Genomic DNA, 54,357 nt, shown 5'->3' with positions numbered 1-54,357 from the left:
CCGCGATCTACACGCTGCCCGCATGGCGCGCACGCTGGCGACGATGGTCGCCAGCCGCTTGCCTTTGCTCGAGGGCCTGACCTTGACCGCGGGCACGATCCACAATCGCCGGCTGAAGCTCGCGTCCGACGAGATCGTCGAATCGATCCGCGGCGGCGGCAGTCTGTCGGCGGCGATGCGCCGCGCCGGGGTGTTCCCGCCATTGCTGACCTATCTCGCCGCGTCGGGCGAGACGGCGGGGCAGCTCGACGACATGCTCGAGCGCGCGGCGGATTATCTCGAACGCGAGTTCGACCGCTTCACGGCCACCGCGTTGTCGCTGCTGGAACCCGCGATCATCGTGCTGATGGGCGGAATCGTCGCGACCATCGTTCTTTCCATCCTGCTGCCGATCCTGCAGCTCAACACGCTCGCCGGCCAGTGAAGCCATGATGAGGACTGCCATGAACACCCCCCGCAAACCCGCCAACCGCAAGCGCCGTCAGGAAGAGGGCTTCACGCCCGTTCGGCGTTCCGCCGAACACGGTTTCACGCTCGTTGAGCTGATGGTCGTGATCGTGATCCTCGGCCTGCTCGCGACGATCGTCGCGATCAACGTCATCCCGAGCGGCGAGAAGGCCAAGGTCATCAAGGCCAGGACGGATATCTCGACGATCGAGGGTGCGCTCGACACCTACAAGCTGCACAACGACGTCTATCCGAGCACTTCGCAGGGGCTTCAGGCGCTCCTCACCGCGCCCGACGGCGCTGATCCCGCCAAGTATCAGCGCGGCGGCTATATCAAGCGCCTGCCGGACGATCCTTGGGGGCGCCCCTATCTCTACGCCTCGCCGGGCCAGCATGGCGACGCCGACATCTGGACGCTCGGTGCCGACAACAAGGAAGGCGGCGAGGGCGCCGACGCCGATATCGGCAGCTGGCAGTAATTGTCGCGACCGACCGCCTTTGAACTGCGGCCCCACCGCAACGATCGCGGCTTCGAGCCGTGTCGGCGTTCCGCCGAACACGGCTTCACGCTGATCGAACTGATGATCGTCATCACGATCATCGGACTGGCCTCGGCTGCGGTGGTCTGGGCGCTGCCCGATCCGCGTGGGCGGCTGCTCGACGAGGCGACGCGCTTCGCGGCACGGACGCGCGCGGCGCAGCAATCGGCGGTTGTCGGCGCGCGCCCGGTGAGCGTGTGGGTGTCCGGCGGCGGCTATGGCTTCGACGAGCGCACGCACGGCAAATGGGTACCCGTGGCCGAAAAGCCGCTGCGCGTAACCAGCTGGGGCAAGGGCACGCGCGCCGTGGTGACCGATACCGGCGGGCGCCAGCGCATCATGTTCGACACGACCGGCCTCGCCGATCGCCCGCTCGACGTTCGGCTGAAGCGCGACGCGGAGGAAGTATCCGTCCGCATCGCCCCCGACGGCTCGGTCAAGGTCGGCGGCTGATGAAAGTCCGGGGGTTCATTCTTCGTTGGCGTTCCGCCGAACACGGCTTCACGCTCATCGAGATGATGGTCGCGCTGGCGGTGTTCAGCCTGGCCGCGCTTGCCCTGATCCGGCTTGAGGGCGCGACGATCCGCGGCACCTCGATCCTCGATTCGACGCTGACCGCGCAGATGGTTGCGCGCAATGTCGCGATCGAGGCGATGACCGACGCCAAGCCGCCCACGGTCGGTATCGCCAAAGGTGTCGAGCAGAATGGCGGCAAAGCCTGGACCTGGACCCGCGAAACGCGCGCGACCGCTGACGCGCGCATCCTGCGTATCGACGTGCAAGTCGCCGACGCCGCGGGCAGCCGCCAGGGTCACCTCACCGTGGTGCGCGTCGCGACGATCGGAGGCGCTGCCTCATGAAACGCGCTGCTGAACACGGCTTCACGCCCGTGAGGCGTTCCGCCGAACACGGCTTCACGCTTGTCGAGGTCATGATCTCGCTGATGATCTTCGGCCTGCTCGCGGCGGCGGGCGTGGCGCTGTTGTCGTTCAGCGTGCGCGCGCAGGCGGCGACCGACCGGAAACTCGACGACGTCCAGGCGCTCAACCGCCTCTCCTCGGCGCTGGCGGGCGATCTCGCCCAGGCGACCGAACGCCAGACGCGCAACGAGGCAGGCGATCTTCTGCCCGCCTTTTCTGGCGAGGCCGGATCGGGCAGCACGCCGATGCTCCGCCTCGTCCGCGCCGGCTGGAGCAACCTCGACGCCGCGCCGCGTCCGGGCGAGCAGAAGGTCGAATATCGCCTCGCCAATGGCGCGCTCGAACGTGTAGCGTATCCGATGCTCGACGGGGCGCAACCGCTTCCCGCAGCGGTGATGCTCACGCACGTCCGCCAGGTGTCGCTGCGCTATCGCATCAACGGCGCCTGGAGCGACCGCTGGCAGGGCACGCCGATCTACGCCTTGCCCCAGGCAATGGAGATGCGCGTGCTGCGCGACGACGGAGTCGAGTTCCGCCAGATGTTCCTGGTCGGCGCCGGCTATGGCAAGCGGAAGGCACCCGATGGGAGCTGAGCGCGCCTCCGAACGCGGCGCGGCGCTGCTCACGGTGCTGCTGCTCGTCGCGGTGATCGCGGTGCTGGCCGGTACCGCATTGGAAAAGCTGCGCCTTGCGACAAAGCTTGGCGGCAATGCCATCGCGACGGACCAGGCCCGCGCCTATGGCCTCGCCGCGGAGACGCTGGCGCTGACCAAGGTCAGTGACCTGCTCTCGCGCGACGCCAGCCGCGTGACGCTCGCCGGCGGCTGGAGCGGCCGCGCGATCCCGTTGCCGGTGCCGGGCGGCCTCGCCACCGCCCGGGTTGTTGATGGCGGCAATTGCTTCAACCTCAACAGCCTGGTGGTCGAGACGACCCCGAATACCTATTCGGTCTACACCCCGTCACGAATCCAGTTCGCACGGCTGATCCGGCTGGTAGGCGGGCCCAGCGCCTCGGCCGAATCGATCGCCGCTGCCGCGTCGGACTGGATCGACAGCGACACCAGCCCGATCGATCTCGGCGCCGAGGATGCGAGCTATAGCGGTCAGTCGACGCCCTATCGCACCGCCAACACGCTGATGACGGATCCGAGCGAGCTGCGCGCGGTGGCAGGTGTCACACCGGCGATCTATGCGAAGCTCCAGCCTTGGCTCTGCGCGCTGCCGCTGGCCAAGCCCTCGAAGATCAACGTCAACACCTTGCTCCCGGAACAGGCGCCCTTGCTCGCGATGCTGATGCCCGACACCATGACCGTCGAGGCCGCCCGCCAGGTGCTGCTGCGCCGTCCGCCCGGTGGTTATGAAAGCCCCGCCGCTTTCTGGAAGCTGCCCTCGCTGAGCGCGATCACCCCGCCGCCTGACGCCTTTGCGCAGACCGCCGTCACGACGGGCTGGTTCGATCTGCGGGTCGATGTAACGCTTGGCGGGGCGGAACTCGAACAACATGCGCTGATCGACGCGACGGAGCTTCCCGCGCGGCTCGTCTCGCGGCACTGGGGCGAGCCGTCATGACTGAGTCGCTCACTCTCTTCCTGCCTACCGGCACCACGCCCTGGCGCTGGCTGCGCATCGCCGACGGTTCGGTCGCGGCGCGGGGCGAAGGTCTGCCCGATCTCCCCGGTGCCGATGCCGCGCCGCCGATCGTGGTGGTGCCGGCGGAAGCGGTCACGCTGCACTGGGCGGAACTGCCCGATCGCTCGACTGCCCAGGCAGTCACGGCGGCGCGGATGCTGGTCGGCGACGCCAGCGCGGCACCGATCGGCGAGCTGCATGTCGCGGTGGGCCGGGAGGGCGACAATGCCGAGCGTCCGATCGCGGTCGTCTCGGTCGCCCAGATGCGGGCATGGCTTGAAACGCTCGCGGTGCACGGCATCGATCCGGCGATGCTGGTGCCGTCGCCTATGCTGTTGCCCCGGCCGGACCAGGGATATCTTCGCGCCGATCTGGGCGGCGAGGGGGTGGTGCGCGGCCCGACCAGCGGTTTCGCCGATGAAGCGCGGCTGACGGAATTGGTCACGGGCGGCGTCGCGCCGACGGTGCTCGGCCGCGACGAACTGGAGGTCGCGATCGCCGCTGCGCTGGCCTCGCCCGCGCTCGACCTTCGCCAGGGTCCGTTCGCGCGGCGCAAGCGTTTCGCGATCGATTGGGGCCTGATCCGCCGACTTGCCTGGCTGTCGGTCGCGATCCTCAGCGTCACGCTGCTGATCAGCCTGGTGCAGATCATGAAATACAGCTTCGCCGCCGATTCGCTAGAGCGCCAGGCCGATCTGGCCGCGCGCCAGGGCCTGCCGCGCGGCGAGACGGTCAACAATGCCGATCGCCAGCTCGATGCGCGACTGTCGGGCCTGCGCGGCGGCGGGGCAGGGTTCAGCCGCACCGCGGCCGCCGTTTACGCCGCCGTCCGGTCAGTGCCGGGCGCCGAGGTCCGCGCGGTGTCCTTTCAGGCCAATGGCGATCTGCGCGTCTCGGCCGCGACCGAGAATGAGGGTCAGGTGAACGACCTCAAATCGCGGATCGAGGCTTATGGCTTCATCGTGAAGGCGGGCGTGTTTCAGTCCAACGCGGGCCGGGTGACGGGCGAGATGACGGTGAGTGCGCGATGACCGAGCGATTCCGCCTCTGGTTCGCCGGGCGCTCCTTGCGCGAGCGCCGGATGCTGCTGGTCATGGTCGCGCTGCTCGCGCTGACCATCGTCTGGGGCGGGATCATTCGCCCGGTGACGGACGGTCTGTCGTCCGCGCGGGAACGCCATACCGACGCATTGATCCGCCTTGCCGAGGCCCAGGCGCGCGTAAAGGAACTCGAGACAGTCCAGCGCCAGCGGCCCGCGCCGCTCGAGGCGCAGCTCGACACCGTCATCCGCGACCGGGCGAACGAGGCTGGCTTTGCGCTCGCCAGCGTCACGCCGGACGGGCCGAATCGGGTGCAGATCACCATCGCCACCGCGCGGCCCGGGCCGCTGCTCGGGTGGGTCGCCGGCCTGGAAGCGGCGGGCATCCTGGTCGATTCGCTGTCGACCACTGACAATGGCGACAAGACGGTGTCGGCGCAGCTGTCCCTGAAGGTGCGCGGGGAATGAAGCGGATTCGCCTGACGACCGGCCCGCGGGCCTTTTTCGGCGCGGCCCTGGTGATCGCGCTGATCGTCTTTCTGCCGCTGCGCCTCGCCATGGGGTGGTTCGATCTCGGCAATACCGGGCTCACCGCGCGCGAGGTCAGCGGCAGCATCTGGTACGGCACCTTGCGCGAGGCGAGCTTCGGCGGCGTCGCCCTGGGCGATCTGCGGGCGCGCCTGTCGCCGATCCAGCTGCTCGTCGGACGCGCGCGAATCGATCTCGCGGGGCCGGGCAGGGGCACGGCCCAGCCGTTCCGGGGTGCGATCGGCGTCAGCCGCCACAGCTTCGGCGTCGACGATCTCACCGCGGCATTGCCGGCGGGCAATGTCTTTGCCCCGGTGCCGGTCTCCGCGCTCGATTTCGACGATGTCAGCGTGCGATTCCAGGACGGCAGTTGCCAGAAGGCGGAAGGGCGGGTGCGCGCGACGATCTCGGGCGATCTGGCCGGCATAAGTCTCGGCCAGGGCATGACCGGCACCGCGCGCTGCGATGCGGGCGCGCTGCTGCTGCCGCTCGCCAGCCAGGCTGGCACGGAAACGGTCGCGCTGCGCCTCTGGAGCACCGGGCGTTTTCGGGGCGAACTGACCGTGCAGCCGCCGGCGGACCCCGCCGCGACCGAGAAGCTCGTGCTCGGCGGCTTCCAGGCGACGCCCGCGGGTTATACGCTTTCGATCGAGGGGCGCTTCTGACGCTGGGGCGGACACAGCGGCGACGGGTGGCGCCGCGATAGGGAAAAGGCTAATCTTGACGATGCCATGTTTCGCCCGCTAGGGGCGCTGGCTCTGCGGCGATCGTAGTTCAATTGGTTAGAGCGTCGGCTTGTGATGCCGGATGTTGCGGGTTCAAGTCCCGTCGGTCGCCCCATTCTTTCATCAGCCAGGAAAATCGCGTGACCAGCGGCTGGGGCTTCCCCGATTTTGACGACCATGAGGGCGTGCACCTCTTCACCGATCCGGCTTCGGGCCTTCAGGCGGTCATTGCGATCCACTCGACGGCGCTGGGTCCTGCGGCCGGCGGCGTGCGCTTCTGGCACTATGCCGACAGCGACGGCGCGATAACCGACGCGCTGCGCCTGTCGCGCGGCATGAGCTTCAAGAATGCCATGGCCGGCCTGCCCATGGGGGGCGGCAAGGGCGTCGTGCTCGCGGCGAATCCGGGCGATTCGATCACCGTTCCCCAACTCGAGGCGTTCGGCCGCGCGGTCGATTCGCTCGGCGGCCGTTATGTGACCGCCGAGGATGTCGGCATGTCCGAAGCGAGCATGAAGACCATCGCCACGATGACGCGTCACGTCTCCGGCCTGCCGGTCGCGGCGGGCAGCGCGGGCGGCGATCCCGGGCCCTTCACCGCGATGGGCGTGTATCTCGGCGTGAAGGCAGCGGCGAAGCGCGGTCTTTCGGCCGATTCGATGAAGGACGTGCATGTCGCGATCCAGGGCGTCGGCAGCGTCGGGGGCGGTCTCGCCCGCCTGCTGGCGAAGGATGGCGCACGCCTGACCCTCGCCGACGTCAATGCCGACAAGGCGGCCGCACTGGCGGCGGAGCTGGGCGCGGAGACGGCGCTGGCGGATGCGATCCTCGGCATCGAGGCGGACCTGGTCAGCCCCAACGCCCTCGGCGCGATCCTGACCGCCGAATCGATCGGCGCGCTGCGCACGACGGTCGTGGCCGGCGGCGCGAACAATCAGCTCGCCACCAGGGAAGACGGCGCACGCCTCGCCGAGCGCGGGATCCTCTACGCGCCGGATTACGTCATCAACGCCGGCGGCATCATCAATGTCGGCCTCGAATATCTCGGGCACGGCGACCAGGCGGAAGTCGAAGCCCGCATCGCGCGCATTCCCGATCGCCTGATCGAAGTCTGGGACGAAAGCGACCGCACCGGCGCGCCGGCGTCCGACGTGGCGGACATGATTGCGCGGCGGTTGATCGGGCGACTAACCTCCTAGGCATTTCTGTTCCCCGGCGAAGGCCGGGGCCCAGCTGGGAGGCGATCATGGCAAGGCGCTGCACAAGGCTACAGTAACCTTTCCAACTGGGCCCCGGCCTTCGCCGGTGAACAGAATCCCGCACGTAATCCAACCGCGCCGTTATGAAGCAACCCCCACCAATTTATAAAACCGCACCGCATTATTATAGAAGATATCCCGCTTCTGTTCCTCGCTGAGGAACGCGGCTGACTCCACCCCCTCGATGGCCAGGCCGATCGCATCCGGCCAGTACATATGGTCGGAGCCGAACATGATGCGCTTGCCGAAACCCGCATCGACGAACTTGCGCAGATAGTCGTGGAAATGCGGGCGTGGCATGAGCCAGTCGAGCGCCCCGGTATCGATGTTCACGTTCGGGTAGAGCATCAGCATGGCCAGCGTATCGTCGAGATAGGGCCAGCCGCCATGCATCAGGTTGATCCGCAGCGTCGGATGGCGATTGAGCGCTTCCTCGATCAGACCGGGATTGCCGAAGCGCGCCCGCGCCGGCCGGCAACAGGGATCAAAGGGCGTTCCTTCCGGCATCGTCCCGGTGTGGAGCGCCACGGGAATGTCGAACGCCTCGGCCAGCGCCAGATAGGGCTCATAGGACGGGTCGCTGAGCGACAGGCCGGCATATTGGGAGGTGACTTCGCCGAGCACGCCGAGCCTTTTCGCCGCGAAGGCCGCGCGAAGCGTATCGAGCGGCGGCAGCGGCGTGTCTTCCGACCCGCGTATGCCTGCCCCGGCGACGAAACGATCCGGATCGCGGTCATGCCAGTCGATCGCCGCCTGCAAGCGGTCGCCATCGCCACCGCTGACGATCCCCTTCACCACATTGTGCCGCTTCATCTCGGCGATGCACGCCGCCAGGTGACCCGCGCCGTTCCGGATCGGGCTCTTGGCGCCGGTGATCGGATTGACGATCGGGTTGGGGAACGGCGTGGTGGCCGGATAGGCATGCATATGCACGTCGATGATCGGCCGTGCCCCATTGGCATCGGAGGCGATCAGGGCGCCGGGCAGGGCGACGGAGGCGATACCAGCCCCGCTCAGTTTCAGGAAATCCCGGCGCGCGATCTGCATTCCAGTCCTCACTCGATCCTGTAGCAATGTCGGCGGTTCGATGGCCTCCGACAATCGGGAGCTATCCCGCGCATTGCCCGCGCGAAATGACCTCGGAGGTCATTTCTCCTGAAAATTAGCGGTCGATAATGCGTGCCGGGTGGCCCCCGCCGCGGATTTGCCGCCCATGCGGTGGCATCCACGCAACGCGCAGTTGAGTAGCACCCCAACTGTCTCTAGACGCGGAGGCCAACGTGCCGAGCCTCCATGCCTTCGCCAATCCCGCGCGCTTCCTGAAGCTCGCCAGGCCACTCACCCCGATCCTGTTCTGGTCGGGGCTCGTGCTGCTCGCGATCGGCCTGTGGGGCGCGCTGTTCCGTATCCCGCCCGACTATCTCCAGGGCGAGACGGTGCGGATCATGCACATCCACATCCCGACCGCGTCGCTCGGCATGGGCGCCTGGGCCGGGATCGCGCTGTCGTCGATCGTCTATCTGGTCTGGCGCCACCCGCTGGCGATGGTCGCGGCGCGCGCCATCGCGTTGCCGGGCGCGGTGTTCTGTGGCCTCTGCCTCGTCACCGGATCGATCTGGGGCCGGCCGACCTGGGGCACCTGGTGGCAATGGGACGGGCGGCTGACTTCGATGCTGTTGCTGTTCTTCGTCTATCTCGGCTTCATGGCGCTGACCCGCGCTGATGCCGAGCGGGGCGGAGACGGCCGAATTCCGGCGATCTACGGCATTGCCGGGTCGGTGCTGCTGCCGATCATCCGCTATTCGGTGGTCTGGTGGAACACGCTGCATCAGGGGCAGAGCATCAGCCTGACCAAATCGACCATCGACAATTCCATCCTCTGGCCACTGCCCTTCACCTTGCTCGGCTTCTCGCTGATCTTCGGAGCGGTGGTGCTGATGCGGATGCGGACCCTTCTTGCCACGGCCAAGGCCGAGGCGCGCATGCGGCGGATGGCGGCATGAACCCCTGGCCGTTCGTTTTCGGTGCCTATGGCATCACCCTCGCCGCGGTCACCGCCCTGGTCCTGTGGAGCTGGGTCGCGATGCGACGGAGCGAACCTAAATGAAGGCCAAGCATCAACGGCTGACCCTCGCACTGCTGGCGGTCGCGGCGGTGATCGGCGCCGCGCTGCTCGCGCTGTCGGCGCTGAAGGACCAGGCCGCGTTCTTCTACGCGCCGGGAGACGTGAAGAAGGGCGAGATGCCGCTGGGCCGTGCTGTGCGGCTGGGTGGCATGGTCGAGGCAGGCTCGATCGCGAAGCTGCCCGACGGCGTCTCGATCCGCTTCGTCGTCACCGACGGCATCGCCAAGGTGCCGGTCGCGTTCAAGGGCATCGTGCCCGACCTGTTCCGCGAGAAATCGGGCGTGGTGGCGGAAGGCAGCTTCAATCCCGACGGCAGCTTCACCGCGACCAACCTGCTCGCCAAGCATGACGAGAAATACATGCCGCCCGAAATCGCAGGCAAGATGCACGAGACGAAGTCGCTCGAACAATGATCGCTGAAGCAGGCCTGGCCGCGCTCTGGTTCGCTGCCGCGCTCGCGGCGTTGCAGCTTGCGCTGGCGGCTGTGGGCGTGCGCCGCGCGATATTCTCCGGCTCGTCCAAGGCCAGCGCCGACGATGTCGCGCTGACCAACCAGATCCTCTCCGCCGTGCGCCCGGTCGCGGTGGTGCAGGGCCTGCTCGCCGGGCTGGCGCTGCTTCTCCTGATTACCGTGTTCGTCCGCTCCGACATGTCGGTGTTGCTGGTCGCGACCAACAGCCATTCGGACAAGCCGCTGCTCTACAAGATCGCCGGCGCCTGGGGGAACCATGAGGGCTCGATGCTGCTCTGGGTCACCATCCTTGGGCTTGCCGGCGGGGCGGTCGCGATCCTCGAGCGTCGTCTCCAGCGCGCGACCCTGATCGCGACGCTCGGCGCGCAGGCGATGATTGCGCTGGGTTTCTATGCGTTTCTGCTGTTTTCCTCCAATCCGTTCGCAAGGCTGAATCCGGCGCCGGTCGACGGCAACGGGCTCAACCCGCTGCTGCAGGACCCGGGCCTGGCCTTCCATCCGCCGACGCTCTACATCGGCTATGTCGGCATCTCGGTCGCCTTCTCCTTCGCGGTCGGCGCGCTGGTGACGCGCGATGTCGGGCCTGCTTTCGCCCGCGCGATGCGTCCCTGGGTGCTCGGCGCCTGGATCTTCCTGACTCTCGGCATCACCGCAGGCAGCTATTGGGCTTATTATGAGCTCGGCTGGGGCGGCTGGTGGTTCTGGGACCCGGTCGAGAATGCCTCGCTGATGCCGTGGCTCGCCGCGACCGCGTTGCTTCATTCGGTGACGGTGCTGGCCACGCGCGACGGTCTGCGCGCCTGGACGGTGATGCTGGCGGTGGTCGCTTTCTCCATGTCGATGATCGGCACTTTCCTGGTGCGCTCGGGCATTCTGACCAGCGTCCATGCCTTTGCGGTCGACCCCAAGCGCGGCGCGTTCATCCTCGTGCTGCTCGCGCTCTATATCGGCGGCGCGCTGTTGCTGTTCGCGGCGCGGGTCGGCACGGTGCGCCAGGGCAATACCTTCGAGCCGGTCAGCCGCGAAGGCGCGCTGGTCGCGAACAATCTGCTGCTGAGCGTTGTCTTGGGCATCGTGCTGATCGGCACACTCTATCCGATCGTCGCCGCGGGCATGGGCGTGCAGCTCTCCGTCGGCCCGCCCTTTTTCGACAAGACCGCCGGGCCGATCGCGCTGATCCTGGTCGCGATCATGGGGGCGGGGCCGCTGATGCGCTGGCGTCGCGACGAGCCCAATGCCGTGCTCGGTCGCATGACCGTGCCCGTCGCGGCTACCGGTATCACCTTTGCGGCCTTTGCGGCGCTCGGCGGCGGGATCGGCATTCTGCCGCTGCTCGGCCTGTCGCTCGCGGTCGGGGCCGGCACCGCGAGCGTCGCGCCGTTGTGGAAACGCAATCTGCGGCGCACGCCGCTGTTCACCTGGGGGATGGTGATCGCGCATCTCGGCATCGCGGTGAGCCTCGCCGGCATGGCGTCGGACAGTGCCTTCACCAAACAGACGCTCGTCGCGGCGCGGATCGGCGAGCCGCAGCGCGTCGGCCCGTTCACGGTCACGCTCGACCATATCCGGCCGGTGATCGGCCCGAACTGGTCGGCGCTCGAAGCGACGCTGACCGTGCGGCGCGGTGACGGCACGGCCTTCACCCTGCGCCCGCAGTCGCGCTTTTTCGCCTCGCCGCCGACCGTGACCAGCGAATCCGCCATCGCGACGAAGATCGACGGCCAGCTCTATACCGTGCTGGGCCAGGAGGACGAGCAGGGCCGCTGGCAGCTTCGCCTGTGGTGGAAGCCGTTCGTCACGCTGATATGGTTTGGCGGCGCGCTGATCGCGCTCGGCGGGGCATTGTCGCTGCTCGGTCGCCTGCGCCGTGAGCGCCGCGTCGTGGCGCGGGAGGAGGAGGCATGAAGCGGATGCTGCTCTGGGTCCCGTTCGGGGCATTCGCCTTGCTGTTCGCGGTGGTGGCAAGCGGGCTGATCGCGCCGGCCGATCGCACGGTGAAATCCGCGATGGTGGGCAAACCCCTGCCGAAATTCACGCTACCGGCGATCATCGAGACCAAGCCCGGCCTCGGCACCGAGACCTTCCAGCAGGGCAAGCCGCGCCTGCTCAACGTCTTTGCCAGCTGGTGCGTGCCGTGCATCGCCGAAGCGCCGAACCTGATGCGGCTGAAGGCGATGGGCGTGCCGATCGACGCCATCGCCATTCGCGATACCGGGCCGGCGATCCGCGGCTTCCTTCAGCGCAACGGCGATCCTTATGAGCGCATCGGCGACGACAAGGTCAGCGCGGTACAGCTTTCGCTCGGCTCGTCCGGCGTGCCCGAAACCTTCGTGGTCGACGGCCAGGGGCGGATTGTGAAGCAGCATATCGGCGACATCCGCGCCGAGGACATTCCCGCGATTCTCGAAGCCCTGCAGGCGGCGAAATGACGCCAACTCACAGCCGTCATGCCGGACGTGTTCCGGCATCCATCGAGCCGCAAACGCTGCTGCGTGTGCGGAAGCGTGGACCCCGGAACAAGTCCGGGGTGACGGCAGGTTTGTTAGGATTGCTGCTCCTCGCAGCCCCGCTCCACGCCGATAGTGGCCTGCCGCCTGCCGCGCTCGCCAACACGCAGCTGCGCGATCCGGCGAAGGAGGCAAAGGCGCAGGCGCTGATGATCACCCTGCGCTGCCTCGTCTGCCAGGGCCAGTCGATCGCCGACAGCGACGCCGACATGGCAGGCGACATGCGCGCTTTGGTGCGCCAGCGTATCCAGGCCGGGGAAAGCCCGGATTCGGTGCGGCGCTGGCTGATCGAGCGCTATGGCGACTATGTGACCTACGATCCGCCGTTCAATGCCGTGACCGCGGCGCTGTGGCTGGCGCCGCTCGCAATGCTCGCCATCGGGGCGTGGCTCGCGCGCGGCAGTTTCAAGAGGAAACGGCGCTGATGGGCTGGATCATGCTCGCCCTGATCGGTCTGGGCTCGGCGGCCGTGCTGTGGTTCGCCGGCGTCGCACGATCGCTCTGGACCTTTGTCGGCGCGGCGATGATGCTGGGCGCGGCCGGTTATGCGCTGCAGGGCGATCCGGTGCTGCCGGGCCATCCGGTCGCGGCCAATGCCGAGCCGATCGAGGTCGATCCCGCCCTGACCGAGCTGCGCGATTCGATGCTGGGGCGATACACCGCCGAGGGTGCCTATCTGATCGCCGCTGACGGCGTGACGCGCGCTGGCGATACCCGGAGCGCGGTCCAGGCGGTGCTCGGCGGAATCAACAAATATCCCCGCAGCCTGGCGCTGTGGACGGGGCTCGGCTCAGCGCTGTCGGTGCATGACAATGTCGTGTCGCCCGCCGCACTTTACGCCTTCCGGCATGCGGCCGAGCTCAATCCAAAGCACCCGGCGCCGCCCTATTTCCTTGGCCTCGCCTATATCCGGGCCGGTGAATATGCGGTGGCGCGGCCCTATTGGGCGAAGGCGCTGGAGCTGTCGCCGCCCCAGCAGCCCTATCGCAAGGAGATCGAGGCTCAGCTCGCGCGGCTCGATGCCTTCCTCACCATGGCCGAACGCGGCCAGCTTCAGGCGCCCGCCAACTGATCGCTACGTCTGGCAGGCTTGTTAAGCAAAATATTGTAATATATAGATAATTATACGTATCTGACTTGGCCCCCGGACGAAAAGATATGGGACAAGATGGTGTCCCATATCTCCCTCGATTCAAGATAGCCTATGCAGGCCGTACCAAGCTGCGATGTCGTCCGTAAAGCCTGTCAGCCCTGCCAGACCTCGAACGGCAGATCGAGCGCGTCGGCGACGGCTTGATGGCGGATCTTGCCGCCCGAGACGTTCAGGCCGTTGGCGAGATGCGGATCGGCCTTCATCGCGTCCTTCGCGCCGAGCCTGGCGAGCTTCATCACGAAGGGCAGCGTGGCGTTGTTGAGCGCGAAGGCCGAGGTCCGGGCGACCGCGCCGGGCATGTTGGCGACGCAATAATGGATCACGCCGTCGACCTCGAACACCGGGTCCTCATGCGTGGTGGCATGCGATGTCTCGAAGCAGCCGCCCTGGTCGATCGCGATATCGACCAGCACCGATCCGCGCTTCATCGTCTTGAGCATCTCGCGGGTGACCAGCTTCGGCGCCGCGGCACCCGGCACCAGCACCGCGCCGATCACGAGATGCGCGTTCTTCACCGCCGCAGCGATCGCCGCCCTGGAGGCATAGGCGGTCTTGATCTGGCTGCCGAAGAACATGTCCAGCTCGGCCAGTCTGGCGTTGGAGATGTCGTAGATCGTCACATCCGCGCGCATGCCGACCGCCATCTGCGCCGCGTTCACGCCCGAGACGCCGCCGCCGAGGATCGCGACCCGCGCCGGCGCCACGCCCGGCACGCCGCCGAGCAGCACGCCGCGTCCGCCCTGTTCCTTCTCCAGATAATGCGCGCCGACCTGGATCGACATGCGGCCGGCCACTTCCGACATCGGTTTGAGCAGCGGAAGGGAACGGTCGTTCGCCGTCACCGTTTCATAGGCGATGCACGTCGCGCCCGACTTCATCAGGCCCTCGGCCTGAGGCTTGTCGGCGGCAAGATGGAGATAGGTGAAGAGCAGATGACGCGGCTCCAGCATCGCCACTTCGCCCGGCTGGGGCTCCTTGACCTTCACGATCATGTCGGACTGCGCAAAGACGCTCGCCGCATCGGGCAGGATCGTCGCGCCCGCCGCGACATAGTCGGCATCCTCGAAATCGATGCCGAGGCCCGCGCCGGTCTGGACGAACAGCTCGTGCCCGGCCGCGGTCAGCTCGGCGACCGACGGCGGGGTGAGACCGACTCGGTACTCGTGGTTCTTGATTTCCCTGGGAACACCGATGCGCATGAAAGCTCTCCTGGATTTTGCCTGCATATACACCAGCGGGGCCGGGAAGTGCTTGCAATCTGCTGGTCGGCTTGCCCCGAGTTGCAATCGCATTGCGTATATGCCGCGATTGGCGCAATGGATACCCGCATGGACAGCATAGATCGCAAGATCATCGCACAGCTTGGCGAGGAGTCGGGTATCACCAGCGAGGAGCTGGGCGAGCGAGTAGGCCTCTCTCCCTCGGCCGCGCATCGCCGGGTGAAGACACTGGAACAACTGGGGTTGATCCAGGGTTATCGCGCCCGGCTGTCGCGTGCCGCGCGCGGCAATCCATCGACGGTGTTCGTCTCGGTCACGCTCACCGACCAGCGTCAGGCGACGATGATGGCGTTCGAGCACGCGCTGTCATCGACCGCGCAGGTCAGCGAGGCGCATCTGATGAGCGGCGAATCCGATTATCTGCTCAAGGTGCTCGTCCGCGAAGATGACAGCTATGAGCGGATTCACCGCGAAGTCCTGTCGGTGCTGCCGGGCGTCCACCGACTCGTCACGCAGTTCACCATCCGCACCCTGGCGACGGAGGAATAGGATGCGCCCCAGCCCCAATCTGGGTGGCGTTGCCGGGGCATTGGCCCCGTGCTACTGCGCCGCCTCTTCGAACGCAGGGGCGCAGTTCGTTTCACCCATGACCTATGTATTTGAAAACCGGGCAAGATTGTCCCGCCCGTGAGCAGTGACTCGCCCAGCGTGGACGAGTCCGCGCCCGCGGAGGCCACGGCATCCGCCATTCATCATCATAAAGACGGGCTCGCCAAGCTCGCGCTCGGCGCGATCGGCGTCGTTTTCGGCGACATCGGCACCAGTCCGCTCTACGCCTTTCGCGAGACCTTTGCCGGTCACCACAAGCTGGCGCTCGATCCCGCGCACATCTGGGGCGTCGTCAGCCTGATGTTCTGGTCGATGACGGTCGTGGTGACGTTCAAATATGTCTCGATCATCATGCGCGCGGACAACAAGGGCGAGGGCGGCAGCCTGGCGCTGCTCGCGCTGATCAACGGACAGACCAAGACCCGGCGCTGGTCGAACGGCATCATCCTGCTAGGCGTGTTCGCGACGGCTTTGTTCTACGGCGACTCGATGATCACCCCGGCGGTGTCGGTGCTGTCGGCCGTCGAGGGGCTGGCCGTTGCGGCGCCTGCGTTCGGCAGCCTGGTGATCCCGATCGCGGTGCTGATCATCATCGGCCTGTTCATGATCCAGCGTAACGGCACGTCGCGCGTGGGGCTGTTCTTCGGGCCGATCATGCTGGTCTATTTCGCGGTGATCGCGACGCTGGGCCTGCTGAGCATCGTCCACACGCCCGCGATCCTCTGGGCTTTCTCGCCGCATTATGCGGTCGAGTTCTTCATGCTCGATCCGATCCGCGCCTTCCTCGCGCTCGGCTCGGTCGTGCTCGCAGTGACGGGTGCCGAGGCGCTTTATGCGGACATGGGGCATTTCGGGCGCAACCCGATCCGCGTGTCCTGGCTGTTCTTCGTGCTGCCGGCGCTGATGCTGAACTATATGGGGCAGGGCGCGCTGCTCTTTCGCGAAGGCGATCACGCTTTGCGCAGCCCGTTCTACATGCTCGCGCCCGAGCATCTGCAGCTCCCGCTGGTCGTGCTCGCCACGGCGGCGGCGGTGATCGCGAGCCAGGCGGTTATCTCGGGCGCCTTCTCGGTGACTCAGCAGGCGATCCAGCTCGGCTTCATCCCGCGTCTCCGCATCGAACATACCAATGCCGCGACCGCGGGGCAGATTTATATCCCGCTGGTCAACTGGGCGTTGCTGGTGATGGTGCTGCTGCTGGTGATGTTCTTCCGTACCTCGTCCAACCTCACCTCGGCCTATGGCATCGCGGTGACCGGGGCGATGCTGATCGACACCTGCCTGCTCTCGGTCGTGCTGTTCCGGCTGTGGCATTGGCCGAAATATTACGCGATTCCGCTGCTCGCGGTCTTCTTCCTGGTCGACGGTGCCTATTTCGCCGCGAACCTGACCAAGGTGCCCTCGGGCGGCTGGTTCCCGCTACTGGTCGGCTTCATCATCTTCACCTTCCTGACGACCTGGTCGAAGGGGCGGCAGCTGATGATCGACCGGATGCGCGAGGCGGCGATGCCGATCAAGGTGTTCATCCAGTCTGCCGCGACCTCGGCGACTCGGGTGCCGGGCACGGCGGTATTCATGACCTCCTCGCCCGAGGGCGTGCCGCATGCGCTGCTGCACAACCTCAAGCACAACAAGGTGCTGCATGAGCGGGTGATCCTGCTCACGGTGAAGATCATGGACGCGCCCTATCTGCCCGAATCGGAGCGCTTCATGCTCGAGAATCTGGGGGACGGTTTCCACCGCATGATCCTGCGCTACGGCTTCATTGAGGAGCCTGACGTGCCGGTCGCGCTCTCCCGAGTGCATCAATGTGGCGCCGATTTCCGTATGATGGACACCAGCTTCTTCCTCGCACGGCAGACGCTGTTGCCCTCGGCGCGGCCGGGCATGATGATCTGGCGCGAGAAGCTGTTCGCCTGGATGCTCCGCAACGCGGAAAGCGCGATGGAATTCTTCCGCCTGCCGACCAACCGCGTGGTCGAACTCGGCAGCCAGCTCGAGATTTGAGCGAGGCCGCGCCGATTATCGTGACGGCTTTGCTCGGCAAGGCCGATGCGGCGTGGCTCGATGGCCTGCGCCGCGCGCATTTCCCGCCGGAGCGGAATCAGCTGGAGGCGCATCTCACGATGTTCCACCACCTCGCGCCCTCGCTCGAGGCCGAGCTGAAGCACCGGCTGGCCGGCGAGACTCGTGGCGTGAAGTCGCCCCAGGCATGGGCGGCTGGCCTGGTCTCGCTTGGCGGCGGTGTCGCCTTCCGGATCGAGAGCCCTGAACTGGTCGATATCCGCGACCGGCTGGCCGAGGCATTCGCGCCGATGCTGATGCCGCAGGACCGCGCCGGCTGGCGCCCGCATGTGACGATCCAGAACAAGGTGCCGCCACAGCAGGCCAGAGCGTTGCTGCGGGTGCTGGAGGTCGATTTCCGGCCGCGGCGGGTCGTGATCGCGGGGCTGGCGAGCTGGTGGTATCGCGGCGGGCCATGGGCGCCGCTTTCGCGTCACATGTTCGCTTGACCAGAGCGGGCGAGCGCTCCTATAGGCGCCGCTCTCGAATGGCTGGGGCGGAGTAGCTCAGCTGGTTAGAGCACGGGAATCATAATCCTGGGGTCGGGGGTTCAAGTCCCTCCTCCGCTACCATATCGTAGTGGGCCCACCTGCCATTCGCGATCCTCACAGACTGACCGAATCGATCCAGCGCCGCGCGCGCCGGGAGATGTCGGCCGGCAAATCGTCCGGGTCGGCCTCGATGACTCCCTCGATCTCGATCGACCAGCGCTTCGGCCGGTAGATCACGTTGTGCACGAGGAAGACCGAGGCGCGGTCCTGGCGGTTGTTGAGTGGCTCTTCCACCTCGAAAACCAGGCTCGGCGCGTCGTGCGCCGTCATGCCGATCTCCTCGCGCAACTCGCGCAGCACATTCTGCTCGGCGCTCTCCCGAGGCTTGCGACCGCCGCCTGGAAGGTGCCAGCCGCGCGCATAGCTCAGTTTCACGAGGATGATCCTGCCCGCAGGGGTGATGGCGACGGCATGCGCCCCATCGACATCGGGTCTAGTCAGAGCCCAGAGGCGACCGCGCCCATATTGGAAACCGCCGACCAGGAGCCGGAGTGCCTTCCGGTACAGGGTGTGGATCAAGGATCTTCCCCTCAGACCGCCGCTCGTGGCGGGAAGTGCCGCGACTTGGCGCTGACATGCTGTTTTGGCATCAAGGAAGCAATGCGCTTGCCGAATTCATATTGGCCTCCGCCTTTTCTGCCCTCCGCAATTCGGCTAGCGGAGCCTGATCCAAGGAGATGCCCATGAAGACCCGCGCCGCCGTTGCTTTCGAGGCGAAGAAGCCGCTCGAGATTGTCGAGCTCGACCTCGAAGGCCCCAGGGCCGGCGAAGTGCTGGTCGAGATCATGGCGACGGGCATCTGCCACACCGATGCCTACACGCTCGACGGGCTCGATTCGGAAGGGCTGTTCCCGAGCGTGCTCGGCCATGAGGGCGCCGGCATCGTGCGCGAGGTCGGGCCGGGCGTGACCAGCGTGAAGCCGGGCGACCATGTCATCCCGCTCTACACGCCCGAATGCCGCCAGTGTAAGTCGTGCCTCAGCGGCAAGACCAACCTGTGCACCGCGATCCGCGCGACCCAGGGCAAGGGGCTGATGCCCGACGGCACCAGCCGCTTCAGCTACAAGGGCCAGACCATCTTCCACTATATGGGCTGCTCGACCTTCTCCAACTTCACCGTGCTGCCCGAGATCGCCGTCGCCAAGATCCGCGAGGACGCGCCGTTCAAGACCTCGTGTTACATCGGCTGCGGCGTCACCACCGGTGTCGGCGCCGTGGTGAACACCGCCAAGGTGCAGGTCGGCGAGAATATCGTGGTGTTCGGGCTCGGCGGCATCGGACTCAACGTGCTGCAGGGTGCGCGGATGGCGGGCGCCAACAAGATCATCGGCGTCGACATCAACCCCGACCGCGAGGAATGGGGCCGCCGCTTCGGCATGACCGACTTCATCGACGCCCGCGGCAAGTCGCGGGAAGAGACGATCGCGGCGATCCTCGCCCTCACCGATGGCGGCGCCGACTTCACCTTCGATTGCACGGGCAATACCGAAGTCATGCGCACCGCGCTCGAGGCATGCCATCGCGGCTGGGGCACCAGCATCATCATCGGCGTGGCGGAAGCGGGCAAGGAGATCAGCACGCGGCCGTTCCAGTTGGTCACCGGGCGCAACTGGCGCGGCACCGCATTCGGCGGCGCCAAGGGCCGCACCGACGTGCCCAAGATCGTCGACTGGTACATGAACGGTAAGATCGAGATCGACCCGATGATCACGCATGTCCTCAGCCTTGAGGAGATCAACAAGGGCTTCGACCTGATGCATGCCGGCGAGAGCATCCGCAGCGTCGTGGTCTACTGATGGAGACGGTCAGCACCAACAAGGCCCATGGCGGCGTGCAGGGCGTCTATCGTCACGCATCGACCGTGACGGGCACGCCGATGACCTTCTCGGTGTTCGTGCCCGAGCATGACGACGGCGCGAAGCTGCCGGTGCTCTGGTATCTGTCCGGGCTGACCTGCACCCACGCCAATGTCACCGAGAAGGGCGAGTATCGCGCTGCCTGTGCCGAGCAGGGCCTGATCTTCATTGCGCCCGACACCTCCCCCCGCGGCGACGAGGTGCCGGACGACGAGGCCTATGACTTCGGCAAGGGCGCAGGCTTCTATGTCGATGCGACCGAGGAGCCCTGGTCAGCGAATTTCCGCATGCGCAGCTATATCGAGGACGAACTGCCCGCGCTGATCGCGGCGGAGTTCCCGATGGCTGATCTGACGCGCCAGGGGATCACGGGCCATTCGATGGGCGGGCATGGCGCGCTGACCATCGCACTGCGCAACCAGGGGCGGTTCAGGAGCGTCTCCGCCTTCGCGCCGATCGTGTCGCCGCTACATTGCCCCTGGGGCGAGAAGGCGCTGACCGGCTATGTCGGCGCGGACCGCGAGGACTGGCGGACCTATGATGCCTGTGCGTTGATCGCCGATGGTTTCCGTATGCCGGAAATCCTTGTCGATCAGGGGGATGCCGATAGTTTCCTTACAGAGCAGCTCAAGCCGGAATTGCTCCGCGAGGCCTGCGCCCAAGCGGGGATCGACCTGACCTTGCGGATGCAGCCCGGGTACGACCACAGCTATTATTTCATCTCCAGCTTCATGGCTGACCATGTCGCCTGGCATGCCACCCGGTTGAAGGGCTGAAAGCAAAACTGCGCCTCCCGGCCATTCCGCCGGCGCCACGCCGACGCCATGTTGCCAGCGGACACTGATCGCCCCTAGATGCGGGCGACCTCATCACGGACGATTCCATGACCACCCATTCGACCCGCATGCTCATCCTCGGCTCCGGCCCGGCCGGCCTTTCCGCCGCCATCTATGGCGCGCGCGCCGGCCTGGCGCCGATCGTCGTCCAGGGCATCCAGCCCGGCGGGCAGCTGATGACCACGACGGACGTCGAGAATTATCCGGGCTTCAAGGACGTGATCCAGGGCCCGTGGCTGATGGAGCAGATGCAGGCCCAGGCCGAGCATGTCGGCACGCGCATGATGTGGGACACCATCGTCGAGATCGACCTGTCGCGCCGGCCCTTCCGGCTGATCGGCGACAGCGGCGACGTTTATCAGGGCGACGTGCTGGTCATCGCGACGGGCGCTCAGGCCAAATGGCTGGGCCTCGACAGCGAGGAAGCGCTGAAGGGCAAGGGGGTCAGCGCCTGCGCGACCTGCGACGGCTTCTTTTTCCGCGGCAAGAAGATCGCGGTGATCGGCGGCGGCAACACCGCGGTCGAGGAAGCGCTGTACCTGACCAATCACAGCCACGACGTCACCTTGATCCATCGCCGCGACTCGTTCCGCGCCGAGAAGATCCTTCAGGACCGGCTGTTCGCGCACAAGAACGTGAAGGTGCTGTGGAACAAGGAAGTCGAGACCTTCGTCGACGGCGGCGGCAACGCCGGACTCGTCGCGCTCGACCTGGTCGACACCGTCACGGGTGAGAAGTCGCGGCTTGATGTCGAAGGCGGCTTCGTCGCGATCGGGCACCATCCGGCGACAGAGCTGTTCCGCGGGCATCTGGAACTCGACAGCGACCATTATATCAAGGTCCAGACCGGCTCGACCAAGACGAGCGTGCCGGGCGTGTTCGCCTGCGGCGACGTGATGGACAAGGTCTATCGCCAGGCAGTGACGGCGGCGGGAACGGGCTGCATGGCCGCGCTGGATGCCGAGCGCTTCCTTGCCGAAGCCGATTTCGAGGTTGCCGAAGCGGCCGAGTGACGCCCTGAGGGCCGCGCGACTCTCGAACTTATCGGTGTTACTGGTTCGCCTTGCTCGCAGCGAAGCGGACCAGGGCCCCGAAAGTCTCCAGCATCTCGCCATCGACCTCGTCATCCTCGATCAGGATGCCCAGCCGTTCCTCCAGTTCCGTCAGCATGCCAGCCACGGCCATGGAATCGAGTTCCGGCAGCGCGCCGAACAGCGGCGTCTCGCTGCGAAAGGCGCCGACGCGCTCCTCGCTCAGGCCAAGCACATCGCGCAGCACCGCGCGGACCGCGGCATCGATTTCGGCATTGTCGTCAGGAAGCACTATGAACCCCGGTTTCATCCCTTGTTGGCTTCGCCGTTAGAGACTGGGCGGTAGGATGCCAAGTGCGGGCCTTGGCAGCACAGGTGCGCGGTGCGTATCAGGAAGCATGATACCGCTAGATCCCGTGCCGCAGCCGATCGACGCATTGCCCGCGCGCGGCGCGACGGGCGATGTGGCGCTGGTCGATCGGGCCGGGAGCCTGGATTTCGCCGAGCTCGAAGTGCTGACGGGGGCCTTGGCGGCATGGCTGGCCGGGCAGGCCCTGCCGCCAGGGGCACGTGTCGCCTCCTGGCTGCCCAAGACGCGCCTTGCCTGTGTGCTGCCGATGGCGGCGCCGCGCGCGGGCCTGATCCATGTGCCGATCAATCCGGTGCTGAAGCGGGCGCAGGTCGCGCATATCCTTGGCGACAGCGGCGCGGCATTGCTGGTGACTCAGGCGGTGCGTGAGTCCTCGCTCGAGGCCGGCGACGTGCCGGGCGAGTGCAGGCTGGCGCTGGAGGATGAGGCAGTCAGTGATGACGTCATCCCGCCATCCTCCGCCGATACAGATGCGTTGGCGGCCATCCTCTATACCTCGGGTTCCACGGGCCGGCCCAAGGGCGTGATGCTGAGCCATGCCAATCTGTGGCTGGGCGCGATCTCGGTCGCGCATTATCTTGACCTCTCGCCTGCCGACCGCGTGCTGGGCGTGCTGCCGTTGAGCTTCGACTATGGCCAGAACCAGCTCTTTTCGACCTGGGCCGCGGGCGCGTCGGTGGCGCCGCTCGACTATCTCACTGCGCGTGACGTCATCAAGGCGGTCGACCGGGTCGAGGCGACGAGCCTGGCGGGCGTGCCGCCGCTCTGGGTACAACTGCTCGAGGCGGAATGGCCGGTCGACACCGCGGCGCGGCTGAGGCGGCTGACCAACTCAGGTGGCGCACTGACGCCAGGCATGATCCGGGCGTTGCGGCAGCGTTTTCCACAGGCCGATCTTTATCCGATGTACGGGCTGACCGAGGCATTCCGGTCCACCTATCTGTCCCCCGAACTGGTCGATACCCATCCCGAGGCGATCGGGCAGGCGATTCCCTTTGCCGAGGTGATGGCCGTGCGCGCCGACGGGTCGCGTGCCGCGCCGGGCGAGCCTGGCGAACTGGTCCATGCCGGGCCGCTGGTCGCACAGGGTTATTGGGGCGATGCCGAGCGGACCGCGCTGCGCTTCAGGCCGGCGCCCGGCTGGGCTGAGCATGGTGGCACGGCCGTGTGGTCGGGCGATACGGTGATCGAGGGCGTGGACGGCCTGTTTCGCTTCGTCGGGCGCGACGACGAGATGATCAAGAGCGCCGGCAACCGGATCAGCCCTACCGAGGTCGAAGAGGCAGTGCTGTCGGGCGGCGAGGTGGCCGAGGCGGTGGCGATTGGCGTGCCCGATGCCCGGCTCGGCCAGGCGATCGTGGTGGTGGCGCGGGCGAACGGTGACGCGGGCGCGGCGGAAGCGGGGTTGCGGGAGCGTCTGCGACGGGAGTTGCCGAGCTTCATGCAGCCCGCGCGTTATGAATGGCGGCAGGAATTGCCCAGAAACGCCAATGGTAAGCTGGATCGAGCGGCCATCACATACTCCGTTCGCCCTGAGCTTGTCGAAGGGCTGCCTTCTTCCTCGGGCCAAGGGAAAGAGCAGGGGTTGGCCTCCGGCCGCCTTCGGCCCGACAACCCCGGATCAAGTCCGGGGCCGAACGGTGGGGTAGGTGCTGCGTCCGATAATGGGGTGACGTCATGAAGCCTATGGGCACGATTCCCAGGGAATTCCGTGGCGACGGGCCGCTGGTCGTCGCGGGCAGGACAGCCGAGGAATGGATTCAGGTGGCCGGCGATACGCCGCTGTTCGTCTATGATGTCGGCATGGTGAAAGCACGGATTGCGCGGCTTCGCGCGGCGATGCCGGCGGCGCTCGATCTTCATTATGCGATCAAGGCCAACCCGTTCGCGCCGCTGATTGCCGCCATGGCGCCGCTGGTCGACGGTCTGGACATCGCCTCGAAAGGAGAGATGGCGCTGGCGCTGGCGGCGAAGCCGGGCAGCGCGATCAGCTTTGCCGGGCCGGGCAAGCGGGACGACGAGATCGCCGCGGCGATCGAGGCGGGGGTGACCCTGAACCTGGAATCAGAAGGCGAGGCAAACCGCGCGCTGACCGCAGCGGAACGGCTCGGCGTCACGCCGCGGCTTGCGATACGGGTCAATCCCGAGATCGAGCTGCGCGGATCGGGCATGCGCATGGGCGGCAGGGCCTCCCCCTTTGGGGTGGACGCGGAGCGGGCGGGCGCGCTGGCGAAGCAGGTGATCGCGGCCGGGGCGGACTGGCGCGGATTCCATATCTTTGCCGGATCCCAGGCGCTTGACCCACAGGCGATCATCGAGACCCAGGCCGAGACGCTGGCGCTGGCCGGACGTCTGGCGGACGAGGTCGGGGTCACGCCACCGCTCGTCAATCTCGGCGGCGGGTTCGGCATTCCCTATTTCCCCGGCGAGGTGCCGCTTGACGTCGAGGCGATCGGGGCGGCGCTGGCCGAGCGCCTGACGTCATTGCCGGATGCCCTGGAGGGTACGCGTTTTGCGATCGAGCTTGGGCGCTGGCTGGTCGGGGAGGCGGGCGTCTATCTGACACGCGTGATCGATCGGAAGGAAAGCCGCGGCGAGCTGTTCCTGGTGGTGGACGGCGGGCTGCACCACCAGCTCGCGGCCTCGGGCAATTTCGGCACGGTCGTGAAGCGAAACTATCCGGTGGCGGTCGCCTCCGCCAGGAAAGATGCGCCCGTCGAGACCATCAGCGTCGTCGGGTGCCTGTGTACGCCGCTCGACCGCCTGGCGGACCGAGTCGTGTTGCCCGCCGCCCGGCCCGGGGACGTGGTCGCCATTTTCATGGCTGGCGCCTATGGCCTTTCCGCGAGCCCCGCCGCATTTCTGGGGCACGACTTGCCGCGCGAGATTCTCGCCTAGAAGACCACCATTGCCGCGCGGACGGTCAGCGCGACCAGGCAGAGGGTGGCCAGGGTGAAGATCGAGAAGCGGACGATCACCCGATTCACCGTGACCTGAACGATGCTGTGCACCACGCGCAGACCGACATAGGCCCAGGCGACCCATAGCGCATTGCCATTGCCCATGCCGCTCAGCGCCAAAGTCAGTGCGACGGCGTAGAACAGAGTCGGCTGTTCCATGAGATGGTTGTAGTTGTCGGCTGGCCACTGCGCCTCGGCCGGGATGCGCGCACGCAGATCGGCGCCGTTGCCGCCAACCAGGTTCCTGGTGTCGATCTTCGCGGCGTTCATTGCCGGAATGCGCTTCGCGTACATCCAGAGCCACATCACGAGGCTCCAGGCAACCAGCGCGACAACGGGCGCAAGGATCCGATGTTCGGTCATGACGACAGTTCCCCTCCTGTTATGCGGAGAAGCTGCCTCAATCGTGACGGAGGCGCAATACTGGCGCCACGGGGTCGGTCACGCCCTTACAAGTAACAAGGGGTCGGAACGACCGTGTGCGGCGTTCCGACCCCTGTCAGCGCTCGTCGATCTCGGGCGCGCCGATCAGTCGAAGCTGGCGCCCCAGCGGCGCTTGGTGCGGGTCTTCCACAGGCCGCGGTGATAAGCGTCCGACGCCAGCAGCGGCATGACCGAGCCCGCTTCCGCGAACACCATCTGCTCGATGCCGGTGTTGACCTTGCCCCAGCTCGCGGCCTCCTGCAGCGTCGAGGACGAGCAGGCGCCGTCGCGCACGTCGGCGACGGTGATCTGCACCGCATATTTGTGTACCTGGACGTCGTCATGGCCGAGGATCTCGGCGCAGACCACGGTGTCCTGGATGAAGTTTTTCGGCACGCCGCCGCCGATCATCAGCAGGCCGGTGGTGCCGGCCTTGATCTTGATGTCGGTCAGCTCGCGGAAGTCGGCGATGGCGTCGAGCACCATGTACGGCTTGCCTTCCTTGGCGCGGTCGACCTGGTGCTTGACCAGCCCGAAGCCGGCCGAGCTGTCGACGAACGCCGGGCAGAAGATCGGCACGTCATGCTCATAGGCGAGCTTGACCAGGCTGTTATCCTTCTTGCCGTTCTCGACGAGATACTTGCCCATCGCGCGGATGAACTCGCGGCTGGAATAGGGGCGCGGCTCGAGGCCGTTCGCGATCTCGTAGATCGTGTGGTCGCAATCCTGGAGCTGCTCTTCGTCGATATAGGTGTCGTAGATGCGATCGATCAGCAGCGAGCGCAGCGTGTCGTCGTCCGGCACTTCGAGCGCCTGATAATGCTTGTGGCCAAGGCCCTCGAAGAAATCCATGTCGACGATCGACGCGCCCGTCGCGACCACACCGTCGATCATGTTGTTGCGCAGCAGCTCGGCGTACAGGTCCATGCAGCCGCCCGCCGAGGTGGACCCGGCGATTACCAGGAAGATCGAGCAATCTGGATCGGCGAGCATCTGGTTGTAGATGTCGGTCGCGCGGCCGAGATCGCGGCTGGTGAAGCTCATCTTCTTCATCGCGTCGACGATCGGGCGCGCGTCGAACTTGGTGATGTCGATATGCTCGACCTGAGTCGAGAGCAGCTCTGCCTTACGGGTGTCGTTGATGGCTTCGGTCATTACAGTCTCCTCATTCCCCTCCCGCTTGCGGGAGGGGGTAGGGGAGGGCAGGTCGCCACAACCCCAATGAATACAGGCCCTCCCCCTACCCCTCCCGCGAGGCGGGAGGGGGGAAGAAGAGCGGTAGTGGTTGCTAGTTACAGCGTGACGACGTTCGAAGCGACCTCGCGCTCGTCGCTGACGTACAGGGACGCCATCGGTTCGTCCTCGACGATCACCGTCTCGTCCGATCCAAAGCCGTTGAACGCCGTGCGCATCGCGCAGCCATAGGCCCCGAGCATGCCGATCTCGATATAGTCGCCGGCACGGGTGTCGGCTGGCAGCAGGAACGGGCCGGCCATGTGATCCATATCGTCACAGGTCGGGCCGTAGAAGCTGAACTCCATCAGCTTCGCCCGGCTGTCAGGTTCGCGCAGCAGCTCGACCGGGAAACGCCAGCCGATATGCGCCGCATCGAACAGCGCGCCATAGGCGCCGTCGTTGATGTAAAGCTCGTCGCCACGGCGACGCTCCACCCGGACGATCAGCGAGCTGTATTCGGCGCACAGCGCACGGCCGGGCTCGCACCACAGCTCGGACGAATAGCTGACCGGCAGGCTCTCGAACGCACGGTGGATCGTCTCGAAATAACGCTCCAGCGGGGGAGGCTCCATGCCCGGATAGCTGGACGGGAAGCCGCCGCCGACGTCGATCACGTCGACCGTGACCGCCGCGTCGACGATCGCCGCACGGACGCGCTCAAGCGCGTTCGCATAGGCTTCCGGCGTCATCGCTTGCGAGCCGACATGGAAGCAGATGCCAAGGGCATCGGCAGCCTGACGTGCCGCGAACAGCAGCGCCTTGGTCTCGCCGGGTGCCGCGCCGAACTTCGACGCGAGGCTGAGCTTGGAATGCTCCGACGAGACGCGCAGGCGGACACAGAGCGTCAGATCCTGGGCGCCGCGAGTGGCGCGGACGATCTTGTCCAGTTCCTCGAGCGAATCGAGCGAGAAGACGCGGACGCCATGCGTGAAATACGCCTCTTCGATCGCTTCCTCGGCCTTGACCGGATGCATGAAGCACAGGGTCGCGCCGGGAACGGTGCGGGCGACGAGCCGTACCTCGGCAATCGAGGCGACGTCGTAATGCGTGATTCCGCTCTCCCACAAGACCTTGAGCAGGTCCGGCGAGGGATTGGCCTTCACGGCATACATCGAGCGGCCCGGAAACTTCTCGACGAAGAAGCGGGCGGCACGCGATGCGGCGTGCGGGCGAATGAGCGTTACCGGCTGAACCGGTCCGTGCTTAGCGATATCGATGCCGCGAACGGCGTTCGAAAGGGTGGTCGCTAACCCCAGCGCGCTATGATGCTTGTGCAACTCAAGGGACCTCCAAGTGCCTAATGGCGGACGAAAGCTGCCTTGCGGTTGGAAGTCCCATGGGGCAGCGGGAAGCGCGAAATAGGGTCGACTTTCTCCAATGTAAAGTGGAATTGGACCCACGGAGGCATGATGTGACATTTTTGCGACAACCTACCCGTGCGGGCGTGCGAGACGCCGCAGCAAAGATCGCGGGAATCCTGCCGCCGTCGCCGCTGTTCGTGATGGAAATCCGTGGAATTCCAGTGGCTTTCAAGGCGGAGTCGTTGCAGCCGGTCGGCGCGTTCAAGCTGCGTGGGGCGTGGCATCGGCTCACCGCAATCGACGAAGAATCGCGCCGAAAAGGCGTCGTGGCCTTCTCTTCGGGCAATCATGCGCAGGGTGTCGCCTGGGCGGCGAAGCGGCTCGGCATGCCGGCGGTGATCGTGATGCCGGCCGATGCGCCGAAATCGAAACGCGACGGGACGCTGGCGCTGGGGGCGGAGGTGGTCAGCTACGACCGCGCGACCCAGAGTCGCGAATCGATCGCCGCGCAACTCGCCGAGGCGCGGGGTGCGGTGCTGGTGCCGAGCTTCGACGATCCCTGGATCATCGAGGGGCAGGGGAGCGCGGGAATCGAGGCATCGGCGCAGATGGTCGAGCGTGGGCTGGGCGAGCCAGTGCAGGTGATCGTGCCGTGCGGCGGTGGCGGACTGGCGGCGGGAATCGCGCTGGGGCTGCGCGATGCCTTCGTCACGGTGGTCGAGCCAGAGGGCTGGGACGATATGCGCCGCTCGCTCGAGGCCGGCTGGATCGAGCCGGTAGGACCGAATCCGCCGCCGACGGCGTGCGACGCGCTGCAGACGACGCTCGTCTCGCCGCTGACATTCGACGTGCTGTCGCGACGCGGCGTACAGGGCGTGGCGGTGAGCGAGCGCGAGATTCGCAACGCCCAGCGTTGGGCGGCGGAGAAATTGCGGTTGGTGGTGGAACCGGGCGGCGCGGTGGCGCTCGCCGCCTTGCTGGCGGGCAAGGTCGAGATGGCGCACGGAACGCTGGTCATCCTGTCCGGCGGCAATGTCGATCTGGCGGCATATGGCGCCGTGCTGGCCGGGGGCGACTGAGCATGGACGGCTATCTCGGCGCGCTGGGTGGAGTCGCGCAGGCGATGTCGGCGATGGCGCCGGCGATCAGCATGCTGGCGGTGTTCGCGCTGATCTTTGGCGGGATCTATCTGCTGGTGAAGAAGCGCGAGCGGCAAAAGGGCATCTTGATGCTGGTGCTGGCGGTGGTGATCTTCGGCAACGTGGTAATCTGGACGCTGTAAATCCTTCTCCCATCGGGAGAAGGTGGCGCGTAGCGCCGGATGAGGGTGATTGGCCCATCACTCTCACCCTCACCCTCCCGCCGCTTCGCGGCTCCTTCCCTCTCCCGCTGGGAGAGGGAAAAGAAGTCACCGGATCGGCGAGTTCGGGTCGAGCCGCATGTCGAGATACTGATCCACCGACCCCATCAGCTCGGGCATTTCATGCTCGAAGAAGTGGTTCGCCTTCGGGATCGTGTCGTGATGGATTGTGATGTGCTTCTGCGTGCGCAGCTTGTCGACCAGCTTCTGCGTCGCGAGCGGAGTCACCACTTCATCCGCTTCGCCCTGGATGATGATGCCCGAGGCCGGGCAGGGCGCGAGGAAGGTGAAGTCGTACATGTTCGCGGGCGGCGCGATCGAGATGAAGCCGCGGATTTCCGGACGGCGCATCAGCAGCTGCATGCCGATCCACGCGCCGAAGCTGACGCCGGCGATCCAGGTGGTCGAAGCTTCCGGGTGGAAGCTCTGCACCCAGTCGAGCGCACTTGCGGCGTCCGAAAGTTCGCCGACGCCATTGTCGAAGGTGCCCTGGCTCTTGCCGACGCCGCGGAAGTTGAAGCGCAGGGTCGCGAAACCGCGGCGCTGGAAGGTCTTGTAGAGCTCCTGCACGATGCGGTTGTTCATCGTGCCGCCCGACGACGGGTGCGGATGCAGGATCATCGCGACAGGCGCGCGCGGGCGCGGCGCGGGAGCGAAACGGCCTTCGAGACGGCCGTCGGGACCGGGGAAAATGACTTCTGGCATGGGACCTGCTGACAAAAATTCGGTGAGCGCGTGGGCCGCGCGGAATTGGGCGCTATATAGGCATGACGCGCCCCGGCGCAATCATTGTGCCCATGAGGACCCCCGACACTTGGCCGACCGCATCTATCTCGATCATGCCGCGACGACGCCGATGTTGCCCGAAGCGGTGGCCGCGATGGCCGAAGGCATGGCGCGCTGGGCCAATCCGTCGTCGCCGCATGCCGAAGGGCGGGCGGCGCGGGCAGTGCTGGAAGAGGCTCGCGGACGGATCGCGGCGGCCTATGGCTGGACGGGCGAGACGATCCTGACCAGCGGGGCGAGCGAATCGCTGGGGATCGCGCTGAACCGGTCGGTGGCGGCGCGGCGGGCGATTTCCGCGGTGGAGCATGATTCGGTGATGCGGGTCGCGCTCGATGCGGCGGTGCTGCCGGTGGATGCGGCGGGCCTGGTCGACATGGCCGCGCTGGCCGAGGTGCTGGCGGGGCCAGAGCGGGTGCTGGTCGCGGTGCAATGGGCGAACAGCGAGACCGGCGTGCGCCAGCCGGTCGCGGCGATCGCCGAGGTCGTGCATGCGGCGGGGGGGCTGTTGCTGGTCGATGCGGCGCAAATGCCGGCGGGGGCGGACAGCGACATTGTGGCGCATGCCGATTTCGTGGCGATCTCGGCGCACAAGCGTGGCGGGCCGCCGGGGGTTGGTGGATTGCTGGTGCGCGACTTCTCCTCGCTGATCCCGACTGGTGGGCAGGAGCGCGGCTATCGCGCCGGGACCGAGAATCTGCCCGGCGTGCTCGGTTTCGCGGCGGCACTGGGCGTGGCAGAGGATATCGAGCGCCTGAGGGCGCTTCGGCTGAAGCTGGACGATGCCATTGCGCGGTCGGGTGGCGACGTGGTGGCGCGGGGCCAGCATCCGGCGATCGGCGCCTATCGCATGCGCGGGCTCGCCGCGACGACTCAGCTGATCCGGTTCGACATGGCCGGGATCGCGGTATCGGCGGGCAGCGCCTGCTCCTCGGGCAGCATGAAACCCAGTCATGTGCTGGGCGCGATGGGCTGGAGCGTCGATGCGTCACGCGAAGTGGTGCGGGTGAGTTTCGGGCGGTCCACCACCGAGGCGGATGTCGATGCGTTCATTGCCGAGTGGCGCAACGTGTCGCGCGCGGCGCGGGCGTTCGCGGCGTGATCTATCTCGATTATCAGGCGACCACGCCGCTGGCACCCGAGGCGTTGGCGGCGATGCTGCCCTGGCTGCAGAACCAGCACGCCAATCCGCATTCGGCGCACGCGCCAGGGCGGGCGGCGAAGGCAGCGGTCGAGGTGGCGCGGGACGCCGTCGCGGCGTTGCTGCCGGCGGGCGGATCGCTGTCCTTCACCGGCGGGGCGACCGAGGCGATCAACTGGGCGATCAAGGGCGTTGGTGCGGGGCGGATTGTCACATTGGCGACGGAGCATGCGGCGACGCTCGACACGGTCGAGGCGCTGGCGCGGGCGGGCAGGGCAGTCACCGTGCTGCCGGTCAAAACCGACGGACTGCTCGATCTGGAGGCGGCGCGGGCGGCGATCGGGCCGGGGACGGCGCTTGTGGTGGCGATGCTGGTCAATAATGAGATCGGCGTGATTCAGCCGATCGCCGAGCTTGCGGCAATCGCCCATCAGGCGAACGCGCTGTTCTTGTGCGATGCGGTGCAGGGTTATGGCCGGATGGCGATCCCCGACGGGTGCGACCTGATCGCGATCTCGGCGCACAAGATTCATGGCCCGAAAGGCATCGGCGCGTTGTGGATCCGTGACGGCGTGACGATCGAGCCGTTGCTGCACGGAGGCGGGCAGGAGGCGGCCGGTCGATCCGGTACGCTGTCGCCCGCCTTGTGTGCCGGCTTCGGCGCGGCCGCAAAGCTGATGCTCGACTATTGCCATGACGATGCGCTTCACATCGCCCATCTCTGGGATAAGGCGATCGAGGTGCTGGGAGATGGCTGGGCGATCAACGGCGCGGTGGAGCAGCGCTATCATGGCAACCTCAATATCCGCCGCGACGGGCTCGATGTGAATCGGCTGATGTCGGCATTGCGCGATATCGCCTTTTCGGCCGGCTCCGCCTGTGCCAGCGGGTCGGGCCGGTCGAGCCATGTGCTGCGCGCGATCGGGCTGAGCGAGGCGCAGGCGCGGTCGAGCATCAGGCTCGGCTTCGGGCGGTATACGACGGAAGAGGAACTGGTGATCGCCATCGACCGGATCAATGCCGCCGCTGCGGCGCAGCAGATCGCCGCGTGATGCGGGTGCGCTTCATCCGAATCGACGGATCGATCAGCGAGGTCGAGGCGAAGGCCGGCGACCGGCTGCTCGAGGTGGCGCAGGCCGATGCCCAGCCGCTCGAGGGGACGTGCGAGGGGCAGATGGCCTGTTCGACCTGCCACGTCATCCTGGATGCGGCCGATTTCGACCGGTTGCCGCGCCCGAGCGAAGATGAAGAGGACATGCTCGATCTCGCAGCGGGCGCCACGCGGACCAGTCGGCTGTCCTGCCAGATCTGGCTCGACGAGACGCTCGACGGACTAACCGTACGGATTCCGGGTGAAGTTCGGAACATGCAGGGCCGTTGATCATTCCGCTCCCGTGCCTTCATGGCACGCAGGAGAAGAAACCCATGAAGATCTTGGCTTTGATGGCAGCAGGCCTGATTGGTGCCGCCGCCCTGACCCCCTTGCCGGCGGCCGCTGCCGGTAGCGGACAAGTGGTGGTGCATGAGCGGACCACGGTTCGCCACGTCAGCACGAACCGCCACAATCGCTGGCGCTGGAAGACGGTATGCCGCACCAAATGGCGCAACCATCATCGGACGCGGGTCTGCAGAAAGGTTCGCACTCACTGGTAACCGCACTTTCCGGGAGATCATCCAAGGAAAGGAAATTTCATGAAAACGATCGCTCTCATGTCCGCCGCGGCGCTTGCCGCAATCGCCATGGCGCCGGTGACGGCAACGGCCGCGCCGCATCATGGCTGGAAATGGAAGACGGTCTGCAAGACCGGCTGGCATCACGGCCACAAGACGCGCGAATGCCACAAGGTCCGTACCCGCTGGTAAAGCGGGCTTGATCACTCCGCCCGACTCCCCCATATGCGCCGCGGGAGTCGGGCGGACGTGGTCGTCGCCAACCCGGTCAGGTCCGGAAGGAAGCAGCCGCAACGATTTCGCCGCGGGTCGTTCCGGCTCCCACCCCGCCCCATCTAAAAAGCGCGGATCTAAAACCTGGCGATCTCTGGCGTCGCGGAGCGCGACCGCCTAGATGGATCGCAATGTCCGACTCCTTCGATCTTGGCGAACCGCCCCAGCCCGCAAAGGCTGAAGTCTACCGCGTCCTCGCGCGCAAATACCGGCCGCAGACCTTTGCCGAGCTGATCGGCCAGGACGCAATGGTCACCACGCTGGCCAACGCGATCAAGCGCGGGCGCCTGGCGCATGCCTTTCTGCTGACCGGCGTGCGCGGGGTGGGCAAGACCTCTACCGCGCGGCTGATCGCCAAGGCGCTCAACTGTATCGGGCCCGACGGCAGTGGCGGGCCGACGATCGACCCGTGCGGCGTGTGCGAGCCGTGCCGCGCGATCGCCGAAGGGCGCCACATCGACGTGATCGAGATGGACGCCGCCAGCCATACCGGCGTCGACGATGTGCGCGAGATCATCGACGCGTCGCGCTATTCGGCGGTGTCGGCGCGGTTCAAGATCTACATCATCGACGAAGTCCACATGCTGTCGAAGAACGCGTTCAACGCGCTGCTCAAGACGCTGGAAGAGCCGCCGGCGCATGTGAAGTTCCTGTTCGCCACGACCGAGGTGAACAAGGTGCCGGTGACGGTGCTGTCGCGGTGCCAGCGGTTCGACCTGCGGCGCATCCCGGCGGACAAGCTGGCCGATCATTTCGGGCGCGTCTGCGAGGCGGAAGGCGTCGAGGCCGAGGCCGAGGCGCTGGCGCTGATCGCGCGGGCGGCCGAGGGCTCCGCGCGGGACGGACTGTCGATCCTCGATCAGGCTATCGCGCATGCGGGCATCGAGGGCGAGGGCGTGAAGGCCGGCGCGGTGCGCGAGATGCTGGGCCTGTCCGATCGCGGCGCGATCCGCGACCTGTTCGGGCTGGTGCTGAGCGGGGACGGGCAGGGCGCGCTGGCGGCGCTGCGGCGGCAATATGATTTCGGGGTGGACCCGCTCGGCGTGCTGCGCGCGATGCTGGAGACGGTTCATGCCACCACGCTCGTCAAGCTGGGCACCGCGCCCGAGGCCGGGCAGGCGGTGGAGGAGCGCGAGGCGCTGGCGGGCTGGGCCGGCAAGCTGAGCTTCGCCGCGCTGCACCGGCTGTGGCAGCTGCTGCTCAAGGGCCATGACGAGGTCGCGCGTGCGGCATTGCCGATCGAGGCGTGCGAGATGGCGCTGCTGCGGCTGATCCATGCCTCGACCCTGCCCGATCCGGGCGAGCTGGCGCGGATGATCGTGAACGGCGCGCCGATCGGCGGCGCGGCACCCGCCGCGCCGGCGGCGCGGGCGTCGGCCCAGCCGGTCGAGGCGAACCTGCCCAATAGCATCCGCGATCTGGTCGCGTTCCTCGAGGACCAGGGTGAGCATGCGCTGGCGGTCAAGATGACGCGCAGCGCCAGCGTCATTCGCTTCGCGGCGCCCGAGCTGGTGCTGAGCTCGTCCCGGCCCTTGCCGGCGGACCTGATCCGCGAGCTGAATGTTGAACTGAAGCGGCTGACCGGCAAGCCGTGGAAGGTCACGTCGGAAGACGCCCAGGGCGCGCCGACCATCAAGGACGAGGAAGAGGCGAAGCGCGACGCGATGCGCGCCGCCATCCTCGAAACCCCGGTGGTCAAGGCCGCGTTCGAGGCGTTTCCCGATGCCGAATTTCCCGAAACCGAACTCGACCGCCTGATGGCGGCACAACGGAGCGTATCATGAAGAGTATCGAAGACATCATGGCCATGGCGCAGAACGTCCAGGCCGAGCTGACCAAGGCGCAGGCCGGCCTCGACGCGATCGAGGTCGAGGGCGCGGCCGGCGGCGGGCTGGTCAAGGTCAAGGCGTCGGCCAAGGGCCGGATCATCGGGATCGACATCGATGAATCGCTGCTCGCGGCGAGCGAGAAGCAGATGCTCGAGGACCTGATCGTCGCGGCGTTCAACGACGCCAAGGTGAAAGCGGACGCGGCATCGAGCGCCGAAATGTCCAAGATGACCAGCGGTATTCCGCTGCCGCCGGGGTTCAAGCTGCCTTTTTAAGGGAACAATCCGTCGCATCTTCTTGTTACGCACCCAGCAAAACAGGAGGATGCCATGGCTGACGATCGTGTAACCGAAACCCCGCATACCACCGTGATCGAGAAAAGCGGCGGTGGCGGCGCTGGTATCTTCATCGGCATCATCCTGCTGATCGCCGTGGTGATCGGCGGCTTCTATCTGATGAACCAGAGCAAGAACGACAATCTGAAGACCGACGCCGTCACCAGTGCGGCGAAGGATGTCGGCGACAGCGCCAAGAAGGCCGGCGACGCGGCCGAGAAGGCGGCGCAGTAAGGCCAATTCCACCGTTCGTGCTGAGCTTGTCGAAGCACTGTTCTTCTTTCGCCCGTCGAGAAGAAGAGCAGCCCTTCGACAGGCTCAGGGCGAACGGGAAGGGGTCTCTTCTGCGAGAATTTACCGCAAGCACCCGTCGAGTCCATCATTGCGCACCACGCCGACCTGGCGGGTGAGGACATTGCCGTGGCGGCGGGTGAAGCCCTTGGCGCCGATCACGGCGCGTTTCTTGGGAAGCGGGAAGATGGCGGCGAGACGGCCGGCCTCGGCGGGCGTCATGGTCGATGCGTCATGGTTGAAATAACGGATCGACCCTGCGTTCACGCCATAGGTGCCGATCCCGGTCTCGGCCACGTTGAGATAGACCTCCATGATCCGCCTTTTGCCCCAGATCGTCTCGATCAGGACGGTGAAATACGCCTCGAGCACCTTGCGGGGATAACCGCCGCCCTGGATCAGGAACACGTTCTTGGCGGTCTGCTGGCTGATCGTCGAGCCGCCGCGGATGCGGCCGCCCTGGGCGTTGCGGGCATAGGCCTTGGCCAGCGCCGCGAAATCGAACCCGTGATGCGTGCAGAAATTCCCGTCCTCTCCGGCGATCGCCGCGCGCGCCATGTCCGGATCGATGCGCGACAGCGGCATCCAGGATTTGGTGATGCCATGCCCGCTCACCGCGTCGCCGAGCATGGTGAGTGTGACCGGCGGCGGCACGAAACGGTAGAGCACGACCATGAACACCGAGATCAGGACGAAGGCGCCGATCAGCTTGAAGAACCAGCCGATCAGGCGACGCAGAAACGAGCGGCGGGGTTTCATGGGTAAGGCAGGTTCCGGATCGTCTATCGGCGCGTAGTGCGCGCTTCGGTTGCTGGTTTGAATCGACGCGGGCGGCGCGGTGGGGCGCGGCCGTATGGGGTCTGCCCCGAATTCCAATGGCGGCCCCCGCTCGTCGCTCATTTCCCTCTTCTAGGCGAGCGAGGCGGGCGCGGCAAACCGGCCGGTCGCGGGCAGTGTCGCGATCAGCGCCCGAGCTGCCTCCACCCCTGTTTCATAAGCGCCGTGCGCGGTGGAAAAGTCAGTGCGCGAGCAGGCCTCACCGGCGAAGAACAGGCGATCGTCGACTGGCGCGGCAAGCACCGCGCGCTGCGGCGCTCCGCCGACGCGCGCGTGCGAATAGGAGCCGTGGATGTGCGGCTCGGCACGCCAGCGCGTCGTGACGATCGGCGTCATCCGGTCGCGCCAGTCGCTGCCGAGCAGCGCGACCAGCTCGCGAATGGCGAAGTTCGCGGCGGCGCCGTCGCCCTCGTTCTCCAGCGCCTCGGCGCAGTCGCCGCCGAAGAAGCATTCGATCAGCGGCAGGCCGAACAGGCCGAGGCGGTAGCTCGCGGTGCAGTTGCTGTGGGGATTGCCGATGAGATGGCCATTGTTGGGAAGCTCGATACCGTCGATGCGCAGATAGACCTTGTCGGCAAGACCGAGCGGGAGCGCGGCCGCGGCTTCATGCTTGGCGGGGAGCGGCGGATCGAAGACGATCCTTTCCTCCCCCAGTGCCGTCGTCGGCACGCCAAGGATGACCCGACGGGTTTCGATCGTGCCGCGGTTGGTTTCGATCTTCAGCGCGGGGCCGCGATGGTCGATGCGGCTGACGATCGTGTCGAGCTGCACCGGAACACCTGCCGCATGATGGGTGATCAGGGTGCCGTAGCCCTGAGGCACCGTCCAATTGTCGTCGGTCGACGCATCCTCATAAGCGGCCCAGTCGTGCAGCGAGACCTGCGCCAGCGGGGCGCCGTTGACGTAGCCCGAGATCGCATCGATCAGCGGACGCCAGGGATCGTCGGGGGCGATGAAGGCGGAGAGCGGCTGGTCGGGGCCGGAAAGCGCGGCATGGGCCGCTTCTTCCCAGCGTGACCAGGCCCTGGAATAAGCCTCCTGTTCCTCGGGCGGGAAGCCCAAGTTGCGCCATTGCGAGCGCCAGTTGGAAGGGGAGCGGTCGACGGTAAGGCCGTAGTGCTCGGCGAGTTGCGTCCAGGGGTTGCGTTTGGCGGAGTGAAGCCAGGCGCACCCTAGATCCACTATCATCTCCCCCCGCGAAGACGGGGGAAGAGAGGAGGGCAAGGCAACACTATGCGCTCGCCCGCCGAGGCGGCTGCCCGCCTCCACCAGCAGGACGTCCAGCCCCGCGTCATGAAGTGATCTCGCGGCGGCGATGCCGGCCGCGCCGGCGCCGACGACGATCGCGTCAGCACCGGCCATGGCTTACGCCGCGACCAGCATCCGCTTGTCGCCGGCGAGGCGCATCATCGCCTTTTGCAGCTTCTCGAAGGCGCGGACCTCGATCTGGCGGACACGCTCGCGGCTGACGCCGTACACCTGGCTCAGTTCCTCGAGGGTCTTGGGATCGTCGGTCAGGCGACGCTCGGTCAGGATGTGCTTCTCGCGCTCGTTGAGGTCGTCCATCGCCGAGACGAGCATGTCGTGGCGAACGTCCGCTTCCTGTGCGTCGGCGACGACCGAGTCCTGCAAGGGCGCATCGTCCTGCAGCCAATCCTGCCACTGGCCTTCGCCGTCTTCACGCATCGGCACGTTGAGCGACGTGTCGCCGCCCATCGACATGCGGCGGTTCATGCTGGTGACCTCTTCCTCGGTCACCCCCAGATCCTTGGCGATCTTGGCGAGATGCTCGGGGCTCAGATCGCCGTCCTCGAACGCGTCGAGCTTCGACTTCATCCGGCGCAGGTTGAAGAACAGCTTCTTCTGCGCGGCGGTGGTGCCCATCTTCACCAGGCTCCACGAGCGCAGGATGAATTCCTGGATCGAGGCGCGGATCCACCACATCGCATAGGTCGCAAGACGGAAGCCGCGATCGGCCTCGAACTTCTTCACGCCCTGCATCAGGCCGATATTGCCCTCCGAGATCAGCTCGGACACGGGCAGGCCATAGCCGCGATAGCCCATCGCGATCTTCGCGACGAGGCGGAGGTGGGACGTGACGAGCTGCGCCGCCGCGTCTGTGTCGCCGTGCTCCTCGAAGCGCTTGGCGAGCATATATTCCTGCTCGGGCGCGAGGATCGGAAACTTCTTGATCTCGGACAGGTAGCGGTTGAGGCTTGCCTCTCCGCCGAGGGCGGGGATCGTCGCCGGGACGTTGCTGCCGCTTGCCATGATCAAATCTCCCTTACTGATGCGCCGTCCCTACTATGAGGCGACGCGCGCTTGAACCTATACGTAGAGTCTATCGAACAGTTCCTGCATGTCGGCCGGCATATCGCTATCGAATGCCAAAGCTGTGCTTTCGACGGGGTGAATGAACCCGAGCCGGGCCGCGTGCAATGCCTGTCGGTGGAAATCCAGGGTTTCCAAAATGGACCGGTGGACTGGTTTTGTTCTACCATAGACCGGGTCCCCAAGCAAGGGATTTCCGATCGAGGCCATGTGAACACGCACCTGATGGGTGCGGCCGGTCTCCAGCCGGCATTCGACCAGAGCGGCTTCCTTCAGCCGTTCCAATGTCTTGTAATGCGTGACCGCGCGCTTGCCGGTCGGCACGATCGCGATCTTCTTGCGGTTCGCGGGCGACCGCGCGAGCGGGGCGTCGACGGTGCCCTCCGACGGAAGCGGGCGGCCGGTGACGATCGCCTTGTAGCGGCGATCGATGCTGTGATCGTGAAACTGCTTCGCCAGGCCTTCATGCGCCCGGTCGGTCTTGGCCGCGACCATCAGCCCCGACGTATCCTTGTCGATGCGGTGGACGATGCCGGGCCGCGCCACGCCGCCAATGCCGGACAGGCGCCCGGCGCAGTGATGGAGCAGCGCATTGACCAATGTGCCGTCGAAATTGCCGGCGGCGGGATGGACGACGAGGCCGGCCTGCTTGTCGATCACGATCAGGTGATCGTCCTCGAACACCACGTTGAGTGCGATATCCTGGGCTTCGTTATGCGCCGGCGTCGGCAGCGGGACGGCGATGGTAAAGACGCTGCCGGCAATGGCTTTACGCGACGGATCGCGCGCGAGTGTGCCGCTTTCGTCGATCACGGCACCGGAGGAGAGCAGGGCCTTCAGCCGCTCGCGCGACATGGTCGGCACTGCGTCAGCCAAAGCGCGATCCAGACGCCAGCCACCGGCTTCGTCCGAGATGCGTGCTTCGATATTTGTAACCCCCCGGTCCATGCCGTAGCGATGTGGGAATGGAGTACGGAATTTCAAGCACTCTCCTGGGCAGACTGCTAACCGACGCGAAAAATTCCCCGGGCGCGGAGGTTTGCGGGCTGTTGTTCGGCGGGGAAGGGCGGATCGAGGCGGCCGAAGCATGCGCCAATGTGGCGGCCGAGCCGGCGCGGGCGTTCGAGATCGATCCGGCCGCGCTGTTCGCGGCGCATCGGCGCGCACGCGCCGGCGGGCCTCGGGTGATCGGGCATTATCATTCGCACCCTTCCGGCGAGGCGGTGCCATCCGTGCATGATGCGGCGCAGGCGATGGGGGACGGGGCGTTGTGGCTGATCCTGACGGCGCGCGAAGCGCGGCTTTGGCGCACGGATCGTGTCGGGACGTTCGAGGCGGTGCGACTGGCGGTGAAAGACACGTGAAGTAAAACGCATCGGGGCTGCCGAAAATCGGACAGTAAAAGAGGATTTTTGCCAGCCAACGTCGACCCCGATTTTTCGGGTATGCGCCGCGATGCCGCGAGTAATGGAACTGATAAACCAGCGCGACCGTATTCGATGCGCCAGATTCCTCAGTCATCGTTCGTTTCAGGCGTGGTGTAATAGTCATCGACTATTTCCCGATTTATGAGAATCGATCATGGCTATTGTCGGGTTTCCTGATTGTCGCGCGCGTGCCCACAGGACTTGAACGGCGTTCTTGCCCGGCGGACCGGCCTTGCCGTGGGCAGGTCAATCCGACTTACGGCGGGGTCGCCGCCGCGCCTTGAGGCGCCACTCCTCCGGCCGGCGATTGCGCAGCCAACGCAACGCGACCCTTGAGTCGGCGAGGACATGGTGCCGGCAGTCGGCATAAAGCGGCGTGTCGCTGTTGCGGTCGAAGACGTGCTCGGCCTGATAGGCATAGCCGATCGCGCGCCGGAACATGCTCGGTTCCACCAGCCCGGCATGGTCGCCGCGGCCCATCGCGACCGCGAGGCCGAATTCCGGATATCGGTCGAGCCAGCGGTACAGGGTGGCGATGCTGACCGAGAAGCATTGGGCGAGCGCCGCATTATCGGTGCCGAGCCGGCAAAGCAGGCGCGCCTGCCGGGCGAAGGCGGGGTCGTAGCGGGTGGGGCGTCCTCTTTTCATGGGACGAGGATGAGGAAGGGGCGTCGAGATTTGAATCGATGCCGGAGATCCGTGGGGTTTGCGCCTGGCCCCAGACCGCCGCCGCTCGGAAAGGTGCTGCCCGGGCCATGGAGGCTCCCGGCATCGTCTATCAATTAACGCGCGGATGGAGGCTCGCGCAGTAATCAGGAATTGCAAGTAATTCGCAATAGCTCTAAAGTGACGCCTCCGTTCATCAAGGGGTGACACCGTGACATTGATCCTGAGACGCCTCGCCGTCGCTGCCGCGAGCGTACCGTTGGTCCTTGCCGGGGCGGCGCAGGCGCACATGCCTTATGTCCTGCCGACGGTGTTCGATGTGGGCCAGGGCGATCATGTGACGGTCTCCTCGTCCTTCGCCGAGACCGCCTTCGTTCCCGAGATCGCGATGCGCGATGCGCCTTTCCACCTGATCCGCCCGGATGGCAGTCGTTGTGACGTCGGCCCGGTGACCTATCTGCGGGACCTGTCGATCTTCGAGGCCGACCTGAAGGCGGACGGCACCTATCGCATCACCAGCGGCCAGCGTGCCGGGCGGAAATCCACCATGTATCGTGATGACAAGAAATGGGTGATCCGCGGTGAGGACGGTGCGGAAACCCCGCCGGGGGTCACAACGGTTGCCGTGCAGAGCATGACGCTGGCCGATGCCTATGTCACGCGCGGCCCACAGAATGACACGGCGCTCAAGCCATTTGGCCAGGCGCTGGAAATCCAGGCCGTGACTCATCCCAACGCGATCAGCGCGGGCAGTGAAGCCCGTTTCGTGCTGTTGTTCGACGGCAAGCCGCTCGCCAATACCGATGTCACGCTGTTCCGCAGCGCCGGGGTCTATGACGGCCGGAAGGTCGCGGTGGAGACCAGGAGCGATTCAGGCGGCGCGTTCACGCTGAAGATCGAGGACGCGGGCGCCTATCTCATCATGGCACGGCATCGCGCGCCGGCGCCGGCCGGGTCCGAAACGCCGTGGCGGAGCTATACCTACACGCTGGCCTTCGACGCGGCCTAGACGTCGCACCATGACGCGAAGGTCGCTGCCTGGCCGTGCAGGACGCCGTCGGTGTCGATCAGCTGCCAGACGACCCCGTTGTCGATGCGGAAGCGGCGACCGGATTTCGCGACCCTTATCCCGGAATAGTCCGCGACGAAGCCGTTGCGGGCGACCTCGTCCAGCAATCGCTGCCGCTCCGCCCGATCCGGCGCCTCGGCCGACAGGCGCGAAGGCAGGGTGACGAACGCGTCCCACGAATATTCGAAACAGGCCTGGGCGGTGCGGTTGGCGTAGATGAAGCGGGGATCGGGGTCGGTATTGTGCGCGAGCACTACAAAGGGGGCTTCGTGATAGAGCCAGCCGGCGTCACGGTCCGCTGCCAGGGGCACGCCGACCAGGCGCGCATAGCTGCCGGTGAGCAGGGCGAAAAAGGCCGCATCGACGGAGAGGTTTGCGGAGGAGCCGGGGGCGATCTGCATCTGGTTCTGTCCTTCGAGCGTGCCGATCAGGCCGGCCATATTGACCATGACCAGGTTCGGCCACGTAACTTGTCGCACGGTGGCGGCAACCAGATTTCCGTCGAGGTCGCTTGACCGGTCGAGAGGGTGGGATAGTCATTCCGCCATGGCAACAATGTTCCTGCACTCGCCCGCGCTGTCCGGCGCCTTGTTGTTCGCGGCGCTGCTGCTGGCTGTCGAGATCGGCCGGCGGCTTGGATTGCGCTGGGCGCCGCGCGAGGGCGGCACGCATGGCGGGACCGCCGCGCTCGACAGCGCGGTGTTCGCGCTGTTCGGGCTGCTGATCGCTTTCACCTTTTCCGGCGCGGCGTCGCGCTTCGACGCGCGGCGTGACCTGATCGTGCAGGAGGCCAATGCGATCGGCACGGCCTATCTGCGCGTCGACCTGATGCCGGGCGCGGACCAGCCGGCGATGCGGGACGATTTCCGACGCTATGTGGACTCGCGGCTGGCGGCCTATCGGGTGGTTTCCGATCCGGTCGCGTTCAAGGGGGCGCTGGATCGATCGGCCATCCTGCAGAACCATATCTGGAAGCGAGCGATCATCGCCACGCTGGAAGCGGGCGCGTCGCCGGCGATCGGCACCCAGTTGCTGCCGGCGATCAACGACATGATCGACATCACCACGACCCGCGCGGTGGCGACCCAGATGCACCCGCCAGCCATCGTCTATGTCCTGCTGCTCGCCCTGGCCTTTGCGAGCGCGCTGCTGGCCGGCTACGGCGTGGGCGAGGCGCATGCACGGCACTGGCTGCACAGCGGCATCTTCGCGGCGATCCTGACCGTCACCCTCTATGTCATCGTCGATTTCGAGCATCCGCGCATGGGCAGCATGCGAGTCGACAATTTCGACAGCCTGCTGGTCGATATGCGCGCGTCGATGACCTGATCCCCCGCGCCGACGCTTCATCGTGCCGCCGCCGTCCGGGCGTCGGACAATGCCTGCTTCATCGCCACCGCGAGCAGGGGCGGGCGCATTCTGTGCCGCGGCAACCATCGATCTCGGGCCGGCCAACATCGCGATACCGGCGCGACTTGCACAGTCGCGCCCGCATCGCCAGAAGAGCAAACCCATTTTCCCCGGAGCAATTTCATTCCATGACCATCAGCCCGGTCGACTTCGCCAGCCTGTTATGTTCCCGCCTGTGCCACGATCTGCTGAGCCCGGTGGGCGCGCTCAACAACGGACTCGAATTGCTCAACGACGAGCAGGACCCGGACATGCGCGCGCGCTGCCTGGACCTGCTCGGAGAGAGCGCCAGGGCGTCGGCGAACAAGCTGAAATTCTTCCGGCTCGCCTTCGGCGCGGCGGGCGGCTTCGGCGAGACCGTCGACGCGCGCGAGGCGCGGGCGGCGATCGAGGGGCTGTTCGGCGACAATCACCGGGTCAATCTCGGTTGGCTGGTCGAGGACGCGACCCTGCCCAAGGCTGCGATCAAGGTCCTGCTCAACCTGGCGCTGATCGGCGGTGATTCGCTGGTGCGTGGCGGGCAGCTCGACATCGGGGCTGAGGCACTGGACGGCAATGTCGAGATCGTGGTGCGGGCGGACGGGCCGCGCATCGTGCTCGACGACGAATTGCGGACCATGCTGCAGAGCGGGCAGCAGGACGACGAGCCGATCACGCCGCGTGGCGCCGCCGCCTATCTGGTGCATTCGCTGGTCGCCGAGGGCGGCGGCACCGTAAAGGTATCCGATCCCGGCGAGCCGGTGTTGCTGTTCGGGGCGACATTCCGGGTCGGGTGACGAGTCAGCGACCAAAAGAGACCGGTGCGAGGTTCGCTGAAAAGCAAGAATCGAAGCCTCGTTAAACGCACCCTTAACCAGTGCCTTGCCATGGTCGCCCCCGCATCCCCGGGGGCCCATGGACGATCTTCTTCAGGAATTCATCGCCGAGACGCGCGAGACGCTTGAGGCGCTCTCGGGCGAAATCGTCGCGTGGGAAGCGTGCCCGGACGATCGCGAGCGGCTCGATGCCATTTTCCGTTTCGTGCACACGGTGAAGGGGAGCTGTGGTTTCCTGGACCTGCCGCGCCTCGCCCGCCTCAGCCACGCCGCCGAGGACGTGCTCGCGGCGGTGCGGTCGAACGAGCGCCTGCCCGACACGCGGCTGGTCAACGCCGTACTGGCGATCGTCGACCGGATCGGCGARCTCGTCGAGGCGATCGATGCCGGCGTGCCGATCGAGGAGGATGGCGAGGATGAGCTGATCGCGGCGCTCGAGGAAGGATCGGCGCTTGCCATCCAGGCGCACAGCGCGAACGCCGCGCGCAGCCCGACGCGGAGCGTGCGCCTCAATGTCGACCTGCTCGACAGGATGATGAGCGGCATGTCCGACATGGTGCTCGCGCGCAACGAGCTGGCCCGGCGCCTGCGCGACGACGGCGCCGACCCGACGGTGGAGGCAGCGCTGGAGCGGCTGTCGCTGACCGTCGCGGAGATGCGCGACACCGTCACGCGGACTCGCATGCAGAAGATCGACGCGTTGTTCTCCGCCCTGCCGCGCATGGTGCGCGATACCGCGGCCGAGCTCGGCAAGTCGGTGGCGCTGCGAGTCGAGGGCAGCGATGTAGAGCTCGATCGCGAGATGATCGAGATGATGCGCGACCCGCTGGTCCATATCGTCCGCAACGCGATCGACCATGGCCTCGAATTGCCCGCCGAGCGCCGCAAGCTGGGCAAGCGCGAGAGCGGCCGGCTGACCGTCTCCGCGCGGCAATCGGGTAACCAGATCATCATCGAGATCACCGATGACGGGCGCGGCATCGACACCGACCGGCTGATCGCCAAGATCGCCGCCAAGGGCGCGCGCAGCGCCGAGGAGCTGGCGGCGCTGAGCGACAAGGCGAAGCTCGCCCTGGTGTTCGAACCCGGCGTGTCGACCAAGGACGCCGTCACCGCCATTTCCGGCCGCGGCGTGGGCATGGACGTGGTCCGCGCCAATGTGGAGCAGATCGGCGGGCGGATCGAGCTGTCCAACACGCCGGGCAAGGGCCTGCGCATCGCCATTCACGTGCCGCTGACCCTGTCGATCATCGCGACGATCGGCGTCGGGGTCGGCGATCAGCGGTTCGCGATTTCCCGCCAGGCGATCGAGGAGATCGTGCGGGCGGGCGGCGATGCCATCCGGGTCGACATGCTCGGCGGCACGCCCGCCGCCACGGTGCGCGACCGCCGCATGCCGCTGGTCGATCTGGGCGGGCTGCTCGGGCTTTCGGGCGGACGCGACTCGACGATGCTGGTGATCGTCGGCGTGCCCGGCGGGAGCTACGCGCTCGCGGTCGAATCGGTGCTCGATCATGAAGAGCTGGTGATCAAGCCGGCGGCGCCGGCGGTGATGGCGACCGGGGTCTATGCCGGGCAGACGCTGCCCGACAGCGGCCTGCCGATGCTCTTGCTGGACTGCGCCGGCATCGCGACCATGGCGGGCCTGCAGTTCGGGGGCGAGGTCGCCGTCGACGAGGTAGCCGCGGAGGTGGTGGCACCGACCGTGTCCGCCCTGTTGTTCGACGATCTGGACGGCGAGCGCCGGCTGGTGCCGCTGACCATCATCGACCGGATCGAGCCAGTGCCGGTCGAGGCGATCCGCTTTTCCGGCGGGCGGCTACGGCTGTCGGTCGAGGGGCGGATCATTCCGCTCGCGGTGCAGGGCGAATGGGACAGGCGCGACATGGTCTCGGTGCTGCGCCTGCGCGACGGCGATGCCGAGATCGGCTATGCGATCAGCGACGCGATCGACATCGTCACCTTGCCCGAGACGGTCGTGCCCGCGCGCGAAGCCGGCCCGGTCGCCGGCGTCGTCTCGATCGACGGCGAGCAGATCGAGCTGCTCGATCTCCACTGGCTGTTTGCGACTCATGGCGCCGAACTCGGTGCCGCCGCGCCGCCGGTCTGCCTGATCGACGGCGCCGAATCAGCCTGGATGACGACCTTCCTCAAGCCGGTGCTGGAAGGCGCCGGGTATCGAGTGGCCACGGGCCTTAAAACGGGCGAGGCGGCCGCGGTGGTGCTGACCATGAGCGCTTCGGGCGCGCCGGTGCAGGGCAATGTGCCGGTGGTGCGGCTGCGCCGCGACCGGGCCGTGGGCGGCCCCGCCGATACGAGCATCTATCGTTATGACCGGGACGGCCTGCTCGCCGCCCTGGCCCGGTCGGCGGGAGGCCGCTGATGTCCGATCTCTTTCTCATCGCGCATATCGCCGGCCGCGCCGTGGCGATCGATTCCCGGCAGGTCGAATCAGTCGTCGATATCGGCGCGGTCGTGCCGGTCCCTGGCGCCGATCGCCAGGTGCGGGGCCTTGCCGCGTTGCGCAGCCGGGTGGTGACGGTGATCGACACCCATGCCGCACTCGGGCTGCCGACGCCGGAGATCGAGGCGACGCGGGCCGTCATCACGCATGTCGAGGGCCATCATTATGCGATCCTGGTCGACTCGCTCGAGGATGTAGCACCGTTCGAACTGGCGCCGCTCTCGCCCGGGATCGTGCTCGACCCGGGCTGGCGCACGACCGGCTGCGGCATCGTCGAACGCGCCGGTGAACCAATCCTCGCGATCGACCTGCGCGCGCTGGTGCCCGGGCTGACGGCGATCGCCGCATGACGGCCGGTTAACCCGAAACTCACGGGTTTCCGGCAAACAGGCCGCTCGACCGGGCGGAAACAGGGTGAGACTCGATGAAGACGTGTCTTGTGGTGGACGATTCGAAGGTGATCCGCAAAGTGGCGCGTCACATTCTGGAAACGCTGGACTTCGAGGTTTCCGAGGCCGGCGACGGGCAGGAAGCGCTCGATTCCTGCCTCGCCTCCATGCCCGACGTGGTGCTGCTCGACTGGAACATGCCGGTGATGACCGGCATGGAATTCCTGCTGGCGCTGCGGGACCGCACGCCATCGCCCCGGCCCAAGGTGGTGTTCTGCACCACGGAGACCGGCCTGGCGCATATCCGCGCCGCGATGGACGCCGGCGCCGACGAATATGTGATGAAGCCGTTCGATCGCGAGATGCTGGAGAGCAAGCTTCAAATCGTCGGCATGGCCTGAACGGCCTGTCCGCCATGCCCCTGGGATCAACCCTCATGGCCGGCCGCACCGTCGAGAGCCGGGACCGGCCGCGCATCCTGATCGTCGACGATTCAGCGGTGGCGCGCGCGGTGATCGCGCGCGCCATCGACCTGAGCGGCAAGTTCCTGGTGGCGGGCGCCGTGCCGCACGCCCGTGCAGCGCTCACCTTTCTGCAGGGGCAAAAGGTTGATGGCATCCTGCTCGACATCGAGATGCCCGGGATGAACGGCCTGGTCGCCTTGCCCGAGCTGCTCGTGGCGGGCGCCGGCGCCAAGGTGCTGGTGGTTTCGTCGTCCTGCGGCGAGGGGGCGGCGGCGACGATCGAGGCGCTGTCGCTCGGCGCGGCCGATACGCTGGTGAAACCCGATATCGGCGACTTCGCCGCGCGTTTTTCCGTCGCGCTCGACGAGAAGCTGGAACGCCTGTTCGAAAAGACCGAGGCCGTTGCCGGGGAGATGCGGCTGGCGACGGACCGCGCCGTCGGCGGCGGATTCGACATCGTGGCGATCGGCGCATCGACCGGCGGCATTCATGCGCTCAGCCTGTTGTTGCGTGAAATCCCGGCGAGTTTCCAATTGCCGATCCTGATCACTCAGCATCTTCCGGACAGCTTCATGACCTATTTTGCCGATCAGGTGGCGACCCTTGCCGGGCGGCCGTGCGACGTGGCGACGGATGGGATGCGGATCCAGCCGGGTCGCGCCATCGTCGCGCCGGGTACCGCGCATATCCGGGTGGTCGCCACGGGCGAGGGCGCGGCGCTGCGCCTGTCGACCGAGCCGGCGAAGAGCGGCTGCACGCCGTCGGTCGACCCGATGTTCGACAGCCTGGCCAAGGTGTTCGGGTCGCGCGCGCTCGGCATCGTGCTGAGCGGCATGGGACGCGACGGCGCTGACGGCGCAAGGCGGATCATCGAACGCGGCGGCAGCGTCGTGGTGCAGGACCAGGCAAGCTCGGTCGTGTGGGGCATGCCGGGCGCCGTCGCGACCGGCGGCACCGCCAGCGCGATCATGCCGCCCGCGGAAATCGGAAAAATGGTGGCGTCACGCCGGAGGCCCGGATGTTGACACCCGCACCCCGTACCAGGCCGGCAGGCGCGCTCAACGTGCTCGCCGCGCTGCTCGAATCCCGCACCGGGCAGCAGATCGCGGCCAATCGCGAATGGCGGATCGAGAGCGCGCTGAAGCCGCTGATGCGCGAGCGCGGGCACGAGACGCTCGACCAGCTGGTCAATGACGTGCTGCGCCTGCCCAGCGTCGGCGAACAGGTGGTCGACGCGCTGCTGAACCAGGAAAGCTCGTTTTTCCGCGACTCCGCGGTGCTCGACATGATCGCCGACGCCGTCGACGCGATGCGTGCCGAGGGGCTGACCCGGCGCGTGCGGATCTGGTCGGCCGGCTGCTCGATCGGGCAGGAACCGCTGTCCCTCGCCATGCTGTTCGCCGAGCGCGACGCGGCGGACGGGGCGCTTTCACCCGAAATCATCGCCACCGACGTTTCCGAAACCGCGCTCGCCCGCGCGCGCTCGGGACGCTATTCGCAATTCGAGATCCAGCGCGGACTGCCGGTGCGCCGCATGATGCAATGGTTCGATCCGGTCGGCGGCGACTGGGTCGCCAGGCCCGAGCTCGTCCGCCAGATATCCTTCCGCAAGCTCAACCTGGTCGCCGATCCACTGCCGATCGGCCGCTTCGACATCATCCTGTGCCGCAACGTGCTGCTGTATCTGTCGGCCTCGCTGCGCACCCGGGTGTTCGACCGGCTGGCCGAGGTGGCGCGCCCCGGCGCGTTGCTGGTGCTCGGGGCGGGCGAGACGGTGATCGGGCAGACCGAAGCGTTCCGTCCGAGCCAGCGCTATCGCGGGCTGTACGAGCCGACCGGCGCTCCGTTCGTGCGCGCCATCGCCGTCTGATCGACGGTTTACATTCGCTGGGACAGGCCGCAAGCGGCCCCGCGATGACTCAGGCGATATCCGGGGAAGGGCAGGCCAGGGGGTTCGGCCCGCACGATCTCATCGTCGTGGCGGGCATGAACATCCTGTGGGGCTTCAACATCATCGCGGTGAAGATGGCGGTGAGCGGGATTGCGCCACTGACCGCGGGCTTCCTGCGGCAACTGCTCGTCCTGATCGTCTGCCTCGGCTCGCTCCGGGTCATCCGCGGCCGGATGCGGGCGCTGACCGCGCTCGGCATCCTGTCGGGCGGCGCCTTTTATGTCGCCACCAACCTGTCGCTGGCGATCACGCATCATGTCGGCGCGCTGGCCATCGCCGGGCAGCTTGGCGTGCCCTTTTCGCTGTTGCTGGCCATCATCGTGTTCCGCGAGAAGATCCGCCTGCCGCGGATCGCCGGCATCGTGCTGTCGGTCGCGGGTGTCGGCCTGCTGGTGTTCGACCCGGCGATGGTCGAGGAGATACCGGGGCTCGCGCTGACTGCGCTGGCGAGCTTCATCTGGGCGATCTGCTCGCTGATCCAGCGCAACCTGATCGGGGTGCCGGTGCTGACCATCTATGCCTGGATCGGGCTATGGGGATCGATCATCCTCGGTACGACCGCGCTGGTCGTCGAGACCGAGGCGATGTGGGCGATCCCGCAGATTCCGCTCCGGACATTCGGCTGGGTGGTCTTTTCCGCCATTGGATCGACCGTGCTGGGGCAGGGAGCGATGTCCTGGCTGCTCCAGCGCCATCCGGTCAGCACCGTCACCCCGCTCACGCTCGCCTCACCGATCATCGCGGTGTTCGCGACGGGGTGGTATTTCGACACGCCGCCGACCATGCTTATGCTGACGGGCGGTGCTATCGCGATGGTCGGTGTCGCCATCGTCACCATCCGGACCGCGCGCGCAGGGGACACGCCATGACGATCATCGACACGCCCTCGCCCAATTTCGACGAGCGCCGCCTGGGGATCTCGATCATCGTCCTGCATTATACCGGCATGCAGGACGCGCAGGGCGCGATCGACCGGCTGCGCGATCCGGCGGCCAAGGTCTCGGCGCATTATCTGGTGGCGGAGGACGGCACGATCCTGCGCATGGTGGCGGAGGACAAGCGCGCCTGGCACGCGGGCAAGGCGCGCTGGCGCGGGATCGAGGACGTCAACAGCGCGAGCATCGGCATCGAGATCGTCAATCCCGGCCATGAATTCGGCTATCCGCCCTTCCCGGAGCAGCAGATCGACGCGTTGCTGCCGCTGGTCGCGGAGATCAAGGAGCGCCACGGCATCACCCGCGGCAATATCGTCGGCCATTCGGATGTCGCGCCGACGCGCAAGCAGGACCCGGGCGAGCTGTTCCCCTGGAACCGCCTCGCGAGACTGCGCCTTGCCCTGCCGCGGCCGACCCGGAACCTGATGGACCCGATGTGGACCGACGCCGGCTTCCTGATCGCGCTGGAACGGTTCGGCTATGACGTGTCGGACAAGCTGGCGGCTGTCGTCGCCTTTCAGCGTCGCTACCGCCCCGAGCTGATCGACGGCGAGATCGACGGAGAGTGCCGTTCGATCCTGCTGGCGCTGTTGTTGCCAAAGCCCGCCGGAGACGATTGATTTTTGTGTCCGCTTTCGCGCGAGTGAAACTCGCGCTACAGGGCTCCGGCCAGAGGGTCGGGCGGCCGCGTCACGTGCAAGCGTGCCGAGGAAAGTCCGGGCTCCGCGAAACGACGGTGCCGGGTAACGCCCGGCGGGGGCGACCCCAGGGAAAGTGCCACAGAGAGCAGACGGCGAAGGCTTCGGCCCCGCCACGGTGAAAGGGTGCGGCAAGAGCGCACCGCGCGACTGGTAACAGGAGCGGCACGGCAAACCCCACCGGGAGCAAGACCGAATAGGGGCGGCATATGGGCTTCGTTTCAGCTCGTCGCCCGGGTTGGTTGCTTGAGCCCGCATGCAAATGCGGGCCTAGAGGAATGGTCGCCCATCCCTGAAAAGGGTGGACAGAACCCGGCTTACAGACCCTCTGGCATTTTTCCGAAGCGCTTCTTTACGCTGCAATATTATCGCCGCATAAGCTTCGAAAGGCGGGGATATCATGCGGGCACTCAAGGCAGGAATTTCAGGCGTCGCGTTGATCGCTGCGGCGGCACCGGTTGTTGCGCAGCAGGCGACCACGACTGTCCAGCAGGATTTCGAAGCGGCCGACGCCCTCGACGCGGGCACCGACAAACAGGCGGCGCTCAACGCCTGGGAGGCGCTCGAGCGCCGCACGGTGAAGAACAAGCGCAGTCATGCCATCATGCTCGTGCGCAAGAGCGCGGCACTCTTCGCGCTCGACCGCAAGGACGAGGCCGTGGCAGCCGCGCGGGCCGGCCTGGCCGACTTGCCGGCCAACGACGCGTCGTTGAGCGATGACCGTTACCGTGCCTATCTCAACCTCGGGCGCATCGCGCAGGAGGCAGTCGATTATGCCAGCGCGATGGCGGCTTATCGCGATGCGGCGGCCGCGAGCGATTCGGCGGCCAACCGATTTGCGGCACTGCTCGGCCTCGTCCAGACAGCCACTTATGTCGACCCCGCCGTTGCCACGGACGCGCTGGCGAAGGGCAAGGCGATCATGGCGACGGCCATGGTCGACCCCGTGGTTTCGGCGGAGTTCGCCCGGCGCGAGGGTCTGTTGCTGCTCAACAATGGCGACTTCGCGGGTGCCCGCGCGAAGTCGGCGGAAGCGGTAAAGCTCCTTGGTGGCCTGACGACGCGTGTCGACCTGCGCGATGTCTCGGCGCGGTCCGACACCGCGATCGCGGCGCTGCTCGCCGGCAATTCCGAAGAGGCCCGAAAATATATGGCCTATACCGGGGCGGGCCGCCTGCCCAAGGGAACCTTCGATCCGGCGGTGCAGATGAAGGCACCGGCTTGCGGCGGAGAGGGCGGGCTCAAGCCGGACGACATGGCCGTGGTCGAATTCAGTATCGGCGATGACGGAACGGTGATTTCGAGCACGCCGATCTACGCGGCGGGCGGCGGCCCGGTAGCGCTGGAATTCGCGCGCGCGGCGCTCGGCTGGTCGTGGACGCCCGAACAGGTGAAGACGCTGCCGCGATTCTTCCGTTACAATATCCGGATCGAGATGCGCTGCTCGACGGAGTTCGAGCGGCCGTCGATCGGCAATTTCCTCTCGGCCAGCCTGGAAAACTGGCTGGTGGAAAAGCAGCTGACGGTTCCCGCCAAGGATGGCCTGTCGGATGCGCAGGCCCTGCCGCGCCAGCGCGTCGCGCTCGCCGCCGCCGAGGTGAAGGGCGCGGAGTCGCTTCAGACGCTGCCCGCGCTGTACCGGTTGGTCGACAATGTCGTCCTGCCGCGTGAAGAGGCCAATGTCCTGGCACGCCGCGCGCTCGCCATCGCGGACGCGAACGGCGTGCCCGCACTGCCTCGTCTGGCGTTGGACCTCGCCGAGCGCGGTTCGGCCCGCGCCACCGGCAAGCGCGGGAGCGATTTCGCACGCGAGGCGATGCCCCTTCTGACGCAGCCATTGTACGCGAATGATCCGCAGGCCAGATCGGCCTTGCGGCTGCTGATCGCGGATGCCGATGAGCGATCAAAGGGATCGCGGACGCGCGAGTTGCTGCGTCAGGTGGCAGAGGATTCCGCTCTCGTCGCGAACGACCCGATGCGAGTCGGCGCGTTGGTCCGCATCGCCTCGATCGAGCAACAATCGGGCAATGCCGAGGCGGCACGGGCTGCGTTCGAACGATCGGGGCTAGCGGCCAATCAATGTGGCATCGTCGATTCACCACCGAAGTTCCTGAGCGCCGGCGGCACTTTTCCGCAGGAAGCCATGCAATGGGGCTTCGAGGGGTGGACCCAGACCCAGTTCGACGTGTCGGCGGAGGGGCGGGTGGTGAACGAGCGGGCCATTCTCAGCTATCCGCCCTTCGTCTTCACCAAGGCGGGCGTACGCACCATGGCGGGTGCGCGCTATGCCAAATCCTATCGCCCCGACGGGGCGCTCGGATGCGGTGCGAGCAGCCAGCGAGTCCGATTCACACTTGGTTTCTAGAATCCTGGCTGAGACCGGGGCTCGGGTGCGATAATCGCCATTCTCGCGGTTGCGCTCCCGATTGCTTCCCCTATGTCGGGCCAATGGCGCGTTCCTCCTCCCGATCGGTCGACTGGGGCTTTCCCCGCTGGCGCGGCTATGGTGCCGGCCGCGAGGCGACGACGGTGAGGTTGTGCGACCGGCATGGCTGCGACGCGCCGGGCAACTGCCCCGCGCCGAAATCGCCCAACAGCCCGGAACGCTGGTATTTCTGCCAGGATCACGCGGCGGAATATAATCGCGGCTGGAATTACTTCGAAGGCCTGACCGCCGAGGAAGCCGCGAAGCGCGAGGCCGACGAAACCCGCACGGCGGACGGCTATGCCGAGGCGAAGCATTATGGCTGGGCCGGGCCCGGCGACGGCAGCCGATCACGCGACGAAATGCGTGCGCTGGAGGTGCTCGAACTCGAGGCCGACGCCGATTTCGACGCGGTGCGCGTGGCCTGGCGGCGGCTTGCCAAGTCCAATCATCCCGATGTCCGCCCTGGCGACAAGGAAGCAGCGACCCGGTTCCAGGCGATCCAGGCGGCTTATGACGTGCTGCGCACCGCCGAGGACGCGCGACAATGGAAACCCGCCGGTTGAAATCGGTCCGGTCGGACTGGTCGAGCACGCTGCTGGTCTGCAAGAAATGCTCGAAGAAGCTGGATGGCGGCTTCGGTCCCAAGGGGCGGACGCCGCTCGCCAAGGCGCTAAGAAAGCATCTCGGACTGAAGAAGGGCCGTAAGGGCAGGGCCGGCATTGTCGAGGTGAAATGCCTTGGTGTCTGCCCACGCGGCGCGGTGACGATGGTCGACGGCGCTGCTCCCGGCGAGTGGATGCTGGTGAAAGCCGGGACCAATCTCGATGCGGTTGCCGAGGCGGTCGGCCTGACGACGGCGACCGCGTGAGCCGCGACACCAGCTTCTATGTGAGGGCGAAGACGGTGAGTGATCTCGTTGCGGTGCAGAAGCGGCTGCGCCCCGGTGATGCAGTGCTCTACGCCGATCTAGACTGCGGATGCCGTCCGGGC

The 54,357-nt window shown here is 66.6% G+C and carries 63 protein-coding genes, 2 tRNA genes and 2 other RNA genes (1 of these 67 cut by a window edge); 53 read left to right on the top strand and 14 right to left on the bottom strand.

What is annotated here, in order from left to right:
* The 11 genes from gspF to AC1DX5_RS07175 form a co-directional block, all read left to right on the top strand.
* On the top strand, positions 1–424 hold the final stretch of the coding sequence (gene gspF / locus AC1DX5_RS07225) for a type II secretion system inner membrane protein GspF (RefSeq protein ID WP_478014686.1). Its footprint begins 803 nt before the window's first position; the window shows 424 of its 1,227 coding nt (coding positions 804–1,227); its start codon lies off the left edge, out of view; it ends in the stop codon at positions 422–424.
* Between the two features lie 19 nt (positions 425–443).
* The gene (gspG, locus tag AC1DX5_RS07220) at positions 444–926 is read left to right on the top strand and encodes a type II secretion system major pseudopilin GspG (protein WP_478014685.1); all 483 of its coding nucleotides are present in this window, start codon (positions 444–446) and stop codon (positions 924–926) included.
* A complete protein-coding gene (locus AC1DX5_RS07215) occupies positions 927–1,439 on the top strand; it encodes a GspH/FimT family pseudopilin (RefSeq protein ID WP_465176881.1) in 513 nt (170 codons plus the stop codon).
* Positions 1,439–1,846, top strand: a complete 408-nt coding sequence (gspI, locus tag AC1DX5_RS07210; RefSeq protein ID WP_478014684.1) for a type II secretion system minor pseudopilin GspI — start codon at positions 1,439–1,441, stop codon at positions 1,844–1,846. Before AC1DX5_RS07215 ends, gspI begins: the two co-directional genes overlap by 1 nt.
* Positions 1,843–2,499, top strand: coding sequence for a type II secretion system minor pseudopilin GspJ (gene gspJ / locus AC1DX5_RS07205; RefSeq protein WP_465173603.1), 657 nt, complete (start codon positions 1,843–1,845; stop codon positions 2,497–2,499). Before gspI ends, gspJ begins: the two co-directional genes overlap by 4 nt.
* Positions 2,489–3,475 carry a type II secretion system minor pseudopilin GspK gene (gspK, locus tag AC1DX5_RS07200; RefSeq protein WP_478014683.1) on the top strand — a complete coding sequence of 329 codons (987 nt, stop codon included), beginning with the start codon at positions 2,489–2,491 and terminating at the stop codon, positions 3,473–3,475. Before gspJ ends, gspK begins: the two co-directional genes overlap by 11 nt.
* The gene (gspL, locus tag AC1DX5_RS07195; RefSeq protein ID WP_478014682.1) at positions 3,472–4,566 is read left to right on the top strand and encodes a type II secretion system protein GspL; all 1,095 of its coding nucleotides are present in this window, start codon (positions 3,472–3,474) and stop codon (positions 4,564–4,566) included. The genes gspK and gspL overlap by 4 nt, the downstream gene beginning before the upstream one ends.
* Positions 4,563–5,042, top strand: coding sequence for a type II secretion system protein GspM (gspM, locus tag AC1DX5_RS07190; protein ID WP_478014681.1), 480 nt, complete (start codon positions 4,563–4,565; stop codon positions 5,040–5,042). The genes gspL and gspM overlap by 4 nt, the downstream gene beginning before the upstream one ends.
* Entirely contained in the window at positions 5,039–5,767 is a 729-nt protein-coding gene (locus AC1DX5_RS07185; protein WP_478014680.1) for a type II secretion system protein N, read from the top strand. Before gspM ends, AC1DX5_RS07185 begins: the two co-directional genes overlap by 4 nt.
* Positions 5,768–5,865: 98 nt before the next feature.
* A tRNA-His gene (locus AC1DX5_RS07180) sits at positions 5,866–5,942 on the top strand.
* Between the two features lie 25 nt (positions 5,943–5,967).
* Positions 5,968–7,026, top strand: a complete 1,059-nt coding sequence (locus AC1DX5_RS07175) for a Glu/Leu/Phe/Val family dehydrogenase (protein ID WP_478014679.1) — start codon at positions 5,968–5,970, stop codon at positions 7,024–7,026.
* A 141-nt stretch (positions 7,027–7,167) separates the two neighbouring features.
* Here the strand turns inward: AC1DX5_RS07175 and AC1DX5_RS07170 are convergent, their stop codons facing one another.
* Positions 7,168–8,133 carry an amidohydrolase family protein gene (locus tag AC1DX5_RS07170; protein ID WP_478014678.1) on the bottom strand — a complete coding sequence of 322 codons (966 nt, stop codon included), beginning with the start codon at positions 8,131–8,133 and terminating at the stop codon, positions 7,168–7,170.
* Between the two features lie 233 nt (positions 8,134–8,366).
* Between AC1DX5_RS07170 and ccmC the strand changes: the two genes are divergently transcribed.
* The 7 genes from ccmC (at position 8,367) to AC1DX5_RS07135 (ending at position 13,262) form a co-directional block, all read left to right on the top strand.
* Complete coding sequence (gene ccmC / locus AC1DX5_RS07165; protein ID WP_465173596.1) at positions 8,367–9,089, top strand: heme ABC transporter permease CcmC; 723 nt, start codon at positions 8,367–8,369, stop codon at positions 9,087–9,089.
* Positions 9,086–9,193: a heme exporter protein CcmD gene (ccmD, locus tag AC1DX5_RS07160; protein WP_465173595.1), complete on the top strand. Its 108-nt coding sequence runs from the start codon at positions 9,086–9,088 to the stop codon at positions 9,191–9,193. Before ccmC ends, ccmD begins: the two co-directional genes overlap by 4 nt.
* A complete protein-coding gene (gene ccmE / locus AC1DX5_RS07155; protein ID WP_465173594.1) occupies positions 9,190–9,624 on the top strand; it encodes a cytochrome c maturation protein CcmE in 435 nt (144 codons plus the stop codon). The genes ccmD and ccmE overlap by 4 nt, the downstream gene beginning before the upstream one ends.
* Positions 9,621–11,588, top strand: coding sequence for a heme lyase CcmF/NrfE family subunit (locus AC1DX5_RS07150; RefSeq protein WP_478014677.1), 1,968 nt, complete (start codon positions 9,621–9,623; stop codon positions 11,586–11,588). The genes ccmE and AC1DX5_RS07150 overlap by 4 nt, the downstream gene beginning before the upstream one ends.
* A complete protein-coding gene (locus tag AC1DX5_RS07145) occupies positions 11,585–12,112 on the top strand; it encodes a redoxin family protein (protein WP_465176870.1) in 528 nt (175 codons plus the stop codon). The genes AC1DX5_RS07150 and AC1DX5_RS07145 overlap by 4 nt, the downstream gene beginning before the upstream one ends.
* A 98-nt stretch (positions 12,113–12,210) precedes the next feature.
* On the top strand, positions 12,211–12,615 hold the full coding sequence (locus AC1DX5_RS07140) for a cytochrome c-type biogenesis protein (protein ID WP_478014676.1): 405 nt from the start codon (positions 12,211–12,213) through the stop codon (positions 12,613–12,615).
* A complete protein-coding gene (locus AC1DX5_RS07135) occupies positions 12,615–13,262 on the top strand; it encodes a tetratricopeptide repeat protein (protein WP_478014675.1) in 648 nt (215 codons plus the stop codon). The genes AC1DX5_RS07140 and AC1DX5_RS07135 overlap by 1 nt, the downstream gene beginning before the upstream one ends.
* A 173-nt stretch (positions 13,263–13,435) precedes the next feature.
* Here the strand turns inward: AC1DX5_RS07135 and ald are convergent, their stop codons facing one another.
* Positions 13,436–14,542: an alanine dehydrogenase gene (ald, locus tag AC1DX5_RS07130; protein ID WP_478014674.1), complete on the bottom strand. Its 1,107-nt coding sequence runs from the start codon at positions 14,540–14,542 to the stop codon at positions 13,436–13,438.
* A gap of 129 nt (positions 14,543–14,671) precedes the next feature.
* Between ald and AC1DX5_RS07125 the strand changes: the two genes are divergently transcribed.
* The 4 genes from AC1DX5_RS07125 (at position 14,672) to AC1DX5_RS07110 (ending at position 17,808) form a co-directional block, all read left to right on the top strand.
* The gene (locus tag AC1DX5_RS07125) at positions 14,672–15,112 is read left to right on the top strand and encodes an Lrp/AsnC family transcriptional regulator (RefSeq protein ID WP_465173589.1); all 441 of its coding nucleotides are present in this window, start codon (positions 14,672–14,674) and stop codon (positions 15,110–15,112) included.
* A gap of 198 nt (positions 15,113–15,310) precedes the next feature.
* Complete coding sequence (locus AC1DX5_RS07120) at positions 15,311–17,179, top strand: potassium transporter Kup (RefSeq protein ID WP_465173939.1); 1,869 nt, start codon at positions 15,311–15,313, stop codon at positions 17,177–17,179.
* Entirely contained in the window at positions 17,176–17,685 is a 510-nt protein-coding gene (locus AC1DX5_RS07115) for a 2'-5' RNA ligase family protein (RefSeq protein WP_478014673.1), read from the top strand. Before AC1DX5_RS07120 ends, AC1DX5_RS07115 begins: the two co-directional genes overlap by 4 nt.
* A 46-nt stretch (positions 17,686–17,731) precedes the next feature.
* Positions 17,732–17,808 (top strand) — tRNA-Met (locus tag AC1DX5_RS07110).
* Between the two features lie 33 nt (positions 17,809–17,841).
* Here the strand turns inward: AC1DX5_RS07110 and AC1DX5_RS07105 are convergent.
* Complete coding sequence (locus tag AC1DX5_RS07105; RefSeq protein ID WP_478014672.1) at positions 17,842–18,306, bottom strand: NUDIX domain-containing protein; 465 nt, start codon at positions 18,304–18,306, stop codon at positions 17,842–17,844.
* Between the two features lie 164 nt (positions 18,307–18,470).
* Between AC1DX5_RS07105 and AC1DX5_RS07100 the strand changes: the two genes are divergently transcribed.
* The 3 genes from AC1DX5_RS07100 (at position 18,471) to trxB (ending at position 21,492) form a co-directional block, all read left to right on the top strand.
* Positions 18,471–19,583, top strand: a complete 1,113-nt coding sequence (locus AC1DX5_RS07100; RefSeq protein WP_465173586.1) for an S-(hydroxymethyl)glutathione dehydrogenase/class III alcohol dehydrogenase — start codon at positions 18,471–18,473, stop codon at positions 19,581–19,583.
* Positions 19,583–20,419 carry an S-formylglutathione hydrolase gene (gene fghA / locus AC1DX5_RS07095; RefSeq protein WP_478014671.1) on the top strand — a complete coding sequence of 279 codons (837 nt, stop codon included), beginning with the start codon at positions 19,583–19,585 and terminating at the stop codon, positions 20,417–20,419. The genes AC1DX5_RS07100 and fghA overlap by 1 nt, the downstream gene beginning before the upstream one ends.
* A 107-nt stretch (positions 20,420–20,526) precedes the next feature.
* Entirely contained in the window at positions 20,527–21,492 is a 966-nt protein-coding gene (trxB, locus tag AC1DX5_RS07090) for a thioredoxin-disulfide reductase (RefSeq protein WP_465173584.1), read from the top strand.
* A gap of 37 nt (positions 21,493–21,529) precedes the next feature.
* Here trxB and AC1DX5_RS07085 read toward each other — a convergent pair whose 3' ends face one another.
* A complete protein-coding gene (locus AC1DX5_RS07085) occupies positions 21,530–21,802 on the bottom strand; it encodes an acyl carrier protein (protein WP_465173583.1) in 273 nt (90 codons plus the stop codon).
* A 106-nt stretch (positions 21,803–21,908) separates the two neighbouring features.
* Between AC1DX5_RS07085 and AC1DX5_RS07080 the strand changes: the two genes are divergently transcribed.
* Entirely contained in the window at positions 21,909–23,561 is a 1,653-nt protein-coding gene (locus AC1DX5_RS07080) for an acyl-CoA ligase (AMP-forming), exosortase A system-associated (protein ID WP_465176860.1), read from the top strand.
* Entirely contained in the window at positions 23,558–24,778 is a 1,221-nt protein-coding gene (locus AC1DX5_RS07075; protein WP_478014670.1) for a pyridoxal-dependent decarboxylase, exosortase A system-associated, read from the top strand. Before AC1DX5_RS07080 ends, AC1DX5_RS07075 begins: the two co-directional genes overlap by 4 nt.
* On the opposite strand, the gene AC1DX5_RS07070 is transcribed toward AC1DX5_RS07075, so the two are convergent.
* The 3 genes from AC1DX5_RS07070 to AC1DX5_RS07060 all read right to left on the bottom strand — a co-directional run bounded on the left by AC1DX5_RS07070 (position 24,775) and on the right by AC1DX5_RS07060 (position 27,776).
* Complete coding sequence (locus AC1DX5_RS07070) at positions 24,775–25,203, bottom strand: MAPEG family protein (protein ID WP_465176858.1); 429 nt, start codon at positions 25,201–25,203, stop codon at positions 24,775–24,777. The genes AC1DX5_RS07075 and AC1DX5_RS07070 overlap by 4 nt on opposite strands.
* Before the next feature lie 165 nt (positions 25,204–25,368).
* Positions 25,369–26,418: a 1,9-bis(guanidino)-5-aza-nonane synthase gene (locus AC1DX5_RS07065; RefSeq protein WP_465173579.1), complete on the bottom strand. Its 1,050-nt coding sequence runs from the start codon at positions 26,416–26,418 to the stop codon at positions 25,369–25,371.
* Between the two features lie 137 nt (positions 26,419–26,555).
* The gene (locus AC1DX5_RS07060; RefSeq protein ID WP_465173578.1) at positions 26,556–27,776 is read right to left on the bottom strand and encodes a type III PLP-dependent enzyme; all 1,221 of its coding nucleotides are present in this window, start codon (positions 27,774–27,776) and stop codon (positions 26,556–26,558) included.
* Positions 27,777–27,910: 134 nt separating this feature from the next.
* Between AC1DX5_RS07060 and AC1DX5_RS07055 the strand changes: the two genes are divergently transcribed.
* Entirely contained in the window at positions 27,911–28,879 is a 969-nt protein-coding gene (locus tag AC1DX5_RS07055; protein WP_478014669.1) for a threonine ammonia-lyase, read from the top strand.
* Positions 28,880–28,881: 2 nt separating this feature from the next.
* Positions 28,882–29,082 (top strand): hypothetical protein, encoded by a 201-nt coding sequence (locus AC1DX5_RS07050; protein WP_465176854.1) that lies wholly within the window; start codon positions 28,882–28,884, stop codon positions 29,080–29,082.
* Positions 29,083–29,208: 126 nt separating this feature from the next.
* Here AC1DX5_RS07050 and AC1DX5_RS07045 read toward each other — a convergent pair whose 3' ends face one another.
* Entirely contained in the window at positions 29,209–29,865 is a 657-nt protein-coding gene (locus AC1DX5_RS07045; protein WP_478014668.1) for an alpha/beta hydrolase, read from the bottom strand.
* A 109-nt stretch (positions 29,866–29,974) separates the two neighbouring features.
* Between AC1DX5_RS07045 and AC1DX5_RS07040 the strand changes: the two genes are divergently transcribed.
* The 9 genes from AC1DX5_RS07040 to AC1DX5_RS07000 all read left to right on the top strand — a co-directional run bounded on the left by AC1DX5_RS07040 (position 29,975) and on the right by AC1DX5_RS07000 (position 35,426).
* On the top strand, positions 29,975–31,045 hold the full coding sequence (locus tag AC1DX5_RS07040) for a cysteine desulfurase family protein (protein WP_478014667.1): 1,071 nt from the start codon (positions 29,975–29,977) through the stop codon (positions 31,043–31,045).
* A complete protein-coding gene (locus AC1DX5_RS07035; RefSeq protein ID WP_478014894.1) occupies positions 31,042–32,136 on the top strand; it encodes a cysteine desulfurase family protein in 1,095 nt (364 codons plus the stop codon). The genes AC1DX5_RS07040 and AC1DX5_RS07035 overlap by 4 nt, the downstream gene beginning before the upstream one ends.
* Positions 32,133–32,465: a 2Fe-2S iron-sulfur cluster-binding protein gene (locus AC1DX5_RS07030; protein WP_465173571.1), complete on the top strand. Its 333-nt coding sequence runs from the start codon at positions 32,133–32,135 to the stop codon at positions 32,463–32,465. Before AC1DX5_RS07035 ends, AC1DX5_RS07030 begins: the two co-directional genes overlap by 4 nt.
* Before the next feature lie 44 nt (positions 32,466–32,509).
* Complete coding sequence (locus AC1DX5_RS07025; RefSeq protein WP_465173570.1) at positions 32,510–32,737, top strand: hypothetical protein; 228 nt, start codon at positions 32,510–32,512, stop codon at positions 32,735–32,737.
* Positions 32,738–32,776: 39 nt separating this feature from the next.
* Positions 32,777–32,947, top strand: a complete 171-nt coding sequence (locus AC1DX5_RS07020; protein ID WP_465173569.1) for a hypothetical protein — start codon at positions 32,777–32,779, stop codon at positions 32,945–32,947.
* Between the two features lie 39 nt (positions 32,948–32,986).
* Positions 32,987–33,084: signal recognition particle sRNA small type (gene ffs, locus AC1DX5_RS07015), an RNA gene on the top strand.
* Between the two features lie 75 nt (positions 33,085–33,159).
* A complete protein-coding gene (locus AC1DX5_RS07010; RefSeq protein WP_478014666.1) occupies positions 33,160–34,812 on the top strand; it encodes a DNA polymerase III subunit gamma/tau in 1,653 nt (550 codons plus the stop codon).
* On the top strand, positions 34,809–35,132 hold the full coding sequence (locus AC1DX5_RS07005; RefSeq protein WP_465173566.1) for a YbaB/EbfC family nucleoid-associated protein: 324 nt from the start codon (positions 34,809–34,811) through the stop codon (positions 35,130–35,132). Before AC1DX5_RS07010 ends, AC1DX5_RS07005 begins: the two co-directional genes overlap by 4 nt.
* Before the next feature lie 54 nt (positions 35,133–35,186).
* Positions 35,187–35,426, top strand: coding sequence for a hypothetical protein (locus AC1DX5_RS07000; protein ID WP_465173565.1), 240 nt, complete (start codon positions 35,187–35,189; stop codon positions 35,424–35,426).
* Positions 35,427–35,546: 120 nt separating this feature from the next.
* Here the strand turns inward: AC1DX5_RS07000 and mtgA are convergent, their stop codons facing one another.
* The 4 genes from mtgA to AC1DX5_RS06980 form a co-directional block, all read right to left on the bottom strand.
* Entirely contained in the window at positions 35,547–36,242 is a 696-nt protein-coding gene (gene mtgA, locus AC1DX5_RS06995; RefSeq protein WP_465176850.1) for a monofunctional biosynthetic peptidoglycan transglycosylase, read from the bottom strand.
* Positions 36,243–36,392: 150 nt separating this feature from the next.
* On the bottom strand, positions 36,393–37,682 hold the full coding sequence (locus tag AC1DX5_RS06990) for a flavin monoamine oxidase family protein (RefSeq protein ID WP_478014665.1): 1,290 nt from the start codon (positions 37,680–37,682) through the stop codon (positions 36,393–36,395).
* 3 nt (positions 37,683–37,685) lie between these two features.
* Positions 37,686–38,591, bottom strand: coding sequence for an RNA polymerase sigma factor RpoH (gene rpoH / locus AC1DX5_RS06985; RefSeq protein ID WP_465173562.1), 906 nt, complete (start codon positions 38,589–38,591; stop codon positions 37,686–37,688).
* 57 nt (positions 38,592–38,648) lie between these two features.
* The gene (locus AC1DX5_RS06980) at positions 38,649–39,599 is read right to left on the bottom strand and encodes an RluA family pseudouridine synthase (RefSeq protein ID WP_465173560.1); all 951 of its coding nucleotides are present in this window, start codon (positions 39,597–39,599) and stop codon (positions 38,649–38,651) included.
* A gap of 17 nt (positions 39,600–39,616) precedes the next feature.
* Here AC1DX5_RS06980 and AC1DX5_RS06975 point away from each other — a divergent pair, with 17 nt between their 5' ends.
* The gene (locus AC1DX5_RS06975; RefSeq protein ID WP_478014664.1) at positions 39,617–40,015 is read left to right on the top strand and encodes a M67 family metallopeptidase; all 399 of its coding nucleotides are present in this window, start codon (positions 39,617–39,619) and stop codon (positions 40,013–40,015) included.
* 309 nt (positions 40,016–40,324) lie between these two features.
* On the opposite strand, the gene AC1DX5_RS06970 is transcribed toward AC1DX5_RS06975, so the two are convergent.
* Entirely contained in the window at positions 40,325–40,726 is a 402-nt protein-coding gene (locus AC1DX5_RS06970; RefSeq protein ID WP_478014663.1) for a hypothetical protein, read from the bottom strand.
* A gap of 229 nt (positions 40,727–40,955) precedes the next feature.
* Between AC1DX5_RS06970 and AC1DX5_RS06965 the strand changes: the two genes are divergently transcribed.
* A complete protein-coding gene (locus AC1DX5_RS06965) occupies positions 40,956–41,753 on the top strand; it encodes a DUF4198 domain-containing protein (protein ID WP_478014662.1) in 798 nt (265 codons plus the stop codon).
* Here AC1DX5_RS06965 and AC1DX5_RS06960 read toward each other — a convergent pair.
* Positions 41,750–42,262, bottom strand: coding sequence for an MEKHLA domain-containing protein (locus tag AC1DX5_RS06960; RefSeq protein WP_478014661.1), 513 nt, complete (start codon positions 42,260–42,262; stop codon positions 41,750–41,752). The two genes, AC1DX5_RS06965 and AC1DX5_RS06960, sit on opposite strands and share 4 nt — an antisense overlap.
* A gap of 97 nt (positions 42,263–42,359) precedes the next feature.
* Here AC1DX5_RS06960 and AC1DX5_RS06955 point away from each other — a divergent pair, with 97 nt between their 5' ends.
* The 13 genes from AC1DX5_RS06955 to AC1DX5_RS06895 all read left to right on the top strand — a co-directional run bounded on the left by AC1DX5_RS06955 (position 42,360) and on the right by AC1DX5_RS06895 (position 54,235).
* Positions 42,360–43,142, top strand: coding sequence for a bestrophin-like domain (locus tag AC1DX5_RS06955; RefSeq protein WP_478014660.1), 783 nt, complete (start codon positions 42,360–42,362; stop codon positions 43,140–43,142).
* A 209-nt stretch (positions 43,143–43,351) separates the two neighbouring features.
* Positions 43,352–43,999, top strand: a complete 648-nt coding sequence (locus tag AC1DX5_RS06950) for a histidine phosphotransferase family protein (protein ID WP_478014659.1) — start codon at positions 43,352–43,354, stop codon at positions 43,997–43,999.
* Between the two features lie 118 nt (positions 44,000–44,117).
* A complete protein-coding gene (locus AC1DX5_RS06945) occupies positions 44,118–46,421 on the top strand; it encodes a chemotaxis protein CheA (RefSeq protein WP_478014658.1) in 2,304 nt (767 codons plus the stop codon).
* On the top strand, positions 46,421–46,852 hold the full coding sequence (locus AC1DX5_RS06940; protein ID WP_465173552.1) for a chemotaxis protein CheW: 432 nt from the start codon (positions 46,421–46,423) through the stop codon (positions 46,850–46,852). The genes AC1DX5_RS06945 and AC1DX5_RS06940 overlap by 1 nt, the downstream gene beginning before the upstream one ends.
* Positions 46,853–46,926: 74 nt before the next feature.
* The gene (locus tag AC1DX5_RS06935) at positions 46,927–47,292 is read left to right on the top strand and encodes a response regulator (RefSeq protein ID WP_465173551.1); all 366 of its coding nucleotides are present in this window, start codon (positions 46,927–46,929) and stop codon (positions 47,290–47,292) included.
* Between the two features lie 35 nt (positions 47,293–47,327).
* Positions 47,328–48,380 carry a chemotaxis protein CheB gene (locus tag AC1DX5_RS06930; protein WP_465173550.1) on the top strand — a complete coding sequence of 351 codons (1,053 nt, stop codon included), beginning with the start codon at positions 47,328–47,330 and terminating at the stop codon, positions 48,378–48,380.
* Positions 48,374–49,225, top strand: coding sequence for a CheR family methyltransferase (locus tag AC1DX5_RS06925; RefSeq protein ID WP_465176840.1), 852 nt, complete (start codon positions 48,374–48,376; stop codon positions 49,223–49,225). Before AC1DX5_RS06930 ends, AC1DX5_RS06925 begins: the two co-directional genes overlap by 7 nt.
* A 44-nt stretch (positions 49,226–49,269) precedes the next feature.
* Positions 49,270–50,175, top strand: a complete 906-nt coding sequence (locus tag AC1DX5_RS06920) for a DMT family transporter (protein ID WP_478014657.1) — start codon at positions 49,270–49,272, stop codon at positions 50,173–50,175.
* Complete coding sequence (locus AC1DX5_RS06915) at positions 50,172–50,861, top strand: N-acetylmuramoyl-L-alanine amidase (RefSeq protein ID WP_465176838.1); 690 nt, start codon at positions 50,172–50,174, stop codon at positions 50,859–50,861. The genes AC1DX5_RS06920 and AC1DX5_RS06915 overlap by 4 nt, the downstream gene beginning before the upstream one ends.
* 49 nt (positions 50,862–50,910) lie before the next feature.
* Positions 50,911–51,275, top strand: an RNA gene (rnpB, locus tag AC1DX5_RS06910) — RNase P RNA component class A.
* Between the two features lie 64 nt (positions 51,276–51,339).
* A complete protein-coding gene (locus tag AC1DX5_RS06905; protein WP_478014656.1) occupies positions 51,340–53,304 on the top strand; it encodes a hypothetical protein in 1,965 nt (654 codons plus the stop codon).
* A gap of 83 nt (positions 53,305–53,387) precedes the next feature.
* Entirely contained in the window at positions 53,388–53,930 is a 543-nt protein-coding gene (locus AC1DX5_RS06900; protein WP_465173545.1) for a J domain-containing protein, read from the top strand.
* Positions 53,912–54,235, top strand: coding sequence for a hypothetical protein (locus tag AC1DX5_RS06895; protein WP_478014655.1), 324 nt, complete (start codon positions 53,912–53,914; stop codon positions 54,233–54,235). Before AC1DX5_RS06900 ends, AC1DX5_RS06895 begins: the two co-directional genes overlap by 19 nt.
* Positions 54,236–54,357 lie beyond the last annotated feature (122 nt).

It is taken from the genome of Sphingomonas sp. P2_B6, from assembly GCF_056404755.1.
Note: the sequence above shows the minus strand (reverse complement) of the source record. Positions and strands in the feature narration are given on the sequence as shown.

Bases quoted from the DNA above. Each gene is read 5' to 3' on its own strand.
- AC1DX5_RS06990 (WP_478014665.1), bottom strand. From the start codon at position 37,682: ATGGCCGGTGCTGACGCGATCGTCGTCGGCGCCGGCGCGGCCGGCATC.
- AC1DX5_RS07075 (WP_478014670.1), top strand. From the start codon at position 23,558: ATGAAGCCTATGGGCACGATTCCCAGGGAATTCCGTGGCGACGGGCCG.
- AC1DX5_RS07045 (WP_478014668.1), bottom strand. From the start codon at position 29,865: ATGCCAGAAGTCATTTTCCCCGGTCCCGACGGCCGTCTCGAAGGCCGT.
- gspL (WP_478014682.1), top strand. From the start codon at position 3,472: ATGACTGAGTCGCTCACTCTCTTCCTGCCTACCGGCACCACGCCCTGG.
- gspI (WP_478014684.1), top strand. From the start codon at position 1,439: ATGAAAGTCCGGGGGTTCATTCTTCGTTGGCGTTCCGCCGAACACGGC.
- mtgA (WP_465176850.1), bottom strand. From the start codon at position 36,242: ATGAAACCCCGCCGCTCGTTTCTGCGTCGCCTGATCGGCTGGTTCTTC.
- ccmD (WP_465173595.1), top strand. From the start codon at position 9,086: ATGAACCCCTGGCCGTTCGTTTTCGGTGCCTATGGCATCACCCTCGCC.
- AC1DX5_RS06925 (WP_465176840.1), top strand. From the start codon at position 48,374: ATGTTGACACCCGCACCCCGTACCAGGCCGGCAGGCGCGCTCAACGTG.
- AC1DX5_RS07150 (WP_478014677.1), top strand. From the start codon at position 9,621: ATGATCGCTGAAGCAGGCCTGGCCGCGCTCTGGTTCGCTGCCGCGCTC.
- AC1DX5_RS06940 (WP_465173552.1), top strand. From the start codon at position 46,421: ATGTCCGATCTCTTTCTCATCGCGCATATCGCCGGCCGCGCCGTGGCG.
- AC1DX5_RS06915 (WP_465176838.1), top strand. From the start codon at position 50,172: ATGACGATCATCGACACGCCCTCGCCCAATTTCGACGAGCGCCGCCTG.
- AC1DX5_RS07080 (WP_465176860.1), top strand. From the start codon at position 21,909: ATGATACCGCTAGATCCCGTGCCGCAGCCGATCGACGCATTGCCCGCG.
- AC1DX5_RS06975 (WP_478014664.1), top strand. From the start codon at position 39,617: ATGGAGTACGGAATTTCAAGCACTCTCCTGGGCAGACTGCTAACCGAC.
- AC1DX5_RS06955 (WP_478014660.1), top strand. From the start codon at position 42,360: ATGGCAACAATGTTCCTGCACTCGCCCGCGCTGTCCGGCGCCTTGTTG.
- AC1DX5_RS06900 (WP_465173545.1), top strand. From the start codon at position 53,388: ATGGCGCGTTCCTCCTCCCGATCGGTCGACTGGGGCTTTCCCCGCTGG.
- fghA (WP_478014671.1), top strand. From the start codon at position 19,583: ATGGAGACGGTCAGCACCAACAAGGCCCATGGCGGCGTGCAGGGCGTC.
- gspG (WP_478014685.1), top strand. From the start codon at position 444: ATGAACACCCCCCGCAAACCCGCCAACCGCAAGCGCCGTCAGGAAGAG.
- AC1DX5_RS07050 (WP_465176854.1), top strand. From the start codon at position 28,882: ATGGACGGCTATCTCGGCGCGCTGGGTGGAGTCGCGCAGGCGATGTCG.
- AC1DX5_RS07025 (WP_465173570.1), top strand. From the start codon at position 32,510: ATGAAGATCTTGGCTTTGATGGCAGCAGGCCTGATTGGTGCCGCCGCC.
- trxB (WP_465173584.1), top strand. From the start codon at position 20,527: ATGACCACCCATTCGACCCGCATGCTCATCCTCGGCTCCGGCCCGGCC.
- AC1DX5_RS07100 (WP_465173586.1), top strand. From the start codon at position 18,471: ATGAAGACCCGCGCCGCCGTTGCTTTCGAGGCGAAGAAGCCGCTCGAG.
- AC1DX5_RS07170 (WP_478014678.1), bottom strand. From the start codon at position 8,133: ATGCAGATCGCGCGCCGGGATTTCCTGAAACTGAGCGGGGCTGGTATC.
- AC1DX5_RS07145 (WP_465176870.1), top strand. From the start codon at position 11,585: ATGAAGCGGATGCTGCTCTGGGTCCCGTTCGGGGCATTCGCCTTGCTG.
- ald (WP_478014674.1), bottom strand. From the start codon at position 14,542: ATGCGCATCGGTGTTCCCAGGGAAATCAAGAACCACGAGTACCGAGTC.
- AC1DX5_RS06895 (WP_478014655.1), top strand. From the start codon at position 53,912: ATGGAAACCCGCCGGTTGAAATCGGTCCGGTCGGACTGGTCGAGCACG.
- AC1DX5_RS07125 (WP_465173589.1), top strand. From the start codon at position 14,672: ATGGACAGCATAGATCGCAAGATCATCGCACAGCTTGGCGAGGAGTCG.
- AC1DX5_RS06935 (WP_465173551.1), top strand. From the start codon at position 46,927: ATGAAGACGTGTCTTGTGGTGGACGATTCGAAGGTGATCCGCAAAGTG.
- AC1DX5_RS07020 (WP_465173569.1), top strand. From the start codon at position 32,777: ATGAAAACGATCGCTCTCATGTCCGCCGCGGCGCTTGCCGCAATCGCC.
- AC1DX5_RS06950 (WP_478014659.1), top strand. From the start codon at position 43,352: ATGACCATCAGCCCGGTCGACTTCGCCAGCCTGTTATGTTCCCGCCTG.
- AC1DX5_RS06930 (WP_465173550.1), top strand. From the start codon at position 47,328: ATGGCCGGCCGCACCGTCGAGAGCCGGGACCGGCCGCGCATCCTGATC.
- AC1DX5_RS06980 (WP_465173560.1), bottom strand. From the start codon at position 39,599: ATGGACCGGGGGGTTACAAATATCGAAGCACGCATCTCGGACGAAGCC.
- rpoH (WP_465173562.1), bottom strand. From the start codon at position 38,591: ATGGCAAGCGGCAGCAACGTCCCGGCGACGATCCCCGCCCTCGGCGGA.
- ccmE (WP_465173594.1), top strand. From the start codon at position 9,190: ATGAAGGCCAAGCATCAACGGCTGACCCTCGCACTGCTGGCGGTCGCG.
- AC1DX5_RS07185 (WP_478014680.1), top strand. From the start codon at position 5,039: ATGAAGCGGATTCGCCTGACGACCGGCCCGCGGGCCTTTTTCGGCGCG.
- AC1DX5_RS07070 (WP_465176858.1), bottom strand. From the start codon at position 25,203: ATGACCGAACATCGGATCCTTGCGCCCGTTGTCGCGCTGGTTGCCTGG.
- gspJ (WP_465173603.1), top strand. From the start codon at position 1,843: ATGAAACGCGCTGCTGAACACGGCTTCACGCCCGTGAGGCGTTCCGCC.
- AC1DX5_RS06960 (WP_478014661.1), bottom strand. From the start codon at position 42,262: ATGGTCAATATGGCCGGCCTGATCGGCACGCTCGAAGGACAGAACCAG.
- AC1DX5_RS06970 (WP_478014663.1), bottom strand. From the start codon at position 40,726: ATGAAAAGAGGACGCCCCACCCGCTACGACCCCGCCTTCGCCCGGCAG.
- AC1DX5_RS06920 (WP_478014657.1), top strand. From the start codon at position 49,270: ATGACTCAGGCGATATCCGGGGAAGGGCAGGCCAGGGGGTTCGGCCCG.
- AC1DX5_RS07135 (WP_478014675.1), top strand. From the start codon at position 12,615: ATGGGCTGGATCATGCTCGCCCTGATCGGTCTGGGCTCGGCGGCCGTG.
- gspK (WP_478014683.1), top strand. From the start codon at position 2,489: ATGGGAGCTGAGCGCGCCTCCGAACGCGGCGCGGCGCTGCTCACGGTG.
- AC1DX5_RS07000 (WP_465173565.1), top strand. From the start codon at position 35,187: ATGGCTGACGATCGTGTAACCGAAACCCCGCATACCACCGTGATCGAG.
- AC1DX5_RS07005 (WP_465173566.1), top strand. From the start codon at position 34,809: ATGAAGAGTATCGAAGACATCATGGCCATGGCGCAGAACGTCCAGGCC.
- AC1DX5_RS06905 (WP_478014656.1), top strand. From the start codon at position 51,340: ATGCGGGCACTCAAGGCAGGAATTTCAGGCGTCGCGTTGATCGCTGCG.
- gspM (WP_478014681.1), top strand. From the start codon at position 4,563: ATGACCGAGCGATTCCGCCTCTGGTTCGCCGGGCGCTCCTTGCGCGAG.
- AC1DX5_RS07065 (WP_465173579.1), bottom strand. From the start codon at position 26,418: ATGACCGAAGCCATCAACGACACCCGTAAGGCAGAGCTGCTCTCGACT.
- AC1DX5_RS07010 (WP_478014666.1), top strand. From the start codon at position 33,160: ATGTCCGACTCCTTCGATCTTGGCGAACCGCCCCAGCCCGCAAAGGCT.